The sequence below is a fragment of the Bacteroides stercoris ATCC 43183 genome, from assembly GCF_025147325.1.
Classification (GTDB): Bacteria; Bacteroidota; Bacteroidia; order Bacteroidales; family Bacteroidaceae; genus Bacteroides; species Bacteroides stercoris.
In genome coordinates this window covers 115344-173014 of sequence record NZ_CP102262.1, presented here as the reverse complement: position 1 = coordinate 173014, position 57671 = coordinate 115344, and the positions used below count along the sequence as shown (strand labels likewise).

Annotated in this window: 37 protein-coding genes, 1 tRNA gene and 1 pseudogene (2 of these 39 cut by a window edge); 17 read left to right on the top strand and 22 right to left on the bottom strand. The window is 47.3% G+C overall.

Annotation, left to right across the window (positions count from 1 at the left end):
- The 6 genes from NQ565_RS00585 to NQ565_RS00560 form a co-directional block, all read right to left on the bottom strand.
- A protein-coding gene (locus tag NQ565_RS00585; RefSeq protein WP_005657561.1) for a RelA/SpoT family protein crosses the window boundary here: on the bottom strand, positions 1-1798 show its 5' portion. It extends 461 nt beyond the left edge of the window; the window shows 1798 of its 2259 coding nt (coding positions 1-1798); the start codon lies at positions 1796-1798; the stop codon falls past the left edge of the window.
- 73 nt (positions 1799-1871) lie between these two features.
- On the bottom strand, positions 1872-3191 hold the full coding sequence (locus NQ565_RS00580; protein ID WP_005657559.1) for a lytic transglycosylase domain-containing protein: 1320 nt from the start codon (positions 3189-3191) through the stop codon (positions 1872-1874).
- Between the two features lie 22 nt (positions 3192-3213).
- Positions 3214-4065: a DUF5683 domain-containing protein gene (locus tag NQ565_RS00575; RefSeq protein ID WP_005657557.1), complete on the bottom strand. Its 852-nt coding sequence runs from the start codon at positions 4063-4065 to the stop codon at positions 3214-3216.
- Complete coding sequence (locus NQ565_RS00570; RefSeq protein ID WP_005657556.1) at positions 4066-4953, bottom strand: ParB/RepB/Spo0J family partition protein; 888 nt, start codon at positions 4951-4953, stop codon at positions 4066-4068.
- 53 nt (positions 4954-5006) lie between these two features.
- Positions 5007-5774, bottom strand: coding sequence for a ParA family protein (locus NQ565_RS00565; protein ID WP_005657554.1), 768 nt, complete (start codon positions 5772-5774; stop codon positions 5007-5009).
- A 432-nt stretch (positions 5775-6206) separates the two neighbouring features.
- Entirely contained in the window at positions 6207-6683 is a 477-nt protein-coding gene (locus NQ565_RS00560) for a DUF456 domain-containing protein (RefSeq protein WP_005657552.1), read from the bottom strand.
- A gap of 70 nt (positions 6684-6753) precedes the next feature.
- Here NQ565_RS00560 and surE point away from each other — a divergent pair, with 70 nt between their 5' ends.
- The 3 genes from surE (at position 6754) to NQ565_RS00545 (ending at position 9545) form a co-directional block, all read left to right on the top strand.
- Positions 6754-7518, top strand: coding sequence for a 5'/3'-nucleotidase SurE (gene surE / locus NQ565_RS00555; RefSeq protein WP_022103891.1), 765 nt, complete (start codon positions 6754-6756; stop codon positions 7516-7518).
- A gap of 33 nt (positions 7519-7551) precedes the next feature.
- Positions 7552-8700 carry a lipid-A-disaccharide synthase gene (lpxB, locus tag NQ565_RS00550; RefSeq protein ID WP_005657548.1) on the top strand — a complete coding sequence of 383 codons (1149 nt, stop codon included), beginning with the start codon at positions 7552-7554 and terminating at the stop codon, positions 8698-8700.
- 101 nt (positions 8701-8801) lie between these two features.
- Positions 8802-9545 (top strand): NigD1/NigD2 family lipoprotein, encoded by a 744-nt coding sequence (locus NQ565_RS00545; RefSeq protein ID WP_005657544.1) that lies wholly within the window; start codon positions 8802-8804, stop codon positions 9543-9545.
- Positions 9546-9639: 94 nt separating this feature from the next.
- Here NQ565_RS00545 and NQ565_RS00540 read toward each other — a convergent pair whose 3' ends face one another.
- Genes NQ565_RS00540 through rsfS form a run of 3 tightly spaced genes read right to left on the bottom strand, consistent with a single transcriptional unit; the run spans position 9640 to position 12888 of the window.
- Complete coding sequence (locus NQ565_RS00540) at positions 9640-10479, bottom strand: phosphatidate cytidylyltransferase (protein ID WP_005657542.1); 840 nt, start codon at positions 10477-10479, stop codon at positions 9640-9642.
- A 12-nt stretch (positions 10480-10491) separates the two neighbouring features.
- Positions 10492-12519: an ATP-dependent zinc metalloprotease FtsH gene (ftsH, locus tag NQ565_RS00535; protein WP_005657540.1), complete on the bottom strand. Its 2028-nt coding sequence runs from the start codon at positions 12517-12519 to the stop codon at positions 10492-10494.
- A 9-nt stretch (positions 12520-12528) separates the two neighbouring features.
- Entirely contained in the window at positions 12529-12888 is a 360-nt protein-coding gene (gene rsfS / locus NQ565_RS00530) for a ribosome silencing factor (protein WP_005657538.1), read from the bottom strand.
- Positions 12889-13107: 219 nt separating this feature from the next.
- On the opposite strand from rsfS, the gene NQ565_RS00525 reads away from it, so the two are divergent.
- A tRNA-Gln gene (locus tag NQ565_RS00525) sits at positions 13108-13178 on the top strand.
- 193 nt (positions 13179-13371) lie between these two features.
- On the opposite strand, the gene NQ565_RS00520 is transcribed toward NQ565_RS00525, so the two are convergent.
- From NQ565_RS00520 to rsmA, 4 genes are all read right to left on the bottom strand, one after another.
- The gene (locus NQ565_RS00520; protein ID WP_005657536.1) at positions 13372-15783 is read right to left on the bottom strand and encodes a polysaccharide lyase family 8 super-sandwich domain-containing protein; all 2412 of its coding nucleotides are present in this window, start codon (positions 15781-15783) and stop codon (positions 13372-13374) included.
- A 94-nt stretch (positions 15784-15877) separates the two neighbouring features.
- Positions 15878-17731, bottom strand: coding sequence for a DUF349 domain-containing protein (locus NQ565_RS00515; RefSeq protein WP_005657534.1), 1854 nt, complete (start codon positions 17729-17731; stop codon positions 15878-15880).
- Positions 17732-17846: 115 nt separating this feature from the next.
- The gene (gene mgtE / locus NQ565_RS00510) at positions 17847-19193 is read right to left on the bottom strand and encodes a magnesium transporter (protein WP_005657533.1); all 1347 of its coding nucleotides are present in this window, start codon (positions 19191-19193) and stop codon (positions 17847-17849) included.
- Between the two features lie 54 nt (positions 19194-19247).
- Positions 19248-20045, bottom strand: a complete 798-nt coding sequence (gene rsmA / locus NQ565_RS00505; protein WP_005657531.1) for a 16S rRNA (adenine(1518)-N(6)/adenine(1519)-N(6))-dimethyltransferase RsmA — start codon at positions 20043-20045, stop codon at positions 19248-19250.
- A 109-nt stretch (positions 20046-20154) separates the two neighbouring features.
- Between rsmA and NQ565_RS00500 the strand changes: the two genes are divergently transcribed.
- From NQ565_RS00500 to meaB, 6 genes are all read left to right on the top strand, one after another.
- Positions 20155-21138, top strand: a complete 984-nt coding sequence (locus NQ565_RS00500) for a lysylphosphatidylglycerol synthase transmembrane domain-containing protein (protein WP_005657530.1) — start codon at positions 20155-20157, stop codon at positions 21136-21138.
- A gap of 50 nt (positions 21139-21188) precedes the next feature.
- On the top strand, positions 21189-22313 hold the full coding sequence (locus NQ565_RS00495) for an acyltransferase family protein (protein WP_005657528.1): 1125 nt from the start codon (positions 21189-21191) through the stop codon (positions 22311-22313).
- An 84-nt stretch (positions 22314-22397) separates the two neighbouring features.
- Positions 22398-23855, top strand: coding sequence for an aminoacyl-histidine dipeptidase (locus NQ565_RS00490; RefSeq protein WP_005657527.1), 1458 nt, complete (start codon positions 22398-22400; stop codon positions 23853-23855).
- Positions 23856-24802: 947 nt separating this feature from the next.
- Positions 24803-30619, top strand: coding sequence for an alpha-2-macroglobulin family protein (locus tag NQ565_RS00485; RefSeq protein ID WP_040316260.1), 5817 nt, complete (start codon positions 24803-24805; stop codon positions 30617-30619).
- Between the two features lie 114 nt (positions 30620-30733).
- Complete coding sequence (locus NQ565_RS00480) at positions 30734-31804, top strand: DUF1573 domain-containing protein (RefSeq protein ID WP_005657521.1); 1071 nt, start codon at positions 30734-30736, stop codon at positions 31802-31804.
- Between the two features lie 15 nt (positions 31805-31819).
- A complete protein-coding gene (gene meaB / locus NQ565_RS00475; RefSeq protein ID WP_005657519.1) occupies positions 31820-32917 on the top strand; it encodes a methylmalonyl Co-A mutase-associated GTPase MeaB in 1098 nt (365 codons plus the stop codon).
- Between the two features lie 131 nt (positions 32918-33048).
- On the opposite strand, the gene NQ565_RS00470 is transcribed toward meaB, so the two are convergent.
- Complete coding sequence (locus NQ565_RS00470; RefSeq protein ID WP_005657518.1) at positions 33049-33960, bottom strand: DMT family transporter; 912 nt, start codon at positions 33958-33960, stop codon at positions 33049-33051.
- A gap of 97 nt (positions 33961-34057) precedes the next feature.
- Between NQ565_RS00470 and NQ565_RS00465 the strand changes: the two genes are divergently transcribed.
- Genes NQ565_RS00465 through NQ565_RS00455 form a run of 3 tightly spaced genes read left to right on the top strand, consistent with a single transcriptional unit; the run spans position 34058 to position 37239 of the window.
- Positions 34058-34888 (top strand): AAA family ATPase, encoded by an 831-nt coding sequence (locus NQ565_RS00465; RefSeq protein ID WP_005657516.1) that lies wholly within the window; start codon positions 34058-34060, stop codon positions 34886-34888.
- A 48-nt stretch (positions 34889-34936) separates the two neighbouring features.
- Positions 34937-35941: a DUF4435 domain-containing protein gene (locus NQ565_RS00460; RefSeq protein ID WP_016661911.1), complete on the top strand. Its 1005-nt coding sequence runs from the start codon at positions 34937-34939 to the stop codon at positions 35939-35941.
- Positions 35942-35985: 44 nt separating this feature from the next.
- Positions 35986-37239, top strand: a complete 1254-nt coding sequence (locus tag NQ565_RS00455; protein ID WP_005657513.1) for a mechanosensitive ion channel family protein — start codon at positions 35986-35988, stop codon at positions 37237-37239.
- 141 nt (positions 37240-37380) lie between these two features.
- On the opposite strand, the gene NQ565_RS00450 is transcribed toward NQ565_RS00455, so the two are convergent.
- Complete coding sequence (locus NQ565_RS00450; RefSeq protein WP_005657511.1) at positions 37381-38547, bottom strand: hypothetical protein; 1167 nt, start codon at positions 38545-38547, stop codon at positions 37381-37383.
- A gap of 55 nt (positions 38548-38602) precedes the next feature.
- Positions 38603-41311: a TonB-dependent receptor domain-containing protein gene (locus tag NQ565_RS00445; RefSeq protein WP_040316221.1), complete on the bottom strand. Its 2709-nt coding sequence runs from the start codon at positions 41309-41311 to the stop codon at positions 38603-38605.
- A 222-nt stretch (positions 41312-41533) separates the two neighbouring features.
- Between NQ565_RS00445 and NQ565_RS00440 the strand changes: the two genes are divergently transcribed.
- Positions 41534-43960 (top strand): sensor histidine kinase, encoded by a 2427-nt coding sequence (locus NQ565_RS00440; RefSeq protein ID WP_040316220.1) that lies wholly within the window; start codon positions 41534-41536, stop codon positions 43958-43960.
- A 94-nt stretch (positions 43961-44054) separates the two neighbouring features.
- Here NQ565_RS00440 and NQ565_RS00435 read toward each other — a convergent pair.
- Positions 44055-44300 (bottom strand): annotated as a pseudogene (locus NQ565_RS00435) (SDR family NAD(P)-dependent oxidoreductase); the annotation flags it as partial.
- A 390-nt stretch (positions 44301-44690) separates the two neighbouring features.
- On the opposite strand from NQ565_RS00435, the gene NQ565_RS00430 reads away from it, so the two are divergent.
- Complete coding sequence (locus NQ565_RS00430; protein WP_005657504.1) at positions 44691-47846, top strand: SusC/RagA family TonB-linked outer membrane protein; 3156 nt, start codon at positions 44691-44693, stop codon at positions 47844-47846.
- A 23-nt stretch (positions 47847-47869) separates the two neighbouring features.
- Positions 47870-49822 (top strand): RagB/SusD family nutrient uptake outer membrane protein, encoded by a 1953-nt coding sequence (locus NQ565_RS00425; RefSeq protein ID WP_005657502.1) that lies wholly within the window; start codon positions 47870-47872, stop codon positions 49820-49822.
- Positions 49823-49941: 119 nt separating this feature from the next.
- On the opposite strand, the gene NQ565_RS00420 is transcribed toward NQ565_RS00425, so the two are convergent.
- Both NQ565_RS00420 and uxuA read right to left on the bottom strand, forming a co-directional pair.
- A complete protein-coding gene (locus NQ565_RS00420) occupies positions 49942-50757 on the bottom strand; it encodes an SDR family oxidoreductase (protein WP_004289114.1) in 816 nt (271 codons plus the stop codon).
- 122 nt (positions 50758-50879) lie between these two features.
- Entirely contained in the window at positions 50880-52067 is a 1188-nt protein-coding gene (gene uxuA, locus NQ565_RS00415; RefSeq protein WP_005657500.1) for a mannonate dehydratase, read from the bottom strand.
- 481 nt (positions 52068-52548) lie between these two features.
- Here uxuA and NQ565_RS00410 point away from each other — a divergent pair, with 481 nt between their 5' ends.
- A complete protein-coding gene (locus NQ565_RS00410) occupies positions 52549-53418 on the top strand; it encodes an AraC family transcriptional regulator (RefSeq protein WP_074713610.1) in 870 nt (289 codons plus the stop codon).
- Positions 53419-53511: 93 nt separating this feature from the next.
- On the opposite strand, the gene NQ565_RS00405 is transcribed toward NQ565_RS00410, so the two are convergent.
- The 3 genes from NQ565_RS00405 to nuoL all read right to left on the bottom strand — a co-directional run.
- Positions 53512-54951 (bottom strand): NADH-quinone oxidoreductase subunit N, encoded by a 1440-nt coding sequence (locus NQ565_RS00405; RefSeq protein WP_005657495.1) that lies wholly within the window; start codon positions 54949-54951, stop codon positions 53512-53514.
- A gap of 26 nt (positions 54952-54977) precedes the next feature.
- Positions 54978-56465: a complex I subunit 4 family protein gene (locus tag NQ565_RS00400; RefSeq protein WP_005657494.1), complete on the bottom strand. Its 1488-nt coding sequence runs from the start codon at positions 56463-56465 to the stop codon at positions 54978-54980.
- Between the two features lie 70 nt (positions 56466-56535).
- Positions 56536-57671, bottom strand: partial view of an NADH-quinone oxidoreductase subunit L gene (gene nuoL, locus NQ565_RS00395; RefSeq protein ID WP_005657492.1) — the 3' portion only. 778 nt of this gene lie beyond the right edge of the window; only the last 1136 of its 1914 coding nucleotides appear in the window; its start codon lies beyond the right edge, outside the window; it ends in the stop codon at positions 56536-56538.

Below are 57671 nucleotides of genomic sequence, written 5' to 3'. Positions count from 1 at the left end.
TTTTTTCTTGCGGAACTTTCTCTTCGGACTGCTCCTTCGTGTCTTTGTTGTCTTTATTGCCGAACGAGAAAGTCAGGAACTTTTTCCAGTTGGTGCTTTGTTTTTCCTTGAAGGCGTTCCGGTCTGCGTCGCCCAATACGAGTTTCTTGCTGCCCACGGCAACGAACAGCTCGTCGCGGGTATGGAAATTGTGCAGGCGAGTGAGCTTGTCTATTGCGGAGTCATCCATGCGTATATCCTCGTTCCTGAGAAAGTCTGCAAGGATTGCCTCGCCCTCTTTCTGATGCGCTTTCGCTTCTTTGCGCAGGATGGATGCGATTTTGGCACGGGCACGGGCGGTAGTGGCATAAGCTTCCCATTCCGGTTGCACGCGTTGCGATTTGGATGTAAGAACCTCTACCTGGTCGCCGCTCTGCAACTTATGGCTGAGGGGAACAAGCTTATGGTTTACTTTGGCGCCGATGCAATGGCTGCCGATGTCGGTGTGCAGGGAGAAGGCAAAGTCCAGTGCTGTGGAGTTCTGCGGCATGGTCTTGATTTCGCCTTTCGGAGTAAACACAAAGATTTCCGAAGCAAACAGGTTCAGCTTGATTGTATCCAGAAAATCAATAGCATCCGGTTGGGGGTCATCGAGTATCTCCTTGATGGTACGCAACCATTTGTCCAGCTCGCCCTCATCCTCGCTGCCGCCGCCTTCCTTATACTTCCAATGTGCGGCGAATCCCTGTTCGGCAACGTCGTTCATACGTTCACTGCGAATCTGGACTTCGATCCATTGTCCGTTATTGCCCATGAGGGTGACGTGCAGGGCCTGATAGCCGTTGGCTTTCGGGTGGCTCACCCAGTCGCGCAGGCGGTCGGGATGCGGTTTGTATATTTTGGATATGGATACGTATATGTTGAAGCAGTCATTCAGCTCTTCTTCCATGTTACGGGGCTCGAAGATGATACGTACGGCAAGCAGGTCGTAGATTTCCTCGAACGGCACATGCTTTGTCTGCATCTTGTTCCAAATGGAATAGATGGATTTGATGCGGGCAAGGATACGGTATTTCAATCCCATTTTATCCAGTTGGGCACGTATCGGAGCGGTGAACTCTTTGAAAACCTTGTCGCGTTCTACGGCTGTCGCTTCAAGTTTCTTTTCTATCTCGCGGTATTCTTCCGGATGCTCGTAACGGAAGCTCAGGTTTTCCAGTTCCGTCTTTATCTTGTACAGCCCCAGCCGGTTGGCAAGCGGTGCATAGATATACAATGTTTCACCGGCTATCTTGAACTGCTTGTTGGGCAGCATGGAACCGAGTGTGCGCATATTGTGCAGCCGGTCGGCTATCTTTATGAGGATAACGCGGATGTCGTCGGACATGGTAAGCAGCAGTTTCTTGAAGTTCTCTGCCTGCGCCGAGGCGCGGTCGCCGAAGATGCCGCCCGAAATTTTGGTCAGTCCGTCAACGATTTGGGCGATTTTGGGGCCGAAGATGTTTTCGATATCCTCGACGGTGTAATCGGTGTCTTCCACCACATCGTGCAGCAGGGCGGCGCAGATGGAAGTAGACCCCAGCCCTATCTCATTGCACACAATCTTCGCTACGGCGATGGGGTGCATGATATACGGTTCGCCCGAGCGGCGTTTGATTCCCTTATGTGCCTGATTGGCAAAATTGAATGCCTTGGTTATTATTTCGACACGCTTGCGGTGTTTGGTTGCCAAGTAATCGTTCAACAGTTCCTGGAATGCCTGTTCAATCATTGCTTCTTCGGCTCTCTCTTTCTCCTTCTGGCTTACGCTCTCTTCCATATACTGTTTCTCCTTTCTTCTTCACTTTTTGCAAAAATAAGCAATTTTCAACACCGGACAAGCATTTATGTTTTTATTTGTAAATCTTCAGCCTCTTTCCCGCATTGATTCTGGTGCTTCTCAATCCGTTCCAGCTTTTTATCTGGTTGACGGTGACGCCATATTTGCGGGCGATGGTCGACAGGGTTTCCCCATTGCGTATTCTGTGGTAGGTGACGTCGCCCTGTGAAGAACTTTTCCCTTTGCTGCTACGTGCTGTGCTGCGGGTATTGGCCACGGAAACAGTTCTGCGGTTTTTAAACAGTTCCGCACTGCGGTGGGCGTAAATCGTGTCTTGGCTGTCGATGAAAGTGCTGATGTAGTTTATAGGCAGACGGAGTGTCTGAGGCTTGCTGTCTCCCGGAATGATATTCTTCTTGTACTGGGGATTCAGGCTTTTGACCTCATCCATTCCGATGCCGCAAACATCCGTGATTTGTTCGAAATGCAGGTTGCGGTTCACCTGTATGGTATCTGTGGCGTCCGGAATATTGGTTTCCATCGGGCAGATATTGTGCTTGCAGTAGTACGTCATTACGTAGTTGGCGGCTATAAAAGCGGGTACGTATCCGCGTGTTTCTTTGGGCAGATAGTTGTATATTTCCCAATAATCCGTTTTGCCGCCTGCGCGCCGGATGGCTTTGTTGATGGTGCCGGGGCCGCAGTTGTAGGCGGCGATTACCAGGTTCCAGTCCTGGTAGATGGCATACATATCTTTCAGGTAGCGTGCGGCGGCCCAGGTAGCCTTAATCGGGTCGCGGCGTTCGTCCACAAGGCTGTTGCTTTCCAGGCCGTATATCTTGCCGGTGTTCAGCATGAACTGCCACAGGCCGGAGGCTCCGGCGCGGGATACGGCCGAGGGATTAAGCGCAGACTCGATAATCGGCAGATATTTCAGTTCCAGCGGCAGCCCGTAAGTGTCGAGCGCCTCTTCGAAAATGGGCATGTAGAAGTTGCAGGCACTCAGCATGAAAGCCACCTGGTTGCGGAGGCGTCCGGTATACATGTCGATGAATTTGCGTACAATCTCGTTGTAGGGCATCTCCATAATGGTCGGCATGCGCGAGAGCCGGTCGATGTATACGGAATCGCTGAATTGGGGATTGACGGTAGAGGTGCTGCAATCCTTTCCTAAATCTATGTAGTTCTTGGCTTTCCAGTCGCTGAGCAGGCTGTCTACAGGGTAGGTCATACTCTTGGGCAGGTCGATGACTTCCCGCCGTTCCGTTCCGTTTTCGCGGATAATGACGTCTACGCTTTCTTGGGCGTATGCTTGCGGAGTTGCCAGCAGTATGCTGAACAGAAGTGAGGAACCCGCGATTATTCTTTTCATATATGTAGGTTTATTTGTCATGGATAAATCTGTTTATTTGTTTTTAAAATCGGAAACTGCACTGCAACCCCACGGAGCGGTTGGAGGAGTTGTTTATCCGGTTGTCGATGACAGCCGGCTCCACTTTCATGCTGAGGTCGGGGGTGATGTCGAAATTGGACAGTTCGGCATCCACATAGGCATCGATGACGGACAGCAGGTATACTCCGATGAAGGCGAAGATACTTAAATCGCGGTATCTGCGATAGGTGTCCTTGCGCTTGCGCAACAGCTCTTTCAACTGGGTTTCGGAAATTTTGTATCCGGGCGGCAGCAGGTCGGTGATGCTGCTGGACTGCATATTGCCGTTCATCGCGTCTTTATATGCGGTGGAGTAGTCCTTGTACATTTTGCTGTTCCACGTCAAGGCATAGGCACATCCGGCAAAGCCGCCGTAGAATATGGGCAATTTCCAGTATTTCCGGTTGTAGATTTGTCCGCCGCCGGGAATTACGAGCGCCAGCCAGGTGGCTTTTGTAGGGTTGGGAACCCATATTTTCTGATCGATTTCTTTTTTGAGGCTGTCTGCCGGCACTTCCGATTCTTTCAGGACGGGAGCGGAAGTCATTTCCAGCAGCTTTTTCTTGTTCTCGGCGGCAATGCTGTCGGCAGTGGCAATGCTGTCTGCCGGGGCAACGGCCTGGAGAGGCGGCACTTCTTCCATAGTCCGGTTCAGGCTGTCGGCCTGCATCCGCGCTGCTTGCCGTACGGCGGCAAGAGAGTCTGCCTGCAGCCTGTGTATCCTCTTTGCGGCGGCACGCGGGCGGCTCTGACCATACATAGCAATCCCTGCCGTCTGCATCAGGCAAAGCAGCAGGGCGATACTGATTTGATATATTCTTCTCTTCTTTGTCATTTATTTTTTCAGCGTATCGAGAATACCGATGATACGTTCCAGTTCTTCTTCGTTACTGAACGGGATACTGATTTTTCCTTTGCCTTTTTCGGAGCAGGTCAACTGTACTTTGGTGCTGAAGAAACTGGAAAGCTGCTGCTTCAGCATATTGAACTCTTCGGGCAGTTTGGCGCGCTTGGGGGCTATCTTGCGGCCGCCGCTTTTCACGGCTTCTCCTTCGCTCAGGGATTTCACGATTTCCTCTACTTTGCGTACGGAATAACCTTGTTCGAGTATCTCTTCAAAAATCTTCACTTGCAGTTTGGGGTCTCCCAGCGTTACCAGTGCACGGGCGTGCCCCATGTCTATCTGCTTGTTTTGCAATCCCATCTGGATGGGAGCCGGCAGTTTCAGCAGGCGCAGGTAGTTGGCAATGGTGGTACGCTTCTTGCCTATGCGTTCGCTGAGGCGTTCCTGCGTCAGTCCGTATTGTTCCAGCAGGTGCTGGTAGGCAAGCGCTATTTCCACGGAGTTCAGGTCCTCGCGCTGTATGTTTTCGATGAGCGCCATTTCCATGACATTCTCGTCGTCGGCCGTGCGGATATAGGCGGGGATGCTCGTCAGCCCTGCCATTTGCGAGGCGCGGAAGCGGCGTTCACCGGCAATAATCTGGTATTCATCATCGGACAGCTTACGCAGGGTGATAGGCTGGATGATACCAATCTCTGCAATAGAATCGGCAAGCTCCTGCAACGCTGTCTGGTCGAACTCGCGGCGGGGCTGATTGGGGTTGACGGCAATCTTCGACAATTCTATTTCATTGATAGAGGAAGAGCCTTCGGTCTGCACCTCATCCATGGAGAGCAGGGCGTCCAGCCCACGTCCTAATGCATTTCTTTTCTGTACCATCTATTCTTTTCTGTTTTACGATTTACTGTTTACTATGTTTGCCATGCGGACGGTTAGTCCTCGTTGTGGCTGATTAACTCTTTTGCCAGTGCGATGTGGTTTTTGGCTCCGGTGGAGTCCGCATCGTACAGGATTGTGGGGAGTCCGTAGCTGGGGGCTTCGCTCAGTTTTACATTGCGCTGGATGACGGTGTTGAACACCAGTTCCTGGAAGTGGCGTTTCACCTCGTCGTATATCTGGTTGGCCTGGCGCAGCCGCGAGTCATACATGGTCAGCAGGAATCCCTCGATTTCGAGTGCGGGGTTCAGCTTGGACTTGATGATTTTGATGGTGTTCAGCAATTTGCTGATGCCTTCCAGTGCAAAGTATTCGGCCTGTACGGGAATGATAACCGAGTCGGCGGCCGTGAGCGCGTTGATTGTAATCAATCCTAACGACGGTGAACAGTCTATCAGGATATAATCAAACTCTTCCCGTAGCGGGGCGAGCACCTCTTTCAGTATCTTTTCCCGGTTTTTAAGATTGAGCATTTCTATTTCGGCGCCTACCAGGTTGATGTGGGAGGAAATAACTTTCAATGTATCAATCTCCGTGTCGTGGATAGCGTCGCGCACATCGGCGCGGTCTATAATACATTCATAGATAGTACATTCTGCCTGCTTGATGTCTACGCCCAGCCCTGACGAGGCATTTGCCTGCGGGTCTGCGTCTACGACAAGCACTTTCTTTTCAAGTGTGGCGAGAGAAGCTGCGAGGTTTATGGTTGTTGTTGTTTTTCCTACACCACCTTTTTGATTTGCCAAAGCAATTATTTTTCCCATAATTTCAATGTTTATTGGCAGCGAAATAAGTGATAATTCCGTATAGCACCTACTAAAAAAGAGAAAGATTGCAAAAACGGTTGATAAGTCACCCTTTTTGTTAATAACTCCCGGATGCCTTTACCGTTCCGTTGCCTGAAGACGTGTGTCTCAGGCACTCTTTTTCCTGATTAGTGGGGCAAATATACGTATTTATCTTGAAAAGAAACAGCTTTTTTGTCTCACTTGCAGAAGATTAAGATTTCTAAAGCAATGAGATGGCGGGCGGCGGGATGTTCCGGTGATAAGCTGCCGCGGCTGCCGTGTCCGGGGAAATGCGTGCCGTTTCTCCGGAGTTTACAATAGTTTGTCCGAATTAAACTCGGAGTTTATTCCTATTAAACTTCGGGTTCATTAGGATTAAACCTGAAGTTTAATGGGGATAAACTTATGTTAAAGCAGTGCCGATGCAAACTCCCATGCGAAGTATCCGCACAACACGCATTTCAGTACCGTACCGAAGAGGAAGCCGAACAGGGAGCCCAGTCCCGACTTCAGAGCCTGCCGGGTTTCCCTGCCGCCGAAAAGTTCGCCGATAAAAGCCCCTAAAAACGGACCGAGGACAATGCCCCAGGGCATGAAGAACAGCCCGATGAGGGTTCCGGCAAGGCATCCGCGTGTTCCCCAGCGCGTTCCGCCGCTGTATTTGCTGCCCAGCATGGGGACGAAATAATCGAGCACCTGTACGATGACGACAATCAGCAGCCACAGCAACAGTTGGGTGGCAGAGTACTGCACCTTGTCGGTGAAGTGCAGCAGCAACAAACCGGCATAGGCCACGGGCGGACCGGGAATTACGGGCAGGAAACAGCCTGCCAGTCCTGTTATCAGGCAGAGGATACCCATCAGAATGAGAAAGACGTCTAACATATCTTTTTGTGTATTGGTGGTTAATATGTGGTTCTCTTTTGCTAAATTTGTAGCAAAATTAAAAAGAAATATGGAAAATCAGAGACCTTTGATATTGATTTCCAATGACGACGGTATCATTGCGAAAGGAATCAGCGAGTTGATAAAGTTTCTCCGCCCGCTGGGGGAGATTGTGGTAATGGCGCCGGATGCGCCGCGTTCGGGTAATGCGTGTGCGCTTACCGTGACAGAACCGATTCATTATCAGTTGCTTCGCAAGGATGTAGGGCTGACGGTCTATAAGTGTTCCGGTACGCCCGCCGATTGCGTCAAGCTGGCATTCCATACGGTGCTCGACCGCAAACCCGACCTTGTGGTGGGAGGCATTAATCACGGCGATAACTCCTCGGTCAATGTGCATTATTCCGGAACAATGGGGGTGGTTATCGAAGGCTGCCTGAAAGGTGTTCCCTCTATCGGCTTTTCACTGTGCAACCACGCGCCGGACGCCGATTTTGAGCCGGCGGGAGAGTATATCCGCGAGATTGCCCGCAAGGTCCTGGAAAAAGGCTTGCCGCCGTTGACCTGCCTCAATGTCAACTTCCCCGATACTAAAGAGTTGAAAGGGGTGAAAATCTGCGAACAGGCAAAAGGACAGTGGACCAACGAGTGGGAGAACTTCGCCCACAGAGGCGATGCGCACTACTATTGGCTGACCGGAGAGTTTGAGGAGTCGGAAAAGGAGAATGAAAAGAGCGACCATTGGGCGCTTGCCAACGGTTATGTAGCGGTGACTCCGACCACAGTGGATGTAACCGCCTATGGCCTGATGGACGAATTGAAAACCTGGTTCTGACGGATTGCACAGGATATTGAAACATAGGCGCTTATGAAGTATTATCTGATTGTGGGCGAGGCCTCGGGCGACCTGCATGCATCGCACCTGATGACTGCCTTGAAGGCGGAAGACCCGCAGGCCGAGTTCCGCTTCTTCGGCGGTGACCTGATGGCGGCTGTGGGCGGAACGTTGGTGAAGCATTATAAGGAACTGGCGTATATGGGCTTCATTCCCGTCTTGTTGCACCTGCGTACCATCTTTGCCAATATGAAGCGTTGCAAGGAAGACATTGCAGCCTGGCAGCCGGATGTTCTTATTTTGGTGGATTATCCGGGGTTCAACCTGAATATCGCCAAGTTTGTCCATGCCCGTACGCAAATACCGGTGTTCTATTATATTTCTCCCAAGATATGGGCCTGGAAAGAGCACCGTATCCGGAATATCAAACGGGATGTGGACGAACTCTTCTCCATTCTTCCGTTCGAGGTGGAGTTCTTCGAGGGCAAGCACCATTATCCCATACATTATGTAGGCAATCCGACGGTGGATGAAGTCACTGCCTTCCAAGCCGCTTATTCGGAAACTGCGGATGAGTTCAAACGGGCCAACGGCCTTTCGCCGAAGCCTGTCATTGCCTTGCTGGCTGGCAGCCGCAAGCAGGAGATTAAGGATAATTTGCCGGATATGATTCGGGCGGCCGCTTCATTTCCGGAGTATCAGTTGGTGCTGGCGGGAGCGCCGGGTATCTCTCCGGAGTATTATAAGGAATATGTCGGCAATGCGGACGTGAAGATAATCTTTAACCGTACTTATCCTTTACTCCGGCATGCGGAAGCGGCATTGGTTACTTCGGGCACGGCAACGCTGGAAACGGCATTGTTCCGGGTTCCGCAGGCGGTGTGCTACCATACGCCGATAGGGAAGGTTATCGCTTTCCTGAAACGGCATATACTGAAAGTCAGGTACATTTCTCTGGTAAACCTGATTGCCGACCGTGAGGTGGTGAAGGAACTGGTGGCCGATACCATGACGGTGGAGCAGATACGTGCGGAGCTTCAACGTATCTTATGCGATGAGGCGTACCGCCGGCAGATGCTCGATGGTTACGAATATATGGCATCCCGCCTGGGCGAGGCGGGAGCACCTGTGCATGCAGCCCGTGAAATGGTGGCTTTGCTTAAGAAACGTTTTAAAAAGTAGGACGATATTTAATTTCTTGTTAAAAGGAATAAAGCCGGTGCAGTAAATGCCCGGCTTTTGTATTTTCTATACAGAAAGAAATAAACAAAAGAACTTTGATTATGAGAAAGCTACATTGGTTATTTATGGCAGTTTGTCTGGCTGTGATGCCGGTACTGCATTCCTGTGATGACGATGAAGGGTATTCGATCGGTGATTTCACTCCGCCGCTGTGGGCTACGGTGCGTGTTACCGGCAATGCTTTTTATTTGGACTGTGATGTGTGGGGAACGCTCTGGCCTGTGAATACAGACTTGTGGTGGTACGAGCCGGTTGACGGAAAGCGTGTGATTACCATGTTCAATCCTTTGTCCGATGAGTTTGACGGTTACGACCATGCTGTGAAGATCCTGAGTTTGCAGGATGTGTTGACGAAAGAGGTCGAGACGCTGACTCCCGAGACCGAGGAAGAGTTCGGCAATGACCCTGTCCTGATATTTGAAGGCGATATAAGCATCAGCGGGGGATATATGAATATCATATTTATGCAGAATCTGCCTTCCGGCACTAAACATCGTATCAGCCTGGTACGTCCGCAAGATGATGTGGAGTTGTATGGAGAAGACGGTTATATACATTTGGCTCTCCGCTATAACGACTATGACGATTTGACGGGGTTGCGCAAGCCCGGTGCGGTGTCCTATAATCTGAACAGTCTCAACGTGACCTCTGAAACCAAAGGTATCAAGCTGAAAATTAATTCGGAAAAGAATGGCGAGGTGGAACTGACGTTCGACCTGGTGGTTACCGGTGATAATACGAAGAATATACGGGACCTTGATTTGTCGGAGATGCAATTGAAATAAGTGTTTCCTTATACCGTATATATAGGCCAAAGGGCATAGAGGCTACAGTATCTTTCCTCTATGCCCTTTGGCCTATATTCGTTTAAGATTTCCGTCAAATCATTGTCATTACATACAGGTAGACTACCGCTGCGGGAATCGCCATGAGAGCGCTGTCGAACCGGTCGAGCATTCCGCCGTGTCCCGGAAGAATGTTGCCGGAATCCTTGATGCCCAGTTGACGCTTCATCAGCGATTCGGTGAGGTCGCCCCAAGTGCCGAAAATCACTACGGTAACTGCCAGTCCTGCCCATTGCCATGTAGACATGAATGGGAAGAAATGGGCAAATACAAAGGATGAGGCGATGGAGAAAACCGCGCCGCCTATGCTGCCTTCCCATGATTTCTTAGGCGAAATGCGCTCGAACAGGCGATGTTTTCCTATCAGAGAGCCCACACAGTAAGCACCCGTATCGCTCAGCCAGATGAATACGAATATGGAAAGCGGCAGGATGGGGTTATAGGTTACGCTGCTCGTTTCAGGTGAATTCTGGAAAGCGAGTACATTCAGCAATGCGAAAGGCAAGGCTACATATAGCTGGCTCAGCATTGCATACGCCCAGTTGCCGATGGGGTTCTCCTTTTTCAGGTATAACTCCGTAATCATCAAATAGAGCAATAAGCCCAGATAGGGAAGGAATACGCGCGCATCGATGGCGGATGTGCAGAATCCCATGAGTGCAAGGAACAGATAGGCTCCGCCTAAAGCGGTAATCGTCTTGTTGATGCTGACTCCGCCGTTCCTGTTTACCAGATGGGCAAACTCGTGTACGCTCAATGCGCCGATGATAGTGAATAGAATCCCGAATGAGAGGGGGCTGTAAAGGATACAGCCCACCAGTATAACTACAAATAATGCACCTGTAACAGCACGTTGTATGAAATTATTTTTCAAGGTGTTTTCGTTTTAATTGTTCGAGCCGGTGTTATGGCTTTCTTCTTCTTTTACCTCTTTTTCCGCTTCCTTTGCCTTGGCAGCCTCTTTTTCTTCGGCTTCTTTCAGCTCTCTGGAAGTTTTGCTTGCGCTGATAATCTCTTCGGAACGGGAAGCCCACGGACGCTTGCCGAAGATTTCTTCCACATCTTCTGCAAAGATTACTTCCTTGTCTATCAACAGTTGGGCCAGCTTGTTGTGCCCTTCTTTATTGTCGGATAGTATCTTCTTGGCACGTTCGTACTGTTCGTTTACCATACGCTTCACCTCTTCGTCTATCAGTTCGGCGGTCTTCTCGCTGTACGGACGGTTGAACGAGTATTCGTCGTTATTGTAATAACAGAGATTCGGCAGTTTGTCGCTCATGCCCAAATAGGCAATCATGCCGTATGCCTGCTTGGTTACACGCTCAAGGTCGTTCATGGCGCCGGTAGAGATTCTTCCGATGAACAGATCTTCTGCGGCGCGTCCGCCCAAAGTGGCGCACATCTCGTCCAGCATCTGTTCCTTTGTGGTAATCTGGCGTTCTTCGGGCAGGTACCAGGCTGCTCCCAAAGCACGTCCGCGTGGAACGATGGTTACCTTAATCAGCGGGTTGGCATATTCCAACAGCCAGGAGATGCTGGCGTGTCCGGCCTCGTGTATGGCAATGGAACGGCGTTCTTCTTCGGTTGTGATTTTGGTTTTCTTCTCCAGACCGCCTACGATACGGTCTACCGCATCCAGGAAGTCCTGTTTCTCTACAAATTTCTTTCCATGACGGGCGGCAATCAGGGCGGCTTCGTTGCAGACATTGGCGATGTCGGCGCCGGAGAATCCCGGAGTCTGGCGTGCCAGTAACTCTACATCCACCGTATTGTCTATCTTGATGGGGCGCAGGTGTACGCCGAATACTTCTTTACGTTCATTCAGGTCGGGCAAGTCGACGTGTATCTGGCGGTCGAAACGTCCGGCGCGCAGCAGTGCCTTGTCCAATACATCCACACGGTTGGTTGCGGCAAGGATGATGACACCGCTGTTGGAACCGAATCCGTCCATTTCCGTCAGCAGTTGGTTCAAGGTGTTTTCGCGTTCATCGTTACCGCCCATGGCGGCAGCTTTTCCACGGGCGCGTCCCACGGCATCGATTTCATCGATGAATACGATGCAAGGCGCTTTCTCTTTGGCTTGGCGGAACAGGTCGCGGACGCGGGAAGCACCTACGCCGACAAACATTTCCACAAAGTCGGAACCGGCCAGTGAGAAGAACGGTACGTTGGCTTCTCCTGCCACAGCCTTTGCAAGCAGGGTCTTACCCGTTCCCGGAGGGCCTACGAGCAATGCACCCTTGGGTATCTTACCACCCAGATCTGTATACTTCTGGGGTTGTTTCAGGAATTCTACGATTTCCTCTACTTCCTGCTTGGCCTCTGCAAGTCCGGCAACGTCCTTGAAAGTAACCTTTACCGGAGAGTTCTTTTCAAACAGTTGGGCTTTGGATTTGCCGACACTGAAGATGCCGCTGCCGCCACCCATGCCGCCACCGCTGCTCCAACGGCGGGACAGGAATATCCAGAAGCCGATAAGAAATGCAAACGGCAATATCTGCCAGAGGATTGCACCGAAGTAATTGTGTTTCTTTTCGTAGCTGATAGAACCGTCGAAACGTGTCTCGTCCTTTTCTTTCTGCAGGAAGTCGCCCAAGCTTTCGCGTGAGGGAGCTTCTGTTGTAATCAGGGGATTCTTGCCCACACGGCTTGAATCTGCTTTGAATACATTGGGCACATATTGCGGCTTGACGTATGCCTCTACGGAGTTGTCGTCATAACCGGTCACTTTGCTTATATAGCCGTTGCGCACATACTCCTGAAATTCATCATAAGGGATGTTTTTACTGGCCGAACCGCTTTCATTGGTGAGGTACAGTCCCAGCAACATCATGGCTATAATCATATACAACCAGTTCAAGTTGAACTTGGGCATATTGGTTTTTGTGGGCTTTTTATTGGTGTTATTGTCCATAAGTCTAAATTAATCGAGATCGGGGATTTGGGTTAGTTTGGCATCTGCCCATAAGTGTTCCAAGTTATAGAATTCACGCGCTTCCGGCTGGAAAACGTGAACCAGTACATCAGAGTAGTCCATGGCTACCCACTCGGCATTGCGCAGACCGTCTATCGCAAAAGGTTTGCTGTTCGCTCCTTTGCGGGTGAAGTCTTTAACGGACTCCACTATGGCGCTTACTTGGCTTGGGGAGTTTCCTTGACAGATGACAAAATAATTACATATTGTGTCGTCTATCCGGGTAAGGTCTGCTATGACGATTTTTTTTCCTTTTTTATCTTGAATACCTTCTGTTATTTGTTGAATTAATTTTTTAGCTTCGTTCATTACACATTATTAATATTAAACAGGCGACAAATATACGTTGATTTATCATATCAAACACGCAAAAGGGGAAAAGTCTTTCATTTTTTGTTTTTTTTTAGGTATATAATTCTTTGTGTCATGGTATCTTATCAGATTTTAATGAAAAAAATAGCGAAAAATGTTTTGGATTAAAGAAAAGTTTGTATCTTTGCACCGCAAAACAGAAATGAAATGCTCAATTGGGCTATGGTGTAATGGTAACACTACAGATTCTGGTCCTGTCATTCCTGGTTCGAATCCAGGTAGCCCAACACAACACACCGATAAAAACCCACTAAAATCGCAAGTTTTAGTGGGTTTTTTATTGCTTTTCGACCATGTGCAAATTTTTCATAATCGGTATTCGGGTTCAGTTTGAAAACTCGGTGGTCGAATCGGTGGTTGTGTCAAAACAAGAATATCAGCGAGTTCGTTTTGACACAACCACTTTTTATATGCTTATTATTATAAGATTATCACATCTACTCCCGGCTTTAGCTTTTCTTGATTTTGCGGATCGGCAATCTGCATATCCGTCACCTTACCTTTGCTTTTCTTTATTTGTACAACACAGGGCTTCAGGGCTTTTACCTTTATTTCTTCATTGTCGAAAGTGCCGGGCTTGAAGAATACGATTTGCAGAATTCCCGATTTCCGATTATTGACGGCTTGTATTTCCGTATCATTCCGTTCTATTTTCAGATGACGGCAGGAGTATGTTTTCATTTTTTCCGGATGGTTGATTCCCGGTACAACGATATATGCGTAAGATGCGTTTCGGGGAGATTGTCCGTGATTAATGACCAGATTGAATATCGGCATGCTGATTTCCGTAGCAGGATAATTGAAATTGATTTTTGCCCAGTTGCCTTTTTGTCTGTCCATCTTTAGCTTTATATTGTTTCCCTGAGGGAAGAGATAGGCGATGCTGTCATGCCAGATCCATTGCGGAGCCTGCTCAAAAGCAAATTCTCCTTGGGTTGCTTGCTGGAGCGCTTTTCCCGTATTTATCCATACATTTCCATCCAGATGGCATTGATTGACAGTGGTAACGATGTCTGTCGGAACATTTGAACCGATTTCACTGCCTAAGCAAACCACTTCGTTGTCGAACATAAACCATGATTTTTGAGCTTTTACACCATAGTCATCCATCTTGAAAGTCATTACACCGTATTTCCCATCGGACACTCCCCCTGTGAATGTGCAGGTTCCTTTGCTTCCCCAGTCAACGGGATTGCGTTTTTCGCCTGCAGGCAAGGTGGTTCCCGGTATTCTGTCCCACTCCCAGACGGGGAAGATGTCGGCATACTCATTGCCGTTGACGCGAATGTTGGTGGCGCCGTCACTCATATAGGTCCCGTATAGATTTTCACCGTTACCGCTTTCGGTCTTGTTGGTGCGTGTTGAAGAGGTGCGCACGGAAAAGTCGTAATTTTGTCGGTTGTGTAGCATATAGTCTGAGCAATGATACATTGTATTCTTGTCCGAACGCTGATACGATGCTTCCTGGGTGAGGAAACGGCGGGCAATGTCTGCATATTCGCCGGCATGTTTGGCATCAAGGGCCTGCAGGTTTCTGAACAGGGCTGCGCAATCCCCGTAATCCAATGTTCCTTTGCGGCTGACACCTCTGCCTGTTACACTGAAGTCCAGATACCTGCTTCGGAATACATTGAAGTAGGTGTTGCGGATAAAGTTGGAAAACAAGGTGAGTTTCTCCGGATTCATGGCATATTTTGTTCCGTTGAGGATATTGCCCATGCGGACTATGTTGTCAACGAACACTGTTCCGTATCCGCCGATGTAAAGTTGCGGCCCGTGCTGGTGATAAGACAAGTCTTCCTGTATGCCTTCGTTTGCAACGATTTGTACGGGATAGAATATTTCATCGGCATTGACGCGTACAATACTGTCATTCTTCAACAGGCAGCCTCTTATTAAATGATGAATGGCAATGTCCATTTTATTGGCGCCGGTCCATTTGCGTGGGTCGCTGCGTTCGCCCATTACTTTTAAAATAGGCATACGGATTTCGGACGGAAGTTTCCTTTGTCCCGCATCCATCAGAGCAAGGAGCGAGGCTTGTGTTTGCGGAACGGAAATCTGGTTATACCACCAGTTGAAACAGGTAGGGTCTTGTTTCACCCAATACTGCAGGGCATCTCTGATTGCATTGTATAATACCTCGTTACCGTAATAACGTGATTGTTTGTCGGTATATGAGGCGGCTATTGTAACCAAACGTTTCAGGTGTTCTACCGGTTCCCAGTTGGTACGGAAAAAGCAGGCATAATCGAGGTCGCTCCATTTACCTTCCGGAAGCATGGAGCGCAGTAATTTTTCCGTTGCGCGGTCTGTTTGCTGTGTGGTGGTTTTGGCATACAATTCTTCGCGTATCCGTTCAAGTATCTGCTCATATTCATCTTGCGGAATATAGGTTGGGCTTTGGCTTCGCTTTCCGTTGGCGGGATTATAGCGGGCGGAATAGGAAGGGGTCTCACGTTTTATCTTTCCCGCCATTTCCAGGGTAACTACTCCTTTGGCAGCTCTGTTAGTATATATTTCGGCTACGAGGTTGATGTCGTTTTCTGTTCTGCCTTGCGGGTGGTAGACCAACCGTATTATGCCTTCCTTACCGGGTTGATAGGCTTTTTCAGTCCATTCGGACGAGGTGCATCCGCAGCCGGTAATGATGTTTTTGATAGTGAGAGGTTTGTCGCCGGTGTTTACGAACCGGAAGTCATGGCTGACATTCCCGTCTTGTTCCCGGACGGTTCCCCAATTGAATTTGGTTTCTGAGAATGTGATTTCTTGTGCCGGTAGCAGACTGTTTACAGTCAGCAGCACGATTCCTAAAGTCAGAATTCTTTTCATAATTCAGCAGTGAGATTAGATTTAGATAAAAAAGAGGTTATGTCAAAAGCCTTTTATCCTTTTGGCATAACCTCATATTATTAGGTGAGAAAAATTATTCCGCTTCGTTGATTGAATTGTCAATCACCTTGATTTTCTGTTTAACCAGTTCTATGTCACCTTTCAGCTTCTCGACTTTACGGTTAAGTTCGGTCAGGAGGCTGTTGCCTTTCTTGGACGAAGCAGTCAGGAAGCCTAAGTTGTTTTCGTAAGTCTGCAATTCGTTTTTCATGTTTTCGCAGGCGCGTACCAGTTTGTCCCGTTCACGATAAAGGGCTTGCGGGCTGCCTTCCTGGATACTGCTGATGGACGATTTGAAATTACTCAACTTCTTGTTGGAGGCACTGATGTTGAAGTGTTCAAACAGCTTGTCTATCCGGCTGTGGTATTGTTTGTAAATTTTGTCTTTTTCTTTGAATGGTACATGTCCTATGCCGTTCCACTCTTTCATAAGTTCGCGGACCAGTTGGGTGGCTTCTTCCACATCCATTGTTTCGTCAATGGCTGTCAGCTTTTCGATAATGGCTTTCTTCTTTTCCAGATTCTCCTGTTCAACGGAACGTTGTGAGGAAGTTGCCTTGTTTTTCTGTTCAAAGAAGTAATCGCAGGCGGAGATGAACCGTTTCCAGATAGCATCCGAATATTTCTTGGCAACGGGACCTACCGTTTTCCACTCTTTCTGGAGTTTGGTCAGTTCGTCAGCTGTTGCTTTCCAGTCGGTACTGTCTTTCAGGGCCTCTGCTTTTTCGCATAAGGCACGTTTCTTTTCAAGATTCCCGTTCATGCCTTCTTTCAGGGATTTGAAGAATTCCCCTTTCTTCTGGAAGAACTCGTCACAAGCTTTGCGGAAGCGTTCGAATATCTTCACGTTCATCTTTTGCGGAGCAAAACCGATGGTTTTCCATTTATTTTGCAAAGCGATGATTTCCTGGGTTTTGTTTTCCCAGGAAGCGAAGTTGGTAAGTTCGCTGTAATCAATGGCCTCGATGATTTCGCAAATTACGGTCTTTTGGTCGAGATTATGTTGCTCGGCCTCTTTCAGGGCTTCAAAATGCTGCTGGTGACGGCGGTTCACAGTAGTAGAAGCTGCTTTGAAGCGTGCCCATATTTCATCGCGCAGCTCTTTGGCTACCGGTCCTGTATCGCGGAATTCCTGATGCAGTTTCTGCAATTGATGGAAAGCGGAAACAACATCCGCTTCGTCTGCCAGTTTCTCGGCAGCTTCGCAAAGGTGGTTCTTGATTTCAAGATTCTTCTTGAAGTCATATTCACGGAATTCGTTGTTCAGTTTTAAAAGGTCGTAGAACTTTTCGACATACAGCTGGTAGTTCTTCCACAGCTCGTTAATCCTGGCTTGCGGCACAATTTTAACCTCATTCCATTGCTGTTGCAATTTCTTGAATTCCGTATAGTTCTTGTTGGCGTCTTCCGGAGATTCCACCAACTCTTTCAGTTCTTCGATGATGGAAAGCTTGATTTGCAGGTTTAGCTCTTTCTGTTTTTCCTGCTCTGCATTGAGTGCGTTTCTTTTTTCCTTGATGACGGACATGGTATTCTTGAATTCCTCTTCCAAAGTATCGGCTTGTGGAACGAACTCTTCAATAGCTCCCCCATTCTCAACGAACAGCTTCTTGGCGGCTTCCTGCTCTGAGTTATGTAGTTTGTAGAAAGCCTGTTTCAAACTGTCTATCTCCGATTTGGCAGCATTCTCTACATCTGCGGCAATCGCTTTAAGCTTGTTCAGAATCTCTTCTTTAGTGAGTTTTTGAACTGATTCGGCCGGCTTGTCAGTCAAGGTTACCTCAGCGGGAGTCTCTGTTGTTGCCGGCTCAGAAACCTCTGCTGTTTTTTTGTCTTCTTCTAATTCCACCGGCTTGTCGGGGAGATTAGTGTCATGAGTGTCCGTCATTTGTATTTACTTTTTAGAAACGGGATATCCCGTTCGGGTTACATTAGGTTACAAATTAATGAAATAAAATGATTACTTCATACTTTTTTCATCGTTTTTTTTCGATTTAGCCGTTTCAGGCCAATAGTACGGTGATGCCCATATACATCATCATGCCGATAATGTCGTTGGTGATGGATATGAACGGTCCTGTGGCAATGGCCGGGTCCACTTTCAGCTTTTCGAGTGTCATGGGTACCAATGTTCCGAAAATGGAGGCGAACATGACAACGGCGAACAGACTGATGGATACCGAGTAGGTAACTGTGGCCGTACCGCCGAACCGTACAAAATTGTATATGTACACCAGCAAGGATATGATGGTTGCATTGATTGCCGCCACTACGGATTCCTTGGCGATTTGCTTGAATGTGTCTTTGGCATCCAAAGAACTGTTGGCAAGTCCCTGTACGATAATTGCAGAGGATTGGGTTCCTACATTTCCGCCTGTACCGCCAATCAGAGGGATGTACAGCGCCATTTCGGGATGTGCGGCGAAGGTAGCGTCAAAATTACCCAATATCATGGAGTTGCCGATACCGCCCAGCATACCGATAAGCAACCACGGCAGGCGTGCGGAAGTCTGGCGCATGACGTTGTCGTCCGTCTCCACATCCTGTGACAAACCGGATGCCAACTGATAGTCGCGTTCCGATTGCTCACGAACCTCGTCCATGACGTCGTCTACGGTAATCTGCCCTACCAGGCGGCCTATGCTGTCGACAACAGGTACTGCCACCAAGTCGTATTTCTCGATAATCTGCACCACTTCGTCTGTGGGAGTGTCTACATGGACGGAAATGGGGTCTTTCCTCATTACATGCTTCACTTTGGAGACGGAAGGAGAGGTAATCATTTTCTTTAGCGGGAATACACCTTGCAGCCGTTCGTCATCGTCAATGACATATACGTAGTAGATTTCGTCCAACTGTTCGGCTTGCAGGCGCATCTCTTTCAGGCATTCAGGCATACTCCAGTTCTCGTTGACGGTTACCATTTCCGTACCCATCAAACCACCGGCGGTATCTTCATCGTACTTCAAGAGGTCTACGATGTCTCCGGCCTGCTCTATATCCTCAATATGCGACAGTACCTCTTCTTTTTTCTCCTCGTCGAGGTCACGCATCAGGTCTACGGCATCGTCCGTATCCATATAATCCACAAACCGCTTGGCAATGGTTTCCGAAGGCAGAAGTTCCAGGAATTCCTTCCGGACGTCTTCATCCATTTCTACCAGTACGTCGGCGGCTGTTTCGTTGTCGAGGAGACGGTAAACGAAGCGTGCCTCTTCGGGCGCGAGGTCATTACACAGTTCGGCAATATCTGCCGGATGCAGGTCGATAAGAAGCGCCTTGACGTTTTCCGCGTCTTTCTGCTCTATAAAGCTTTTGACTTTATCTATGTATTCTTCGTCTATTTCCATAACTCATAGTGTATTGGTAATAGTGTACCGTTAAGGGCTGAAACCGTTAATTTCTCATTTTTCTGTCGTCTCTTTCAATGCTGTTTCCACCTGATTGGTCAATTCTATAAACTCCTGCACGGAAAGTTGCTCGGGGCGTTTGTTGAAGAGAGGGTCTTCGGTCAGCGGACATTCTTTGCCGAGTATCGGTTTTATGGAATTACGCAAGGTTTTCCGGCGTTGGTTGAATGTAGTTTTTACAACTTGTTTAAACAGCTTTTCGTCACATCCCAATTGCTGCGTGTCATTGCGCGTCATGCGAATAACAGCGCTTTTTACTTTTGGGGGAGGATTGAACACGTGTTCGCTTACGGTGAAGAGGTATTCCACCCGATACCAAGCCTGTATCAGTACACTCAGAATGCCGTATGTCTTGCTGCCGGGACCGGCTGCGATACGCTCGGCAACCTCTTTCTGTATCATGCCCGTACAGCACGGTATCAGTTCTTTATTATCCAGCATCTTGAAGAATATCTGGCTGGATATGTTATACGGATAATTGCCCGTCAGTACGAAAGGCTGTCCGTCGAACAGGCGTTGCAGGTTCATTTTCAGGAAGTCGTCTTCGATGATGTTATCCTCCAGTTGCGGGTAGGCTTCCCGCAGATAGGCCACCGATTCATAATCCACTTCCACAACTTTTACCGTGCGCTCTTTGGGCAGGAGAAATTGGGTCAGCACTCCCATGCCCGGTCCTACTTCCAATATCGGAAGATTGGGACAGGCGTCTACGGTGTCGGCAATGTCCTGTGCTACTTTCAGGTCTTTCAGAAAGTGCTGGCCGAGAAACTTTTTAGGTTTAACTAATCTCATGTATCAACTAAATCGTTACTTTTGCGGTTCAAAGGTAATCCTTTTCGGCGAATTACGAGTTACAAATCACAAATTACGACGCGTGCCGGATGAATTTTAAGGGAAAACGATGAATAAGATAATAAAAAAAACATTGAAAATCGTGTTGCCCGTTCTTTTGGGCGGTTTTATCCTGTATTGGGTGTATCGTGATTTTGATTTTGAACGTGCGAAAGAACTGCTTTTGCATGGCACTGACTGGGGGTGGATGCTGTTTTCATTGTTTTTTGGCGTAATGAGCCATGTGTTTCGCGGGTGGCGTTGGCGACAGACGCTGGAACCGTTGGGGGCTTATCCTAAAAGGAGCGATTGCGTGGACGCCATTTTCATTTCCTATGCTACCAATTTGATATTGCCTCGTGTGGGTGAAGTGTCGCGTTGCGGTGTTCTGGCTAAGTATGATGATGTATCGTTTTCCAAATCTTTGGGAACTGTGGTCACCGAGCGGTTAGTGGACACCTTGTGTATTCTTTTGATTACGGGACTTACCTTTCTGGCTCAGATGCCTGTGTTTCTCCGTTTCTTTCAGGAAACGGGTACAAAAATTCCTTCGCTGATGCATCTGTTGACATCGCCCTGGTTTTATGTCTCCCTGTTCTGTGTTATCGGCGTGCTGGTGCTTATGTACTATCTGATGCGGATGCTTTCTTTTTTTGAGAAAGTGAAGGGAGTTGTGCTGAATGTATGCGAGGGGGTAATGTCGCTCCGCAATGTGAAGAACATTCCGCTGTTTATTCTCTATACATTGCTTATTTGGGGATGCTATTTCTATCATTTCTATCTGACTTTCTATAGCTTTTCTTTTGCGGAGCATCTTGGCTTTCAGGCTGCAATGGTGATGTTTGTGGGCGGGACGTTTGCTGTAATCGTACCTACACCCAACGGGGCAGGTCCCTGGCATTTTGCCGTTATCACCATGATGATGCTTTATGGTGTGAATGCTACGGATGCTGGTGCTTTTGCACTGATAGTGCATGGCATTCAAACCTTGCTGGTTGTGTTGCTCGGTATCTATGGCGGGCTACATGTTTCGTTGGTAAACCGTACGAAATGAATGACTTGAATTGATACTTTCACAGAAATATAAACACATAAATAACCCATATGTCTGATACTTTATCATCTGCATTTGCAGATACGAAGCCGCATTATAACATACTCGACGGGCTACGTGGAGTGGCGGCATTGACAGTTGTCTGTTTTCACTTGTTCGAGGCTTATGCTACCAGCCATTTGGACCAGAAGATTAATCACGGATATTTGGCTGTTGATTTTTTCTTTATTTTATCCGGATTCGTTGTTGGCTATGCTTATGATGATCGGTGGAAAACAATGCGTATTGCTGACTTTCTTAAACGTCGGTTTATTCGTTTGCATCCTATGGTCATTATCGGAGCGCTTATTGGAGCTGTAATGTTCTATTTTCAAGGCTGTTCTGTTTGGGATGTTTCACAGGTGCCCGTAGTGGCGCTGATAATTGCTACGCTAATGAATGTTCTTCTGATTCCGGCAACTCCCGGTATGGAAATTCGAGGCGTAGGTGAAATGTATCCTCTGAACGGACCGAGTTGGTCTTTGTTTTTTGAATATATAGGCAATATTCTATATGCATTCTTTCTACATAAGCTCTCTACAAAAGTCCTTTCCATATTGGTGTTGTCAGCGGGTTGCGGACTGGCCATATTTGCTCTTTGGGGGCCGCTTGGCGATATATGTGTGGGCTTTGCTTTGACGGAAGAAAATATAATAGGTGGTTCTTTACGGTTGCTGTTCTCATTTCCGGCGGGATTATTGTTGTCACGTATATTCAAGCCTGTCAAGGTACGAGGAGCTTTCTGGATAGGGAGTTTCTCTATTGTGGTTTTATCGGCGATTCCCAGAATCGGTGGCAGTGAACATTTATGGATGAATGGCTTGTATGATACTATATGCTTTGCCGTTGTATTCCCTTTGTTAGTCTGTCTTGGGGCTTCGGGAAAGACTACGGATAAAGTCACGACACGGGTTTGCAGGTTTCTGGGAAATATATCCTATCCGTTGTACATGGTGCATTATCCTTTTATCTATCTGTATTATGCTTGGGTTAAGAATGAGAACCTTACATTCATACAGTCTCTGCCGGGTGCGGTAGCACTTGTTGCGGGTTCAGTTGTTTTGGCTTACTTATGTCTGAAACTGTATGATGAACCGGTACGCAGGTTTCTATCCCGGCGACTTCGTATAAATTGAACGGGGTTTTACCGATTTTTGCAATTCCGATTAGAGCGATATTGAAAAATAACTCTTATATTTGCGAAAACAACTTTTATAATTATGAGTACAATCTTGCAGTTAGCTCCACAAAATGTGTGGAAGCATTTCTATTCGCTGACTCAGATACCCCGTCCTTCCGGACATATGGAGAGAATAACTGAGTTCTTGGTAAATTTTGGTAAAAGTCTGGGCTTGGAATCATTTGTTGACGAAGTTGGCAATGTCATTATCCGTAAACCTGCTACACCAGGTATGGAAAACCGAAAAGGTGTCATTCTGCAGGCACACATGGACATGGTGCCGCAGAAGAACAACGATACGGTTCATGATTTTACTAAAGACCCTATTGAAACGTACATTGACGGTGATTGGGTGAAGGCCAAAGGTACTACTTTGGGAGCTGACAACGGATTGGGCGTAGCCGCTATTATGGCTGTACTTGAGGCAAAAGACCTGAAACATGGTCCGTTGGAAGCGTTGATAACCAAGGATGAGGAAACGGGTATGTATGGCGCATTCGGCTTGAAACCGGGTACACTAAACGGTGAGATCTTGTTGAATCTTGATTCGGAGGACGAAGGAGAACTTTATATCGGTTGCGCAGGCGGTATTGATATTACGGCTACATTGGAATATAAGGAAGAGACTCCTGCTGCTGATTTAGTAGCTCGTAGAATAACTTTGAAAGGTTTGCGTGGCGGACATTCCGGATTGGAAATCAATCAGGGACGGGGCAATGCCAATAAATTGCTTACACGTATCGTACACGATTTGCTGATTGAGTTCGATTGTCAGTTATCAAGTTTTGAAGGTGGCAATATGCGTAATGCCATTCCGCGTGAGGCACATGCCGTATTGGTATTTAATCCCGAAGACATTGAAGGATTGGAAGACTATATCAAGGAATATGAGGTACAGATTAATGAAGAATATACTTCGATTGAAGAAGGCATTGTTGTAAAACTGGAGAACGTAGACTTGCCTGCTGCCATTGTTCCCGAAGAAATTCAGGATAATATGATTAGTGTATTAATGGCCTGTCAGAATGGGGTTATGCGTATGATTCCTACTGTTCCCGATACAGTGGAGACTTCTTCCAATCTGGCCATTGTAACGATTGGCGGCGGTAAGGCTGATGTTCGTATATTGGCTCGCAGCTCTTGCGATACGATGAAAGATTTCCTGGCAGATAGCCTGACAGCATGTTTCTCTATGGCAGGTATGAAAGTAGAACTGAGCGGCAGTTACTCCGGCTGGCAGCCCAATGTGGATTCTCCGATTCTGCATGCCATGACGTTGTCCTATAAGCAACAATTCGGTGTAGAGCCGGCTGTAAAGGTGATTCATGCAGGTTTGGAGTGCGGTATTATCGGCGCCAACTGTCCGGGACTTGATATGATTTCTTTCGGACCGACGTTGCGTTCACCGCATTCGCCCGATGAACGTGCATATATCCCGTCTGTAACGAAGTTCTATGACTTCTTGGTTGCTACTTTGGAACAGACTCCCGAAAAGTAATTTTCTTTATACATAACAATGTGAAAGCAGAGTGTGGTTGCGCTCTGCTTTTTTTATTGCTGCCATTTTCATCCTGGTCTGTCAGAATTACTTTGCTTTCCTGACATTTTGTCCTTGCTTGCTACTGTAATATTGCAGGAAATTGATTTAGGTCAAGAAATATGTTTTAAAACATGTTTTTCTATATGTTTTCACTTGTAATCTTGAACAAAGGCCTTATTTTTGTGTTGTAAAACATAGAAATGATAGGATAACAAGTTATTTTTAAGAATAACAAGATTGATTTTAGGAGGATAACAAAATGAAAAAGTTAAGAAAATTGTTCAGACATTTCGGTGAAGCCGATAAGAACATTTGGGGTTATGTAATGCTTTAAGCATTCATTCCCCCTTTTTAAGAGAGAAAGTAGTTTTCAGTTTTCAAGATGTTAGTTTAGTTTTTTAAGGTTATGAGAAGAAAGAAAATAATGGATTCATTCAGACGTATTCTCGCTGAGGTAGGTCGTAATGAGATGTTGATGATGGGATATACCATCAAGAAATAAAGAAAAAAGTGTTTTCAGGGTATCAGTTTAATTTTTAAGATTATGGGAAAAAAGATTGTAAATTCTTTTAAAGACATTCTCTCCAGAGTTGGTGAGAATTGGATTGAAGCAATGAAGTATTATAACTACCCGAGATGAGTGTAGTAATTGATAAGAAACCGGGGGATATGTTCTGAGAATGTATCCCCCGGTTTCTTTTTATAACCGTAGGTTTTTATGTCAGTATATGCTTTGTTTCTTTATTTTTTCTAAAAAGCTGGTACAATGTGGTTATTATTTTGTTATTTTTACAGTGGACATTCATGTAGCGGAGATATGAATGCAGCTAATCATACAGATAAATCTTTATTGTTTGATTCCTGATTCGCATAAAAAAACAAAAACTAATAACAATAGAATAGCTATGAAGAAATTCCAAAGATTTTGTACATTGTTTCTGCTGATGATCGGGTTGTGCTCCTTTGCTTTGCACGCTCAGTCCTATGCAGGTTTGTGGAGGCAGGTGGAGCAGGCTCAAAAGAAGAGTTTGCCGCAAACGGTAGTGAAGCTGACGGAGAAAATCTACCGGAAAGCCGAGTTGGAGAAAAATGCTCCGCAAATGCTCAAGGCATATATCTGTCGGGAGGCCTATCAGGAAAGACTGACTCCGGATAGCCTGTATACGAATTTGAAGAAGTTGGAAAGTTGGGTGGAATCGGAGAAAAACCTGGTAAATAAAGCTATTCTGCATTCATTGCTTGCCCGCGAGTATTCGGACTATATGCGGCATAACCGGCGGCAGTTATCAGACCGTACGGCGCTGGATGTGGACGAAGCTCCTGCCGATATCAGGGAATGGAGTACTAACCTTTTTGTTGCTAAGGTAGATGAACATAACCTGGCTTCATTGAAGGACTCTGTTCGTTTGCTTGAGGTCTCTTCCAAGGAATATGTGCCTTTTGTCGAGCTGGAAGATGGAAGCCGCTTCTATGGGCACGATATGTATCATCTGCTGGCGGCCCGGGCTGTCGATACTTATCAGTTGTTGGACGGCTTTCAGGTGGATACATTGCAACGTGCCCGCATCAACAGTGTTTATATAAATATGATAAATGCTTATCGGCATCGCGTTGGGGCAGAAGATGCGGTAGTGCTGGCAACGCTTGATTATTGGAAGTGGAAAAGTACCGGCGGCGGTATAAGTCGGGAGCCTTATACCACTTATCGGGAACGGAAAGAACGGCTTGATAAAGAGCATCTTGAAGTGTTGGATAATCTGATTCGGGAATATGGCGGTCGTGAGATTTGCGCGGAAGTTTACATTGATAAAGCCGGTTGGCTTCGCGGTTTGGGAGCGTCTTATATGGATGAGGTTTTGCAGGTATGCGATGAAGGAGTGAAGCGCTATCCGGCTTATAAGCGTATCAATGAACTACGGAACATAAGGGAGAGTGTTTTGCAGCCTTATTTGAATGTCAGCACTCAAGAGAGCGTTTATCCCGGTGATTCGTTGGAGTTGAATGTGGGTTATCGGAATCTGAAAGGTTTTACACTGAATCTCTACCGTACGAATCTCTCCGAAGTGCCCTGGATGGATGCCGGAATCAACAAGGCTTTCTATCAGAAGCATGCCCGTAAATTATCAGCTACCCATTTTGAACTGAAATCTTCGGACAGCAAAAGCGGGAAAGAGGGAGAACTGTTGAGCGGTTTGCAACGTATGGTTTTGAAATGCCATGTGCCGGACGAATTAGGCGTATATATACTGCAAATTGTACCTGATGCCGCAACGGCCCGTACTGCAGAGCACTTTCTCGTCTCGACCCGCTTCAAGGTGTTGACGCTTTCTTTGCCGGATAATAAGATGGAAGTGGTTACGGTGGACAGCCGTAGTGGGCAACCCATTTCCGGTGCAAAGGTCAGTTTCTATTCCGCTTACAATGAAGAAAACCGCAAGCTGGTGAAAACAGTTATCACCGGTACCGGTGGAAAAGCGGTTGTGGAATGGGATAAGGCTATCCGCAGTTATGTGGCACGTAAGGGAACGGATACAGCCATGATGCCTCAGAATGTCTATTTGAACAGATATTACGAACGCGGAGAGTCACGTCCGGAAGAGCATATCACCCTGCTGACAGACCGCGCCTTGTATCGTCCCGGTCAGACCGTTTATGTCAAAGGTATCGCTTATGAACAAGAGGCGGACAAGGCTCACGTTTTGGCAGGGAAGAGTTATCAAGTACGTTTGTTGGACGTCAACAGGAAAGAACTGGTACAGAAGAATGTAAGTACCAATGAATTCGGTTCCTTTACCACTGAATTTGCGTTGCCTGCAGTCTGCTTGAATGGTAACTTTACAATTGATGTAAAAAACAACGCTTCCGTTTCCGTACGGGTGGAGGATTACAAACGGCCTACCTTTGAGATTACCTTTAATCCGGTGGAGGAGGCTTTCTGCTTGGGAGATACGGTGGATGTAACAGGCAATGTCAAGGCATATAACGGGACGGCAATTCAGGATGTTCCGCTGACATATACCGTTACCCGTCGCAGTAACCGGAGATATTGGGGAGATGGGGCCGTATCGCTTGTTTCGGATACGGTGCAACTGGATGCAAAAGGCAACTTTTCCATTCCTGTTGTTCTGAAGCCGGATACGGATGCGGATAATACGGGTAGGGAACGTTTCTCCTATCAGATAGAGGTAGCAGTGACAAGTGATACAGGTGAAACGCAGACTTCGCATTACTTTCTGAACGCTACCCGTCGGGCTTATTTCTTTGTGTCCGACATCAGCAGGGAGTTATGCAAAGAAGATTCCATATCGGGAATGCTGTCGGTAATGAATGCCGTTAATGAAACGCTGTCCATGGAAGGGATGTGCCGTCTTTATCCCGTTCTTGATTCCAAGACGGGAAAAATCTCCGACAAGCCGGTTTATGAGAGTGCGTTTATGCCGGGCGAAAAGAAAGACTTTACAGCTTGGAAACAATTGCCGTCGGGAGAGTACCGCTTAATTCTGTCGGTGCGCGGTCGCGACGGCAAGGAAGTCAGCAATGCGGACAATGCGGTGAACATTGTACTGTTCTCGCTGAAAGATGAACGTCCGGCTGTGTTTATGGAAACTTTCCTTTATGAAAAGAATACGGAGTTTGATGCGACTCATCCGGCAATCTTCTATTTTGGCACTTCCATGAAGGACGCATACGTTCTGGTAGATGTTTTCGGGCAGAAAGGCAGATTGGAGAGCCGTACTTTGTCGCTGAACGACTCGATTCTCCGTATGGAATATCCTTATCGGGAAGAGTATGGAGATGGGGTTGCCGTGCAGTTTACTTTTGTAAAGAACGGACTGCTATATACCCGTAGGGTGGAATTGCGGAAACGTCTGCCGGAACGGACGCTGGATATGAAGTGGGAAGTCTTTCGCGACCGTTTGCGTCCGGGGCAGGAAGAAGAGTGGAAGCTGGTCATCAAAACTCCGCAAGGTTTTCCCGCCGCAGCCGAGATGCTGGCAATGATGTACGATGCTTCATTAGACCGGATTTATAGCCGTAACCAGTCATTAAGCGTTTATTACAACCGGTATATTCCTTATTACTATTGGGATATCAGTAATAATAACGGAAAAAGTTATGCTCCTTACTTCCCAGTGAGGTCGTGGAGAGTTCCCGTTTGGCATTTCGATTATTTCTGTTCTCCTTATAACGGGGTTGCGGAAGTACTGCAAATAGTAGAGAACGATGCGGTTCTTTGCGAGCCGACAATTGTGGGGTATGGAGCCACACGGACCAAAATGGAAACAGGACGTGCAGTTGAAGTGAAGTATGTTCCGGTACAGGTAGAAGAAGGAGTGGCAGATGTTGTTTTTGAGTCGGAGACTATTCCTCTCAATGAACAGGCGTTACAGCCTATGGCCGATTTGCGTACTAATTTTGCGGAAACGGCTTTCTTCTATCCTCAGTTACGCACGAATGAACAAGGAGAGGTCGCTTTTTCCTTTACCATGCCACAGAGTCTGACACGCTGGAATTTCCGCGGTTATTCCCATACTAAGGATATGATGACAGGCATGCTTGACGCTACCGCTGTCACCGCCAAAGAGTTTATGCTTACTCCGAATATGCCCCGCTTTGTACGGGTAGGCGATAAGACACAGATAGCTGCCGGCATTGCCAACCTGACGGGTAAGGCAATAAAAGGCACAGCCGTATTCACCCTTTTCGATCCGATGACGGAGAAGATTATTTCCACCGGTCGCCAGAAGTTCTCGGTGGAAGCCGGAAAGACAGCATCGGTTAGTTTCCGGTTTGATGTAACAGACCGTTACGAACTGCTTGGTGTCCGTATAGTTGCCGACGGCGGTACCTTCAGCGATGGTGAACAGCATCTGTTGCCTGTACTGAGTGATAAGGAATATATTACAGAGACGCTTGCCATGCCCGTTCGTGGTGAAGAAACGCGTACTTTCTCGCTGGACAGTCTGTTCAACGGTAACAGCCGTACGGCAACCGACCGTCGCTTGACCGTGGAATTTACAGGCAATCCGGCATGGTATGCCGTACAAGCCCTACCTGTACTGAGTGAGCCTTCAACGGATAACGCCATTTCCTGGGCAACCGCTTTCTATGCCAACACTTTGGCGGGATATATTGCAAATAGTCAGCCGCGCATTAAAGCGGTATTTGATAACTGGCGTCTGTCGGGTGGAACAAAGGAAACTTTCCTCAGCCGGTTGGAGCAGAACCAGGATGTGAAGAATATTCTGTTGGGCGAATCTCCTTGGTTGCTCGAAGCTACTACAGAGGCTGAACAGCAGCAGCGTATCGCTACCTTATTTGATGTTAACCAATTAAATTACCGTAATATGGCATCCTTGCTCAAACTGAAAGAATTACAGGGCGAGGATGGTGCATGGAGCTGGTTCGGCGGCATGTCCGGCAACCGTTATGTAACGGGATATATCACCGGATTGCTTGTCCGTCTTTCTTTGCTTACGGATAAGGCATTGCCGGAAGAAGCAGCGATGATGAAAGCCAAGGCCTTTGACTATCTGAACAAAGAGGCTCTGAAAGAATACCGTGCTATCCGCAAGGCAGAGAAGAATGGAACGAAGATTACCGTTTTGTCGGATGCCACTATGGAATATATGTATCTGGTATCTCTCGGTTCGGTAAAGCTCTCCGGAGAATATGCAAAAGCATTCGGTTACTTCCTTACCAAGCTGGGACGTAATCTTGAGAGCGGTACCATGATCCGTAAAGCGCAGACAGCCGTTATCCTGCAGAAGGCAGGACATAAAACGGAAGCGGATGAGTTTATAGCTTCCATAAAAGAACACCTTGTACAGACGGATGAAATGGGAGCTCATTTTGCTTTCCATGCCAATCCTTATACTTGGGGTATGATGCCTGTACCCGCTCATGTAGCTGTAATGGAAGCTCTGCGCGAGGCAGGCGGCAATGATGCTTTAGTAGAAGAAATGAAGCTTTGGCTGCTGAAACAGAAACAGACGACAAGCTGGGATTCTCCGGTAGCTACTGCTGATGCGGTTTATGCGTTGTTGTGTCAGGGTAGCAATTTGCTGGAAAGTAAAGGAGATGTCCGCATTACTTTGGGTGATAAGGTGTTGGAGACTTTCTCTCCTGCAAAGACCACCGTACCCGGATTGGGATATGTTAAGGAAGTCTTTGCGCAAGGCAGTCCTGAGGTGAAAGCAAAGTCCGTTACCGTAGAGAAAAGGGATGCGGGCATTGCATGGGGAGCTGTCTACACACAATTCTTGTCGCCCATATCCGATGTGAAGCAGCAGGGCGGAGCATTGAACATTGAGAAGAAACTCTTTGTAGAGCGCATTTCGGCCGACGGGCAGAAATCTTTGCAACCGTTGACAGAGGTAGCACAGCTCTTCGTGGGTGATAAGATTGTTTCCCGACTTACTGCCCGTCTGGACCGTGCCATGGATTTCGTTCAGTTGAAAGACCAGCGCGGAGCTTGTTTCGAACCGGAAAATTCGCTTTCGGGTTATCGCTGGAACAACGGGGTCGGATATTATGCGGAAGTGGAAGATGCAGGAACCAATTTCTTCTTCGATCATCTGGGTAAAGGCGTTTATGTATTGGAACATAGCTACCGGGTGGCTCGTGGTGGTACGTATGAAACCGGACTGGCTACCGTGCAGTGTGCCTATGCGCCGGAATATGCTTCTCACTCTGCTGGAGGAACTGTTATTATTAAATAGGTCGGATAGATTTACTTGCTATCGAATGTTTATAGGTTATAAAAAGCAGAACGAAAATCTGTGTATCTCGCTTAAAAGCTTTACATTTGTGCAACTAATTTAGAAGCAATATAAATGAGACGCAGTTTTATCACTCTATATGCGATTGCAGCTACGGCATTGACTGCCGTAGCTCAACCGCGTTTTACCTCTAATACGGAAACGTATGATTTCGGGCAGATTGAATGGAAACATCCGGTGACGGTACAATATTCCATAACAAACACGGGTGACCGGCCTTTGGTGCTTACCGAGGTGGAACCCGATTGTGCCTGTTCCGTGGCTCAATGGACAAAGACACCTATCGTCCCGGGAGCAAAGGGAACCGTCAACGTCACTTTTGATGCGGAGGCTTTGGGGCATTTCAACAAATCCGTAGCCATTTACTGCAATGCACAACCCCATCTGGTCTATTTGAAGTTCAACGGTGAGGTGGTGCGTGAAATCAAGGACTTTACCAAAACCCATCCATACCTCATCGGACAGATACGTATTGACAAGAACAGTCTTGATTTTCCCGATGTACAAGCCGGTGAGAAGCCGGTGATGCATATCGGGGTAGTGAACCTGTCCGATCGCCCATACGAACCCGTGTTGATGCATCTGCCGCCCTATCTGCAAACGGAAGTAAAACCCAATGTCCTGCAAAAAGGGGAGAAAGGGGTCATTACCGTCACATTGGATTCCGAACGGCTGACGGACTTCGGACTGACGCAGTCCTCTGTCTATCTGGCACGTTTTGCAGGCGACAAGGTGGGCGATGAAAATGAGATACCTGTTTCCGCCATTCTTCTGCCGGACTTTTCGGGCATGAGCGATACGGAAAAGGCGAATGCTCCTGTTGTCAACCTTTCTATCAAGGATATTGACATGAGCACAGCATTGGCAAAGAAGTCGAAGGCACGTCAGGATATTGTTATAACGAATACCGGACGTTCTCCTTTGCAAATCAGCAAGCTTCAGGTATTCCATCCGGCAGTGGGAGCCGGTTTGAAGAAGAGCGTGCTGAAACCGGGCGAAAGCACCCGTCTGCGTGTAACGGTTGTAAAGCGGAATATTGGAAAGAAACGCCGTCATCTGCGTTTGCTGATGATTACGAATGACCCGATGCAGCCGAAAGTCGAGATTAATATTAAAGCGAAATAAACCATAAATCTTACCATGGAACATCCAGAAAATAGCGGAGAATATAAAGGTTTGGTTGTCAATGCAGGCATTGAGCAACCTTCGTCCGTAAATCCTTATTTGAAGCGGAAACCGAAAAAACGTCAACTTTCCGTTGCAGAGTATGTAGAGGGCATTGTGAAAGGTGATGTTACGATATTAAGCCGTGCCGTGACACTGGTGGAGAGCGTAAAGCCCGAACATCAGGCCATAGCGCAGGAGGTGATAGAAAAGTGCCTGCCGTATTCCGGCAATTCCGTTCGCGTAGGCATCAGCGGTGTGCCGGGAGCCGGCAAAAGTACGTCTATCGATGTATTCGGATTGCATGTATTGGAGAAATACGGCGGCAAGCTGGCTGTGCTGGCCATCGACCCCAGCAGCGAACGCAGTAAGGGCAGTATCTTGGGCGACAAAACGCGCATGGAGAAACTCTCCGTTCATCCCAAATCCTTTATCCGTCCCAGTCCCTCGGCAGGTTCGTTGGGCGGTGTGGCGCGTAAGACGCGTGAAACGATTGTACTTTGCGAAGCTGCCGGATTTGATAAGATATTTGTAGAGACAGTGGGTGTGGGACAGAGCGAGACGGCTGTACATTCAATGGTGGATTTCTTCCTGCTTATCCAACTTGCCGGTACGGGCGACGAGCTGCAAGGTATCAAGCGCGGCATCATGGAGATGGCGGACGGTATCGTCATCAACAAGGCGGATGGGGATAATCTGGAACGTGCCAAGCTGGCTGCTGCCCAGTTCCGTAATGCACTGCACCTTTTCCCGGCTCCGGAGAGCGGCTGGACACCGCAGGTCCTGACCTATTCCGGCTTCTACAATATAGGAGTACAGGAAGTATGGGATATGGTATATAAGTATATAGACTTCGTGAAAGATAACGGCTATTTTGAATACCGCCGTAACGAGCAAAGTAAATATTGGATGTACGAAACCATTAACGAACAACTTCGTGACAGTTTCTATCATAATCCTACAATTGAGGCGATGCTGGCCGATAAAGAGAGTCAGGTATTAAAAGGTAATCTGACATCCTTTGTTGCTGCCAAGAACCTGTTAGATACTTATTTTGCGGGATTGAAAAATTAGTGGGATGCACTAGGCATCTTCCCCCTTACTATTTGTTTTTAGGCACGGATTACACAGATTTACTTTATTCTTTTCCGTGCAATCCGTGTCTAAAAGAAATCACCAACTGCATTTTGACAGTCTCTCGTTTCCTACACCTCTTTCCCTTCCTTCTCAAAGTCTTTGCGTGATTTGCTTTGCGTAACGATATATACACCGAGAAATACCAGTGCGATGGCAATACCTTTTTCCATATTGAATGTAGCCATGCCGACTATGACTGTAACGATTGAAGCCACGATAGGTTGCATATAGTTGTACATGCTTACTACTGTGGGGCGCAACAGCCTTTGTGCCGTCATGATACATATATAAGCCAGGAAGCTGCCGCCTACCACCACATAGCCTACTTGTAACAGTGCCGCAGTAGAGGTTTCAGCCCATTGTATGGCGGCTACATCATGGTAAGAGAAAGGGATATAACACATGGAGGCATATACAAACATCCATTTGTTCAGGGTTATAGGAGAGTATTTCTGGGATAATCCTTTGAATACGGTCAGGTAAATAGAGAAACTGATTTGGGCGATGAGGCATAGCAAGTCACCCATGATGCTGCCATTGCCGCTTCCTGCATTGCTGCTGCTCATAATCAGTATCAATGCGCCCATGGCGCCTACAAAAATGCCCAATACTTTTTTATTCGTAACGGGCTCTTTCAGATAAATGGCAGCTACAATCATGGTTACGATAGGAAGAGTGGTGGTTACGATAGAGGCATCGATGGGGGAAGTCATAGACAGTCCGAAGATATAGACTCCCTGATTGAATACCAGTGCGAAGAGTGCGGCAAAGAATATCTTCAACATATCCCGATGGTCTACCTGCTCGCGTTTGCAGAACAGTGAGAGCAACCAGAAACAGGCTGCTGCACCTACCATGCGAAAAGTGGTGACGGATAGAGCTGAGAACTCGACTAATGCGGATTTGCCGACAGGTGCCATTAATCCCCATAGGATATTGGCGGTCAGAGCGAACAGATGACCTTGTATGTTCTTGTTCATATTGTAAAATGTGTATTATTTGTGGTGAAAAACGCTGCAAAGGTAACTATTTTCTCAATCTCTTTCTTTATATTTGCTACACGAATATATAGAAACCATGGAAGTACAGGCCAATTACATCAGACGTATCGAAATACACGGATTGTGGCACCGATACGATATAGCTTGGGAGTTGCGTCCCGATGTCAATATACTTTCCGGCATCAACGGAGTAGGGAAGACTACGATTTTAAACCGTTCGGTGGGCTACCTTGAGCAAACTACGGGAGAGGTAAAGAGCGATGAGAAAAACGGTGTACATGTTTTCTTCGACAATCCGGAAGCGACTTTTATTCCTTATGATGTAATCCGCAGCTATGACCGTCCTCTTATTATGGGAGATTTCACCGCCCGCATGGCAGACCCGAATGTAAAGTCCGAATTGGATTGGCAGCTCTATCTGCTCCAGCGCCGTTATCTTGATTATCAGGTGAATATCGGTAACAAAATGATTGAGCTGTTGAGCGGTGACGAACAGCAACGGAGTCTGGCTCCCGCCTTGTCTGTGCCTAAACGGAAATTTCAGGATATGATTGACGAACTGTTCAGCTATACCCGTAAGAAAATCGACCGTAAGAGCAATGACATTGTCTTTTATCAGGACGGCGAACGGCTTCTGCCCTATAAACTCTCGTCCGGCGAGAAACAGATGCTGGTAATCCTGCTGACCGTGCTGGTGCGTAATGAGGAGCATTGTGTGCTTTTCATGGACGAGCCGGAAGCGTCGTTGCACATCGAGTGGCAGCAAAAACTTATCGGTATGATACGCGGACTCAATCCGAATGTGCAGCTCATTCTCACCACCCACTCGCCTGCCGTGATAATGGAAGGCTGGCTGGATGCGGTGACCGAAGTGGAAGATATTTCAACGGTGATTGGCAGCAGGTGAGTATCAATCGCACATCACTGAATATTCATTATTAAATCAACATTTATTTTGGCAACATCTCTCCGACATAATCTTACTTCAGCCTATTTGGACGCCGCACACAAATTCTCGTCAAAGAAAGGGCGCAGGCGTATTGTGGCGTATGTGGAAAGCTATGACGACATTGCTTTCTGGCGTACCCTTCTGGCTGAGTTCGAGAATGAGGAGCGTTATTTCCAGGTGATGCTTCCTTCCGCCACTTCGCTGGCAAAGGGCAAGAAAATGGTGTTGATGAATACGCTCAATACCACGGAACTTGGACGTAGCCTGATAGCTTGTGTGGACAGTGACTATGACTTTCTGTTGCAGGGAGCCACCAATGTGTCGCGGAAGATAAACCGTAATCCTTATATTTTCCAGACCTACGGGTATGCCATTGAGAATTTCCATTGTTTTGCCGAAAGCCTTCATGAGGTTTGTGTACAGGCAACACTGAACGACCGTCACATCCTTGATTTCCCCGCTTTCCTGAAACGCTATTCGCAGATAGCCTATCCGCTGTTCTTATGGAACGTTTGGTTTTACCGCCGGCACGATACGCATACATTTCCTATGTACGATTTCAATTCCTATGTCCGTTTGCAGGAAATAAACCTGCGGCATCCTTACAGTGTCTTGGATGCCATGCAGCGTACGGTATCTGCCAAACTTTCCGAAATGGAAACCCGTTTCCCGCAGTATATAGAGGATGTTGACCGGTTGGGTGAGGAACTGCGGAAATTAGGATTGGTTCCCGACAATACCTATCTCTATATGCAGGGGCATCATATCATGGATTGTGTGGTCCTGAAGTTGCTGATACCCGTTTGCACCGTACTGCGCCGTGAACGCGAGCAGGAAATTAAACGCCTGGCAGAGCATAGCGAACAGTTCCGCAATGAACTGACGGGTTACGAAAACAGTCAGGTCAATGTATCCGTCATGTTGAAGAAAAACAGCGGTTACAAGAACCTTTATCTCTATCAGTGGTTAAAAGAAGACATCCGCGAGTTTCTCGAACGGGAAAAGCTCTGACGCACTATTTATACTTTATACCTCATATTTTATACCTAACTGTCATGGATATACTAAAGAATATCGACGAATTATTGATTTCTTGGGGAACAGCCCCTTCTTTGGCCGATATGCTCGATCAGTTTATAGCTTTTGCGCTTGTGCTTATCGTTGCGTTTCTGGCTGATGTCATTTGTCGGAATATCCTGTTGAAAGTAGTGGCGCATTTGATAAGGAAAACAAAAGCTACATGGGATGATATTGTTTTTGACCGTAAGGTACTGATTCACCTCAGCCGTATGGTGGCTCCCGTTATCATCTATGTCTTTATTCCGGTAGCCTTTGCCGAGACAAGTTCCTCTACGTTGGGCTTTATCCAGCGTGTCTGCCTGATTTATATTCTAATCACATTCCTAAGTTTTATCAACTCGTTTCTGAAAGCCGTTTATGCCGTATACAGCGAGAAGGAGCAGCTTCGCGACCGCCCTTTGAAGGGTATGTTGCAGACTGTCCAGGTGATACTTTGGTTTGTAGGGGCTATCGTGGTGGTAAGTATTCTGATTGACAAGTCTCCGTTGTCGCTATTGGCGGGATTGGGTGCTTCTGCCGCTATCCTGATGCTGGTGTTCAAGGACTCGATTATGGGATTTGTTTCGGGAGTGCAGCTCTCCGCCAATGATATGCTGAAGGTGGGCGATTGGATTGCGATGCCCAAATACGGTGCAGACGGTACGGTGATAGAAGTCACGCTGAACACCGTGAAAGTACGTAACTGGGATAATACCATTACCACGATTCCGCCGTATCTGCTTGTCAGCGACTCATTCCAGAATTGGCGCGGCATGCGCGAGAGTGGGGGACGGCGTGTCAAGCGCTCCATAAACATTGATATGAACAGCGTCCGGTTCTGTACTCCGGAGATGCTGGACAAATACCGTAAGATTCGTTTGCTGAAAGATTACGTAGAGCAGACGGAAGCGGTGATAGAGGAGTATAATAAGAAACATCATATCGACAATTCCGTCCTTGTCAACGGGCGTCGTCAAACCAATCTGGGTGTGTTCCGGGCCTATCTGACCGCTTATCTGAAAAGTCTTCCCGATGTAAATAAGGAACTGACCTGCATGGTGCGGCAGTTGCAGCCGACCGACCACGGTATTCCTATGGAACTTTATTTTTTCTGTGCCATCAAGGACTGGGTTCCATACGAGGGAGTGCAGGCAGATGTATTTGACCATGTGTTGGCCATCATTCCCGAATTCGATTTGCAGGTATTCCAATCACCGTCGGGAAGGGATTTCCAAAGGGTGCTGTCTTAATTCCTGAAGGATAATTGGGTGCAGATGCTTCATGGGAATTCGGTTGTGCGGGCAGAAAAAACATACAGCCTGCAAAAGTTTGAACCGTTGCAGGCTGTTGCCCTGATAAACTTTATAAAGAGAATTTGGAATGCGTGCGGGTTATTTTATCCAGTTTCCTTTCATCCAGTCGCATGCGGCTTTAATGGCGTCGAAGGAAGCGTAGGACAGCGTAGCATCCACTTTGTTGCTTGTTACGGCGGTGAAGTCGTCGTTGGTGTAATCTCCGTCGGATTTCAATGCGGCAGTGACGGTCATATTGGTGAGTCTGGAAGTACCGTTTTTCAGCGAGGCATTCGTTAATGCGCTCTCCACTACCAGCGGTTGTCCCTTGCCGCATACTTTGGCATTGTCTATATCGGCTTGAGTGCCGCGACGCAGACGGATGCCTTGTTTGCTTTCGCCGTTACCTGCGAGGATGAGGTTTTTGAGTACGGGATGCGATACGGGAGTGGCTGCATTGTCGTTTTCGTTATTGTCCGCTTCGATGAGGCAGTCGCAGTCGTATCCTAATGTGGCTTTGGCTTCCTGATAGGCAACGAGGTCAGTGCCTTTTCCGTTCCAGCCTTCGGTCCAGTCGAAAGAGTCGTCGCTGCAACTTACCACTACCATATTGCTTACGTTTACCGAACCGCCGAAGAACTCGAAGCCGTCGTCAGAACCTTTGTAAGCCTCGCAGTGGTCTACAATCGTACCGTTACCTACACCGTAAAAGGAGATTCCGTTGGCTTCATGCTCTTCGTCGAAGGCAAATCCGGTGTATTCCAGACGGATGTACTGCAATGTTCCGGAATTGTCGGCATCGTCATTGCCGCCATATACGGCGCCGCCTATCTCTGAACTTCCTTTACCGCCTTCGGCATTGGTATGCGCTTTTCCGCAGATATGAATGCCGCCCCATGCTCCGGGTTCCTCTTTTTCGCTGGTCATGACGATAGGTTTGTCGGGCGTGCCTACGGCATTGATTTTGGCACCTTGCTTCACCAGAATATAGTCTACGATATTGTCATAGACAGATATAATCTTTACTCCTTCTTCGATGTTCAATGTGGCACCTGCCTCTACAATGTATTCACCGCTCAGTTTATAGGTGTTGCCGGCTTTCAGGGTTACGTCTTCGGTTATTGTACCTTTCAGGATACTGCCGTTTTCTATCCCGTTGCCTTTGTCATTGTTGCTGTCGTTGGTGTTGTCATCGCTGCAAGCGGTGAGGGACAGCATTCCGGCTGCGAGAGCCAGCGAATAGAATTTCGATTTCATTGTTTTCATAATTCAATTGTTTTAAGTTGACTGTTCGTCTGTTTGATAATCTATTTAAAAGGATTTATAATTTGTAGCTGAAGCCAATTTCAAAGTCAGTACCTTTTTTATAGCGCTCCACTTCCACTTCCGTGCCGGTGGAAGGCACTTCTTGCTTAAAGATGACGTTACGGTTCAGCAGGTCGTTTACTTGCAGTTTCAGGCTGAAATGCCTGTTGAGGTCGTATCCGGCACTGAAGTTCAGTGTGTGCAGAGTCTGTTGCTTGATGTCTCCCAGATTGGATACGCCCACCGCATGGATGCGGCTGCCTTGCAGATTGTAGAGTAAGGCGAGGTTCAGTTGCCGTTCTTCACCGAAACGGGGAGAGTAGGTGAGGTCTGCATTGGCCAGAATGGGAGAGGCGCCTTGCAAAGGACGTTCTTTGTTGGTGTAAGCGCCGCCTTCGGGCAGTTTTACGTTGGTATACATATAGCTGAGGTTAGCACCCAAACGCAAGTCTTTTATCAATTGTTTGCGGAATTCCACTTCTACGCCGGCAGCCATTCCGTTGTCCGCATTCCGGAAGCTATGCAGGGTAGCTCCGCCTTGCAATGCCTGGATACGTTCTATCGGGCTGTCAAGGTATTTGAAGTAACCGGTCAGCGAAATCATGTCTCCGTTTTTGCCGAAGCGTTCGTAACGCAAGTCGAAGTTGTAGTTGTAGCCGTTCTGCAACTCGTCATTACCGCGGATTTGTGCCGAACCGTAGGATTCCTGATAGAGGAAGGGAGCCATTTCGATGAATGATGGGCGGGTAATGGTACGGGATGCGGAGAAACGGATGCTGTTGGCGTCGTTTATTGTGTACTTCAGATTTAGGGTGGGGAAGAAATCGTTTTTATCCAGATTGCGCCGTTCGGCATACCAGTCGCCGCCGTCAGTGGCATAGTCCACCCACTGTTTGCTTATTTCGTAGCGTACGCCGAGGTTTACAAGTAATGACGGTACGGGGTAGAAGTCGGTCAGCAGGTATCCGGAGTAAATTTCATTTCCTGCGCGGTAGCTGTCTTTGGGTTGCATCACGCGTTGTACCGTTACGTTTCCGTCTGCTATGTTCTCTTGGTTCAGGAAGCCGTCTGTATCGTAGATGTCGGTAACGGTGGGATTAATTTTGTTCAGGTTGTAGTAGAAACGGGTTGCTTTGTAGTCGCGGCTTTTATTCTTATAGTTGAAGCCCAGTTTCAGAAAATTGTTTTCGTTCCACTTCCAGCGCAGGGCGAGGTTGCCGTTCCACTCCTTTTCATCCAGGCTGCCGAAATAGCGCATGGTTTCCTGGCGGTTCAGTTTGAACAGGCCGAGTGTGCCGTCATCATTCTTTATGTACATCACTTGGCGTCTGTCCGGTTCTTCGCTTCCTGTCTTGCTGTACGAGCCGCCCCAGGTCAGTTCCCAGCGGTCTTGTTCGCCGAAGCTGTGAAGACCGTTCAGTTGGTGGTTCTGCAAAGTGTAGATATGTGTGATGTTATTGCTTCCGGTCAGCTCGTGGTCTTCGGCATCTGTTCCCTCGCGGCGTTGGTAAGTGTCTGTGGCATTACGCGTATAGAAAAAGGTATAGCCTATGCGGTCGTGCCGGCGCAGCGTGTAGCCTATGTATCCTAATGCAGCGAGTTTCAGTTCTTGGGCATAGCTGTCGTATGAGAAGTTGTCCTGTACATTGCCGGTTGCTTCCAGGGTTTTATAGAAAGCGTTGTCCATATTCTGATAGCCGTTGCCGGCGCTTACAGATGCCAGTATGCTGAGCGTTTGGCTGTCGATGCTGATGTTCTTGCCGAAACCGAGGTTGCTGCTAAAGTCCGGCAGGGTTGATTTCTTCTTTACGGCAAACGAGGTGTCGAATATATTTCTGGTCTTTACATAGTTGTCAAAATCCGACAGAGACATATCGAGTGCCGCCTGGTCCACACCGGAAGTCTTGAACAATGAGCCGTTGCGGTTCATCTGATAGCGGTCTTTGCCCAGGGTATTGAACTTCCCGCCGGTGTTGAAACTGATGCTGAAGAAATCTTCGGCGATGTTCTCTTTGGTACTGATGTCTATGTGTGCACCTGAATAGTCGGCAAAGGCTTCCGCGTTATATACCTTACTTACGGTGATGTTCTGTATGGTGCTCGACGGAAATAGATCCAGCGGAATCAGCTTGTTGTCGGGATTGGGAGAGGCGATGGGGAGGCCGTTCAGGGTAGTCGTGCTGTATCGGTCGCCCAATCCCCGTACAATGAGCTGGCCGGCATCGGCAATGGAGATACCGGTAATCTTTTTTACCCCTTCTTCTACATTGCTTATACCTTTGATGCTCATCTCTTTTGAGCCGATGTTTTCGATGGCGAGTGTAGCTTTCCTGCGCTCCATTTGCAGGGCACGTTCGCCCTCAAGGTTTTTCCGGGCCACTACGGATACTTCGCCCAAAGTCTGTGCGTCGCTTTCCAGTTCGAAGTTCAGCACGACATCGGCTTTGCCTGACTTTACATTGTTTACAACGATGTCTTTGTAGCCTATATATTTTATGGATAATGTGTAGATGCCGTTTGTTACATTCAGGGAGTAGTTGCCGTCCATATCGGCGATGGCGCCTTGCGTGGTTCCTACTATCTGTACGGTAGCTCCGGTCAGCGGTTCCCGGGTCTGTTTGTCGGTGATGGAACCTTTGATAGTACCTGCCATGACTGTCATGACAGAAAGCGTAAGGAATAAAATAAGGAAGAATATCTTTCCTAAATCTAATTTCGTACTCATCTCTTTTATGCGTTTCTTAATCCGCTGCAAAGATGCGCCGAACGTGTTTCAAGAGTGATACATACATTATACATTCTGTTTTCGTTTGTATGAAGGAGCTGTTACGTAATCCGTACGATTTTATCATGCGGTATAATATAAATAATAATATTAAATACTTGTTTGTTTGAGTTTTATGGCTATATTTGTCCCATTATCAATAAACAAACAGACAAACAAATTATGGATGTTCCCCCTCACAATGATAACGAACGCTTTCGGCGTTTGTCTTTGCTTGGGCGCATTGGTTGGTGGGAAGCCGACTTTTCTGCTGAGCAGTATTTATGTTCCGAATATGTATGCGATTTGTTGGGGATGAAGGGGGACAGCCTCTCTTTTCAGGATTTCGGTCGGATGATTCGTGAGGATTATCGGGGACGCATCACCAGAGAGTTCCTTTCCATAAAGGAAGTGGAGGTATACGAACAGACCTTTCCTATCCATACGGCAACCGGAGTTGTCTGGGTACATTCCCGCATGGGGTATAGAGAGCTTGCACCCGATGGGCATCTGAAAGCTTTCGGAATCCTGCAACGGGTAACGGAACCCGTAAACAAAGAGGATAAGGACCGCATGTATCATATCAATAATTTGCTGTATCGCCAGAACTCTATTTCCCATTCCTTGTCTCATTTTCTTAAAGACGAGTCTGTAGCTTCCGGCATCTACGAAATTCTGAAAGATATTTTGGACTTTTTCCATGCCGGACGTGCGTATATTTTTGAGTATGAAAAAGATTATACTTTTCAGACTTGCACTTATGAAGTTGTTGCCGAAGGGGTGTTACCGGCGGTAGAAGCATTCCGGAATATACCGGTTACTTTCATGCCGTGGTGGACTACTCAAGTTTTGTCGCAGAAACCTATATTGTTCGAGTCATTGTATAAGTTGCCCGAAATGGAAGAAGGCGAATTCCGGTTATTGGAGCAGCAGGGTATCAAAGCTTTAATGGCTGTTCCATTGGTGGCGAATGATACGGTGAAAGGTTTTATGGGAGTAGATTTGGTAGACCGTACTATCTTGTGGAGCAATGAAGACTACCAATGGTTGGGATCGTTGGCCAATATCATCAGTATCTGCGTTGAACTGCGTAAAACGCAGGATGAGGCAATACGGGAACGTCAGGCTTTGGACCGTAGTGAGAAACTCTTTAGAAACATTTTTGCCAATATACCGGCTGGGGTGGAGATTTATGATACTGACGGCTTTCTGGTAGATGTCAATAACAAGAATATAGAAATATTCGGTATCCGCGATAAGGCGGATGTGATAGGTATCAACCTGTTCGAGAATCCTAACTTGTCACCTCAGTTGATAGAGCAGATACGTGACCGGGATATTGTAGATTTCAGATTGGATTATGAATTTGAAAATGTAGAGGGATATTATCCTTCCGGTAAGCGCAATAAGATAAACCTATATACCAAAATCAGCAAGTTATATGATAGTAAGGGTAACTTTACCGGATATGCCTTTATCAATATCGATAATACCGAGCGTATGGATGCTTTGAACCGTATTTGTGATTTTGAGAACTTCTTTCTGTTGATTTCTGATTATGCAAAAGTAGGTTATGCAAAGTCGAACTTGCTGGATAGGAAAGGTTATGCCATTAAGCAGTGGTATAAGAATATGGGAGAAGATGAAAATACGCCTTTGTCGGATATTATAGGTGTATATAACAAAATGCACCCGGATGACAGAAAGCGGATTTTGGATTTTCTTTATAAGGCACGGCTTGGAGAAGTAAGAGACTTCAAGGGAGAGATACGTATTTTGCATCCGGGGACGGAAGCTCAATGGAATTGGGTGCGCACCAATGTGGTAGTCAATCAATATCAACCGGAAAACGGTGTAATAGAGCTTATCAGTGTAAACTATGATATTACGGAATTGAAAGAAACCGAAGCCAAACTGATTGATGCTAAAGAGAAAGCCGAAACGGCAGATCGTCTGAAGAGTGCTTTTCTTGCCAATATGAGTCATGAGATACGTACTCCGCTGAATGCAATTGTAGGTTTTTCCAGTTTGTTGGTGCAGGGAGAGAATCCGGAAGAACGGGAGCAGTATATGGCGATTGTGGAAGAAAATAATGAGTTGCTGTTGCAATTGATATCCGATATTCTGGATTTGTCAAAAATAGAAGCCGGAACCTTTGATTTCGTAAAACAGGAATTGGATGTGAACCAACTGTGTGAGGATATGGTGCGTACGATGAAACTCAAAGCCAGACCGGGAGTAGAGGTTGTCTTTGATCATCGCCTGCCGGAGTGTATCATTGTGAGTGATCGTAATCGTTTAAATCAAGTGATAGCAAATTTCATGAATAATGCGATAAAATTTACTTCGACCGGTAGCATACGTTTAGGTTATGGGCAGGCAGAAACCAACTTGCTGCGCTTTTATGTTGCTGATACTGGCATCGGCATTATACAGGAAAAGCAGGCTGAGATATTTGACCGTTTTGTCAAACTGAACTCTTTTGTACATGGCACAGGATTGGGATTGTCTATCAGCAAGAGCATCGTTGAGCAACTGGGCGGCACTATCGGTGTGGAAAGTGAATCGGGTAAAGGGGCTTGCTTTTGGTTTACATTACCTGTTGCTTGATAAGAAGTATTTTTCCACTTTTGCTGATGTTCGGGTAAGGGTAAGTTGCATGAGTATTGGGTGAAGTTGGCGATGCAGCCTTTACCTTGCTTAGCCATCGCGGCACTATCCAAAGTTTCTCAAGACTGGCGATGTCCGGCACGTTACCGACGATACCGATTACATCTTCACCATAGGTTTTCAGTTCCTCTACACGCTTGTCCAGTTGTTCCTGACGGATGTCTACCGCAACGACTTTAGCGCCTTGTTGCATAAAACACTTGGCAATGTTGCCACCCAATACGCCACCTGCATCGGTGATGACTGCTACTTTACCTGTAATACTGAATTGTTCGTTTATAATCTTTTTCTCCTTTTTTCTTTTTTATACGGGAAAGCACGCGAATAAAGCATGAAAAATATAATTCCTTATACTTTATTATTTTCTGCTTCACGTATCTATATTGTATATTTTATACTTGCGTTTTCTTTTGTTTCATTTAGTTTTCTACTTTCGTACTCATCTCTTTTATGCGTTTCTTAAATCTGCTGCAAAGATGCGCAGAAGTGTTTTAAGTTATACATTCTATTTTCGTTTGTATTAAGGAGTTGTTACTCATTTATAGCAAAAAAAGGATGTTTTATATCAAAATAGTTATTCTATAGTGTTTTTAAGATTTATATTTTTGTTGCAGTAAAACACTGTGTTCGAAAACGCTAATTTAAACTAATTGTAAACCAAGATTATTCTATGAGAAGCAGGAAGAAAGAAGGAGTATATTTTATGAGTATACTCAAGCGTCAGGTGCTGTTTGTGCTCTTTGCTTTTGCAGCAACCTTATGCGCATTCGCGCAAAACAAAACAATCACAGGACTTGTGGTAGACGGAAACGGTGAATCCATCATCGGTGCCAGTGTTCTTGTCAAAGGGACAACGAACGGAATTATCACTGACATCGACGGTAAGTTCACACTGAATGATGTGCCTGAAGCGGGAGTTATCCAGATTAGTTATATCGGCTACAAGACTCAGGAAATCTCCGCTAAGAACAAGGCCAATCTTAAAGTGGTGCTTGTAGAAGACAATGAAATGCTGGATGAAGTAGTGGTAGTAGGCTATGGTGTTCAGAAGAAATCGGACGTTACCGGTGCCATGATTCGCGTAGGTTCCGAGGAACTGAATTCACGTCCGGTAGCCAACGCCTTTGAAGCTATGCAGGGCAAGGCAGCTGGTGTAGACATTGTCAGCAATGAGCGCCCGGGCGAAGTGGGAACGATTAACGTACGCGGTGTGCGCTCTTTGAGTGCCAGCAATACTCCGCTGTATGTAGTGGATGGTATTCCTTTGATGTCCAATAGCGGTATTGAAACTTTGAATCCGCAGGACATTGAGTCTATTGATGTATTGAAAGACGCCTCTGCTACGGCTATTTACGGTTCTCGTGGTGCTAATGGCGTTATTCTGGTTACTACCAAATCCGGTAAGGAGGGTAAGATGTCTTTGAACTACTCCGGTACGGTTACTATCGAAAACCTGCAGGACTATTCCGAAATGATGAACTCTGCAGAGTATATCGATTGGCGTCGTTGGTCTTATTACTATCTGAATCCTTCCAAATATCCTCGAGGAGACCAGCCCACTAAAGAGAACGATTATGAGATCTTTTTAGGTGCTACAGACCCTACGGCTTGGAAAAACATTGAAAAAGGCTGGGCAGGTGGTACTTGGGACGGCTCTCGCGTGCCTAATACGGATTGGTGTGATATGGTTACGCAGACTGGAGTTACCCATGAACACACGTTGAGTGCCAGTGGAGGTACGGACAAGATGAAAGGTTATGCGTCTATCGGTTATTTGGATAATGAGGGTACGGTGAAAGGGCAGTCTTATACTCGTTATACTACAAAACTGAGTTTAGATTTGAAGCCTACTAAATGGTTTAATTTAGGATTGAATGTTAATGGTACGTTTAGTGAACAGCAATATGGTTCGTCTGCAAGTTCTGTCGGTCAGTTGATAAAGGGTATGCCTTCTAACTTATATGCAGCATCTACCAGTTTGTTCCCTTATGCTTCACCTTATGATGAGGATGGCAACCGTATTGAATATCCCGGTGGTGATGATAAAGTAAAGAATGTAATGAATGAATGGAACAACAGTCAGAATGAACGTCGTATGTTCCGTGCTATCGGTAGTTTGTATGCTCAATTGGATTTAGGTGAAATTTACGCTCCTTTAAAAGGCCTTAGATATCGTTTTAATTTCGGACCGGATTTCCGTTATTATAGAAACGGTACATTCCGTAATGAAGAGTCAATTAGCAGTGAAGGTAAGAATCGCGCTTCCTTGTCTAACCAGTCTGACTTTTCCTGGACGTTGGATAACTTGATTTACTATGACAAAGAATTTGGAAAACATTCAGTGGGACTTACTTTATTGCAAAGTGCTACAGGGTATCACTACGAAGAATCCTCTATGGCGGCAGAAGGTATTCCTTTGGAAAGTGCGAAATGGAATGCGTTATCAAAAGAAAATGTCTCTTTGCTGGATGAGTGGAATAGCGGACTGATTGAGAAACAGCTCCTTTCTTATATGTTCCGTGTGAACTATGACTATAATAATAAGTACTTATTGACAGTTTCCGGTCGTTGGGATGGTGCTTCACAGCTTGCAGAAGGCAATAAGTGGGCTTTCTTCCCCAGTGCGGCTTTGGGTTGGCGTCTTGATCAGGAAGAGTTTCTGAAAGATGTTACTTGGTTAAACCAGTTGAAATTCCGTTTGGGTGTTGGTGTTACCGGTAATTCGGCTATCGACCCTTATCAGACGAAGGGTGCTATAGTTTCGCTCTATTATCCGTTCGGTTCTGCGCTTGCTCCCGGTTATGCCGCTTCGGAACCATTGATTAAAGATGGAGCTGTGGCAATGGCCAATAAGAATTTGTCTTGGGAAAAGACCACGCAGTATAACATCGGTCTTGACTACTCGGTATTAAACGGACGAATTTCGGGAGTTCTTGATTTCTATACTTCACGTACTACTGATTTGTTGATGGCAATGACAATTCCTTCATTGAATGGTTATACTAATACGTATGCCAATGTAGGTAAAACATCCAATATAGGTGTGGATATAACGTTGAATACCGTTAACGTCAAAACACGTGATTTTGAATGGTCTACCAGTATTAATGCTGCATGGCAGAAAGACAAAATTGATGAATTGGCAAATGGTAAAGAGGACGATATAAATAATAATTGGTTTATAGGACAGGCGTTGGGGGTAATTTACGGCTACGAGTGTGGCGGACTTTGGAAAGAAGAAGACGCTGCCGAAATGGCTAAGTTCAATGCCAAAGGGCATTCATTCCAAGCTGGTATGGTACGTCCTATAGACCAAAATGGTGATTATAAAATCGACCCGAATGACGATCGTGTAATCATAGGACATACTCGTCCCCGTTGGACTTTTGGTATGACGAATACGTTTACTTACAAGAATTTCGACCTCTCTGTTATGATGTACGGACGCTTCGATTATATGGTAGATACCGGCGGTGAATGGCAGGGTGGACGTTATATGCAGCGTAAGATAAATTATTATAACGAAAACAACAAGAATGCAGAATATCAGAAACCTATTTACAATATTGGCGGTGGAGACCCTTACTATCGTATTGTAGGTTATAAGAACGGTTCATTCCTGAAAGTACGTAACATATCTTTGGGTTACACTTTCCCGCAGACGCTCATCAAGAAGTGGAATTTATCTAATTTAAAGGTTTATGTACAAGCCAAGAATCCGGGACGAATTTTCTCTAATATTGATTTCTTGGAATTGGATGCTTCGCAAGCATTTACTTCTACTTGGAATCGTGGATTCACAATTGGTTTGAATGTTGGATTTTAAATGTCATTAAAAGTATTACGATTATGAAACTACATAAAAAAATAACATTTGGCTTGTTAGCCTTGACTTTGGTAGGTCCGATGACTTCTTGCAGTGATTTTTTGGATGAGGAGTTGACTACTCAGCAGAATACAGACTTCTTCGATACTCAAGAAGGTATCGACCGTTTGGAAGTCAGTCTTTACTACAATTTACGTTTCCATTTTGCAAAAGAGTGGGCATGTGCCACTACTAACTATGGTACGGATGAGTTTCGTGTAGGTGGCGACGGTTCTAATGCTTCTTGGAATAATTATGATGGAAACTTCCAGTCATCGATTGTCAGCAACTCTACCAATATGTATGAAGTTTGGGATGGCATGTATATCGGTATCAACAATGCCAATCTGCTATTGAGTAAGGTTACTCCGGATAGTTACAAAGCAGACAATAAGAATACTTATATGGGAGAAGCTTATTTCCTGCGCGGGTTCAATTATCTGAAACTGGTATCTCAGTATGGGGGAGTTCCTTTGAAACTTACTCCGAGCGAAACTCCGGAACGTGAATTTTCTCGCGCTACTGCCGAAGAAACATTGCAACAGGTGATCAGTGACTTAAAAGACGCTTATAAGTATCTGCCCGAAACAGCTCCCATGACAGGAAAGATGACGAAAGATGCAGCAGCGCATTTTCTTGCCAAAGCATATTTGTTGCGTGCCAGTGAGATAAATGATGATTGGAACAGCGCAACGAAAGAGGATGATTTGAAAGAAGCATTACGTTTGGCGCAAGAGGTTATATCTCATCGTAGTTTAGCTCCGAATTATGCAGATTTGTGGAATTATACTGAGCCGAACGGTGCAAACGAGCAACTGGATGAAATAATTTTGGCAGCTCAGTTCTCTTCTGACAAAGCAACGGAAGGAGCTAATGGTAATCAGTGTCATCTCTATTATGTTTCCGTATACAAAGATTTGCCGCAAATGCAACGTGATATTGCCGGTGAACGCGAGTATCAACGTCTTAGAACTACTTATTATATGTACAATGTGTATGATATGGTCGATGACTCTCGTTTCTGGAAAAGTTTTAAAACGAAATATGCGGTGAACAACCCGCAAAAAGGTTCCGGATACGCACACGGTGATTTGGGTATCATGTATGTAATTAACCGTCCCGGTGACACTCGTTTTGATGCTGTACAGCTTAACAATCAGGTGACTTATGACAAGACGGGGAAAACAATTCCGACAGTGTTTGTAGCTTATCCGAAAGACCGCAACGCAGAAGATGATGAGGCTTTATATGATTATACTAATCGTTATTGTACGTTGAATAAGTATATTGACGGTTCCCGTGAATCGAGAGACAGTCGTGTTGGTTTCCGCGATGGTATTCTTGCCCGTTTGGGTGAAACCTATTTGATTGCAGCCGAAGTGTTGATTCGTCAAGGCAAGTATCCTGATGCTTTAGGCTATATCAATGATCTTCGTGCACGTGCCGCTTATAAAGCAGGAGAAGACCGTTCCGCATATTGCGATGGTGGTGCTGCTTATAATGATAAAGCGTTGGGATATAAGGATGACGGTGTGAATTCTTATTTTGCGGAGAATTCTTATTATGAGTCCAACAATATCGACAGAAACATTAAATCTGCTACAGACTTAAAGATTACGGATATTCACAACTTGCCGGCCGAAGATGAGGCTATTATCAGTAAATTAGGGTATAGTACGGATTATGACCGTATGCTGTGTCTGTTACTGAACGAACGTTCTCGTGAACTTTGCGGTGAATTTCATCGTTGGCAAGATTTATCAAGGACGTTGACTTTGGTCGAACGCGCCAAAGCATTTAATCCGGATGCTGCCCCCAATATTCAGGAACGTCATAATTTGCGTCCTATTCCGCAAACCTACCTGGATGCTATCCAAAAGGACGGTCATGCGTTAACTCCTGAAGAAAAGAAAGCGGAACAGAATCCCGGATATTAATCGGCATCCATTATAAGTTTATAATACAGTGAAGAGAAGAAGGCTCTCTGCCAATCGGGGTAGAGAGCCTTCTCTTTGTGTTTCTTTCCGGTAAAATAAATAATCGAAGATTGACGGGGTTATACTCCGCTGAATGCGCTGAAACCGCCGTCAATAGGAAGCAATGCACCCGTAACGAAGCTGGCGGCATCGCTGCACAGGAACTGTACGGCGCCGTTCAATTCGTTGATGTCGCCGAAGCGTTTCATCGGGGTTTTGGCCAAGACTTTCTTGCTGCGGTCGGTCAGTGAGCCGTCGGGGTTGATGAGTACGGCGCGGTTCTGGTCGCCGATGAAGAAGCCCGGGGCGATGGCATTGACGCGGATACCGTCTCCGTATTTCAGTGCCAGTTCGCTTGCCAGCCATTGGGTGAAGTTGGCAACGGCTGTCTTGGCTGCCGAATAGCCAGGAACGCGGGTGATGGCGCTGTAAGCTGCCATGGAAGATACGTTGACGATGCAGCCCTTACCTTGCTTAGCCATCACTTTGCTGAACACTAAAGACGGGTAAACGGTTCCGTTCATGTTCAGATTGGTCACTTTCTCCCAGCAGGAGATGTCCATGTCGTAGAAGTGCTGGTCGGGAGCCAGAGTTGCGCCCGGCATATTTCCGCCGGCAATGTTGAGCAGAATGTCGATACGTCCCCACTTGGCAACGATGTCATCGGCAAGTTTCTCAAGACTGGCGATGTCCAGCACGTTACCGACGATACCGATTACATCTTCACCATAGGTTTTCAGTTCCTCTACACGCTTGTCCAGTTGTTCCTGACGGATGTCTACCGCTACGACTTTAGCGCCTTGTTGCATAAAACACTTGGCAATGCTGCCACCCAATACACCACCTGCACCGGTGATAACTGCTACTTTACCTGCAATACTGAATTGTTCGTTCATAATCTTTGTCTCCTTTTTTCTTTCTTTTCTTTTTTTATACGGGGAAGCACGTGCATAAAGCATGAAGCGTATGCCCCCTCATACTTTATTGTCTTCTGCTTCACGTATCTATATTGTATATTTTATGCTTGTGTTTCCTTCTGTTTCATTTCGTCTTGTACCACTGCCATCATGCCTTCCACCTGTGCCAGCGCCAGCATACGGCCGTGGAATGAATAGCCGGGATTATATCCCTTGTTCTCATCGCCCAGCATCATCCGTCCGTGGTCTACACGCATGGGCAGGTTCGGGTTTTCTTGCTCGAAGATGCGGATAAGGTCGATGAGGTGACCGCGTCCCGTCAGGTGGGAGCTTTCTATGAAGTTGCCGCCCGGCATGGCTGCGGTGCTGCGCAGATGTACAAAGTGGGTGCGTGATGCAAACTTCCTGGCGAGTTCGCGGGTGTCGTTATGCTCTCCCGCACTGAGCGAGCCGGCACAGAACGTCAGTCCGTTGTGTGGATTATCCACTGCATTCAGGAACCAGGCGATGTCCTCTTCGTTGGTCACGATACGCGGCAAGCCCAGTACCTGGAAAGGCGGGTCGTCGGGATGTACGCACATATTTACGCCGTACTCCTCGCACACCGGCATGATGGCGGCAAGGAAATACCGCATGTTCTCGCGGAGCGCATCGCGGTCGATACCTTTGTACAAGGCAAGCAGATTTCTGAATATATTCACCGGATTCTTGTCGCCTTCCTTGATGTTGCCGTTTACGAATCCCTGCGTCTTTACGATAATCGCATCGACAAGGCTGTCTTTTTCGGTTTCGGTGATGGTCTTGTCCAGTTCGGCCACTTTAGCCAGCTCTTCGGCGGAGTAATCCTTTTCGGCTCCCTCACGTTGCAGAATGCGCAGGTCGAAATAAGCAAAACGCACCCGGTCGAAGTAGAGCGATGAGGTTCCGTCTGCCCAGGGGTGTTGTAAATCCGTGCGTATCCAGTCGATAACGGGCATGAAGTTATAGCATACGGTCTTTACACCGCATTTGCCCAGATTGGCAAGACTGATTTTGTAGTTCTCTATCAGTTGTTCGCGTTCCGGTCCGGCATATTTAATGGCCTCGCATACGGGCAGGCTCTCCACAACCGACCAGCGCAAGCCATAGGACTCGATATATGTCTTTAAATCGTTGATGGCCTCTTCTGTCCAGATTTCGCCGTTGGGCACATCGTGCAAGGCGGTAACTATCCCTTCCACACCGATTTGCCGAAGCATACCGAGCGTTATTTTGTCTTTCTTACCGAACCATCTCCAAGTCTTTTCCATACTTCTTTTTGTATTAATGATTTAAAATGATTATTTACTGCAAATGTAGGCACTAAAACAGTTTGTATATAAACGGATATTTGCAGGATGTTTGCAGATATTTGCGTGTATTGAAAGGATAATGGGATAGTAACCTTTGCTACGAAGTAAACAGCTTTAAATCAATAGTATATAAGTACCAATATAATACCTGCGTTTGGTACGGGAAATACCAACGGTTGGTACGCCTTGTACCGCACTTTGGTACGGCTCCTACCACAGTTTGGTACAGCTCGTACCACGCTTTGGTACAGTTCATACCACGCTTCGGTACGTCTCCTGCCACCGGTTGGTATGCTCCGTACCAACCGGGGTATTCTTTCCGTTTCCCTTTGTATTTTCTTTTTTCCCGCAGACTTATTGTTATTATTCGCTATCTTTGTGTAAGGATAGGATGCGGCTCGGCAAACCGGGAGATGCCGTATCAACATCAGGCAGTGTTATGAGACAGATAATAAACGAACAGCTCCAGATATCGGAGTCCAACCCGATAAAGGCGCGCTATTACGACTACGACCGCTTCACTTACCCCTGGCATTTCCACAGCCAGTACGAAATAATCTATGTGAAGAAAAGCTGCGGCCGTTGCTTTGTGGGCGATTGCATAGAGTGTTTTTCGGAAGGAGATGTGGTATTGTTCGGTCCCAGCCTGCCTCATTATATGCGGAGTGACGATGCTTATCACGGCGATAATCCCCGGTTGCGGGTGCAAGGAACTATCATTCAGTTTGAGGAGAACTTCATGCAATACTCGTTCGACCATTATCCGCAGTTTCACCAGATACGGGTGTTGCTGAAAGAGGCCAGACGGGGTGTTGTCTTTCACACGGCCGATGCCGGTGCGGTACGCGACATGGTATCCGCTTTTCCCGAACTGAAAGGATTCGGACAGATAACCGGTTTGCTGGATTTATTGCAGGCATTGGCGGTATCCGTCCCAAGAAGGATGCTGGCAAGCCCTTGCTACTATGAGAAGTTTCCCACAGCGGGAAACAAGCGTATCGATAAAATCATCTCCTTTATCAATAGCAACTACACCCGTTCCCTCAAGCTCGACGAGATAGCCGAAATGGCGAATATGAACAGCAGCGCCTTTTGCCGTTTCTTCAAGGACGCCACGGGAAAGACTTTCCTGCAATATGTGGCGGACATGCGCATTGGTTATGCCTGCAAACTGCTGACCATTGGCGATATGGAGATTTCGCAGATAGCTGTGGAGTGCGGGTTCGACTCTATTCCGCACTTCAACCGCACCTTCAAGCAACTGACGGGACTGACACCGACGCAGTACCGGAATCAGATAATGAAATGATTTCCCCCCTTCACCCTTCGTCTCCCATAAACAGGAGTGTGCGAAAGGGTGAAGGGGGGATGTGGTAAAAGTTATTTTACGGAATCTCGACCGTTACATACCGAACGAGAACTTGTCGATGGACTGGTATACCACGCTGGCAATACTCAGCGCCACGATGCCTAGCGTACAGATGGCAAGGCCGGCACGCGTGTAGTTATCGCTACGGAAAGCGGCGATAGGCTCATCGCTCTTGTTGATATACATTGCCTTTACAATCTTCAGATAGTAGTAAAGCGACAGAATCGTATTGATTAACGCAATGAACACCAGCAGATGAAAACCACTTTCGAATGCCGCCGCAAAGATGAAGAACTTCGAGAAGAAGCCTGCGAACGGCGGAATACCTGCCAGCGAGAATAGTGCCAGCGTCATAAGGAAAGCCAGCTTAGGGTTGGTGGTGTACAATCCGTTGTAATCTTCCAGTGTAAACTTATCGGCGCGCAATGCTACAATCGTGATAACGGTAAAGACGGCGAGGTTGGCAAACAGGTAAATCAGTACGTAGTACACCAGCGACGTCATACCCAGCGACGTTCCGCTGATAACACCCAGCATGATGTAACCGGCTTGCGAGATACTGGAGAACGCCATCAACCGTTTCAAATTCTCCTGACGCAGCGCAAAGAGGTTGGCGAGCGTGATAGAGGCGATGATAACCCAGTAGAGCACTTCCTGCCATTGCGCCGCCATCGGTGCGAATACCTTATAGAGGATGGTCATCAGCACGAATGCCGCCGCACCTTTGGAGATAACGCTCAGGTAAGCGGTTACCGTACTCGGAGCACCTTCGTATACGTCGGCCGTCCACAGGTGGAAAGGCACCAGCGAAATCTTGAATCCCATGCCGGAGAAGAAGAATACGAATGCCATAATCTGCAACGGGCTTCCGTCCAGATGTGCCGGGATATCGGCAAAGTAGAGTGTGCCTACCGTACCGTATATCAGCGAAAGGCCGTAAAGCAGCAGTCCGCTGGAGAAGAGTGCGGTAAGGATGTACTTGGCGCCTGCTTCGGCAGAGTGGTGGCGGTACTTATCGAAAGCCACCAGCGCAGCCATGGGGATGCTGGCCGTTTCCAGTCCGATGAAGAACATCAGGAAGTGCCCGGCGGAAATCATGAAGTACATACCCAGCAGCGTGGAGAGTGTCAGTACATAGAACTCGCCCTGCTTGATTGCCGCATCGGGGCGGCGCATCCACTCATGCGCCATAAGGAACACGATGAGCGTACCTACGCTGAGAATGGATTTGACGATACTCTGTATCGGTTGGTTATGGTACATCCCGCCGAAAGCGTCGGCTGCCGGACCGGGAACGATGGTTATAAGCGTATGGACGATGAGCAGGGCAACGGGCAGCATGGTGTTCAACATCGGCTTGCCGTCGTGCTTGTGCGCATCCGGACTCATGAAGAGGTCGGCTATGAAGAGGATAACGATAACCGCTATCAGCGACAGCTCTTCTTTCATTAATAGAAATTGGGAGTAATCCATGTTATTTGGTGATTAGTGATTAGTGTTTAGTGAGTGGCTAATAGGTTGACTACCGGCAGCACGCTGTCTCCAATCATGTTGCTTATCCACAGCGGAGCAAGACCCAGTCCGGCTACGCAGGCAATGAGGATGATTACGGCGGTACGTTCGTCCCAGGTGGCATCGGTCAATGTCAGGTGGTGCTTGTTGGTACAGGTTCCGTAGAGGATTTTACCGACAAGGCGCAGGATGTAGACTGCGGTAATCACGATACTCGTACAAGCGATGACGGTCCATGCGCGGTGGAAGGTATCGGGATGCTGGAAAGCGCCGTTGAAGATTGTCATTTCGGCAATAAAACCGCTGAGTCCCGGCAGACCGAGGTTCGCCAGACCGGCGATGACATAGGATACGGCCAGGAAAGGCATAATCTTCATCAGTCCGCTAAGCTCGCGTACGTCGCGTGTGTGCGTCCGTCCGTATATCATACCGATAAGGGCGAAGAACAGGGCGGTCATCAATCCGTGGGAAAGCATTTGCAGCACGGCACCCGTACAGGCCGTCCGGTTCATCATCAGGATGGCGAAAAGCACCAGTCCGCAGTGCGATACGGAAGAGTAGGCATTGATGTACTTCAGGTCGGTCTGCACGCAAGCGGAGAATGCGCCGTACACCACGGAGATACCCGTCAGTACGAGGAATATCCAGCCGAGCTCCTGTGCGGCTTCGGGCATCAGGTACATAGCGATGCGGAAACAGCCGTAGCCGCCCAGCTTCATCAGTACGCCTGCATGCAGCATGCTGACGGCGGTAGGTGCGGATGCGTGACCGTCGGGGCTCCAGGTATGGAACGGGAACAGAGCGCCCAGCACGCCGAAACCGAGGAAGGTAAGCGGGAACCAGATGCGTTGTTGCTCCACGGGAATATTGTGCAGTTGGGCTATCTCCAGCAGGTTCATGGTGGTGGCGCCGCTACCGAAGTAGATACCGAGGATACCGATAAGCAGGAAAGCGGAACCGCCCATCAGCATCAGCGTCAGTTTCATGGCAGCGTATTCCTTGCGTCCCGAACCCCATACGCCAATCAGCAGGTACATCGGGATGAGCGCTACCTCGTAGAACATGAACATGGTGAACAGGTCGGTCGAGATAAAGAAACCGAACACACCCATCGACAGCAGGGTGAACCACAGGAAATATTCTTTGGTCAGCGGTTGCAGACGCCAGGAAGCGAATGTACCCGTAAACACGATAATGGCCGAGAGCAGCAGCATGGCTACCGAGATGCCGTCCACCCCTACGGAATAGTGGATGTTGAGGGCGGGATACCAGGCTACATCGGCACGGAACAGCATTTCATCCGTAGCGCCGCCGTGACGGGCTTGCAGGTAGACGACGGTCAGTCCGACGGCTGCAACGAGCAATGCCGAAGCGCCGGCTACCATCACCGCACGTATCTGTGCGATATTACGGCTGAGCCAGAGGCCCAACAGCATCAGCAAGGGGATGAGTACGAATATGGATAAGAAATTCATCTTTATAATATGGTATTAATTGTTATTGTTCTATATGGTTGATACATCACTATCAATTTCCGTTTCTCGTTTACAGCAACAGCAGCAGTATCAGTGCAAGCGTACCCAGCAGGAATACGAAGGTGTATTGCTGGATGCGTCCGCTTTGCAGGCCGCGTATCTCGTCGCTGGTGGCATTGGCGCCCCAGGCAAGGAAATCGAAGAAGCCGTCCACCACATGACGGTCCCACCAGGCAATGGGGCGGCTGATGCAGCCGAAGATGATGCGGTGGGTGATGAACTGGTAGACCTCATCGATGTAGAAGCGGTGATAGGCTGCTGTCCACAAGCCGTTGAAGCGGCGGGCAAGCGCATCGGCAACCGGCTGTTTTTCGCCTTTATACATAAAAGTGGCCACAGCTATGGAGATAACCGCAATGGCAATGCTTGTTCCTGCCACGCCCCAGTCGAGGTGGATGGTATAGGCTTCGCCGTTGGAGCTGACGAAGTGGCCGAAAGGAATAAATCCGGCAACTATCGTAACTGCGGCAAGGAACATCAGGGGAACGGTCATGGCAAGGGGCGACTCGTGAGGCGTGTGCTGATGGCTGTGGCTTTCATCGCTTGCCGACTTCAGCCCCGGCTCCGAACTGCCCCAGAAAATGCCGTAATACAGTCTGAACATATAGAATGCGGTCATGGCGGCAATCACCGTCATAATCCAACCCATAACGGGGCTGAACCGGAAGCAGGCCGTCAGTATCTCGTCCTTGGAGAAGAACCCGGAGAACGGGGGAATGCCGGCAATGGCAAGGCAGGCTATCAGGAAGGTGATGTGCGTAACCGGCATGTATTTGCGCAGGCCGCCCATGGCGGACATCTCGTTGCTGTGCACCGCATGGATGATGCTTCCTGCACCGAGGAACAGCAACGCCTTGAACATGGCGTGCGTAAACAAGTGGAACATGCCTGCCATATAACCCAGTCCGCCTTCGTGCGGGTCTGTGGATGTACATACGCCGAGCGCTACCATCATAAAGCCTATCTGCGAGATGGTGGAGAAGGCAAGTACACGCTTGATGTCACTCTGCACACAAGCCACGCTGGCGGCATAGAATGCGGTGAATGCGCCTACATAGGCCACGAGGTGCAGCACGTGGGGCGCATAGTCGATGAACAGCGGGAACATGCGTGCCACCAGGTATACGCCTGCCACCACCATCGTAG

Coding starts and splice junctions, on each gene's coding strand:
- NQ565_RS00500 (WP_005657530.1), top strand. CDS start 20,155: ATGAATAAGATAATAAAAAAAACATTGAAAATCGTGTTGCCCGTTCTT.
- meaB (WP_005657519.1), top strand. CDS start 31,820: ATGGAACATCCAGAAAATAGCGGAGAATATAAAGGTTTGGTTGTCAAT.
- rsmA (WP_005657531.1), bottom strand. CDS start 20,045: ATGAGATTAGTTAAACCTAAAAAGTTTCTCGGCCAGCACTTTCTGAAA.
- NQ565_RS00495 (WP_005657528.1), top strand. CDS start 21,189: ATGTCTGATACTTTATCATCTGCATTTGCAGATACGAAGCCGCATTAT.
- NQ565_RS00410 (WP_074713610.1), top strand. CDS start 52,549: ATGAGACAGATAATAAACGAACAGCTCCAGATATCGGAGTCCAACCCG.
- uxuA (WP_005657500.1), bottom strand. CDS start 52,067: ATGGAAAAGACTTGGAGATGGTTCGGTAAGAAAGACAAAATAACGCTC.
- NQ565_RS00445 (WP_040316221.1), bottom strand. CDS start 41,311: ATGAGTACGAAATTAGATTTAGGAAAGATATTCTTCCTTATTTTATTC.
- NQ565_RS00520 (WP_005657536.1), bottom strand. CDS start 15,783: ATGAAAAGAATTCTGACTTTAGGAATCGTGCTGCTGACTGTAAACAGT.
- NQ565_RS00440 (WP_040316220.1), top strand. CDS start 41,534: ATGGATGTTCCCCCTCACAATGATAACGAACGCTTTCGGCGTTTGTCT.
- rsfS (WP_005657538.1), bottom strand. CDS start 12,888: ATGAACGAAGCTAAAAAATTAATTCAACAAATAACAGAAGGTATTCAA.
- NQ565_RS00560 (WP_005657552.1), bottom strand. CDS start 6,683: ATGTTAGACGTCTTTCTCATTCTGATGGGTATCCTCTGCCTGATAACA.
- mgtE (WP_005657533.1), bottom strand. CDS start 19,193: ATGGAAATAGACGAAGAATACATAGATAAAGTCAAAAGCTTTATAGAG.
- NQ565_RS00580 (WP_005657559.1), bottom strand. CDS start 3,191: ATGACAAATAAACCTACATATATGAAAAGAATAATCGCGGGTTCCTCA.
- NQ565_RS00405 (WP_005657495.1), bottom strand. CDS start 54,951: ATGGATTACTCCCAATTTCTATTAATGAAAGAAGAGCTGTCGCTGATA.
- NQ565_RS00480 (WP_005657521.1), top strand. CDS start 30,734: ATGAGACGCAGTTTTATCACTCTATATGCGATTGCAGCTACGGCATTG.
- NQ565_RS00450 (WP_005657511.1), bottom strand. CDS start 38,547: ATGAAAACAATGAAATCGAAATTCTATTCGCTGGCTCTCGCAGCCGGA.
- NQ565_RS00490 (WP_005657527.1), top strand. CDS start 22,398: ATGAGTACAATCTTGCAGTTAGCTCCACAAAATGTGTGGAAGCATTTC.
- NQ565_RS00425 (WP_005657502.1), top strand. CDS start 47,870: ATGAAACTACATAAAAAAATAACATTTGGCTTGTTAGCCTTGACTTTG.
- NQ565_RS00565 (WP_005657554.1), bottom strand. CDS start 5,774: ATGGGAAAAATAATTGCTTTGGCAAATCAAAAAGGTGGTGTAGGAAAA.
- ftsH (WP_005657540.1), bottom strand. CDS start 12,519: ATGGACAATAACACCAATAAAAAGCCCACAAAAACCAATATGCCCAAG.
- NQ565_RS00420 (WP_004289114.1), bottom strand. CDS start 50,757: ATGAACGAACAATTCAGTATTGCAGGTAAAGTAGCAGTTATCACCGGT.
- NQ565_RS00575 (WP_005657557.1), bottom strand. CDS start 4,065: ATGACAAAGAAGAGAAGAATATATCAAATCAGTATCGCCCTGCTGCTT.
- NQ565_RS00485 (WP_040316260.1), top strand. CDS start 24,803: ATGAAGAAATTCCAAAGATTTTGTACATTGTTTCTGCTGATGATCGGG.
- NQ565_RS00430 (WP_005657504.1), top strand. CDS start 44,691: ATGAGAAGCAGGAAGAAAGAAGGAGTATATTTTATGAGTATACTCAAG.
- surE (WP_022103891.1), top strand. CDS start 6,754: ATGGAAAATCAGAGACCTTTGATATTGATTTCCAATGACGACGGTATC.
- NQ565_RS00470 (WP_005657518.1), bottom strand. CDS start 33,960: ATGAACAAGAACATACAAGGTCATCTGTTCGCTCTGACCGCCAATATC.
- NQ565_RS00455 (WP_005657513.1), top strand. CDS start 35,986: ATGGATATACTAAAGAATATCGACGAATTATTGATTTCTTGGGGAACA.
- NQ565_RS00400 (WP_005657494.1), bottom strand. CDS start 56,465: ATGAATTTCTTATCCATATTCGTACTCATCCCCTTGCTGATGCTGTTG.
- lpxB (WP_005657548.1), top strand. CDS start 7,552: ATGAAGTATTATCTGATTGTGGGCGAGGCCTCGGGCGACCTGCATGCA.
- NQ565_RS00570 (WP_005657556.1), bottom strand. CDS start 4,953: ATGGTACAGAAAAGAAATGCATTAGGACGTGGGCTGGACGCCCTGCTC.
- NQ565_RS00465 (WP_005657516.1), top strand. CDS start 34,058: ATGGAAGTACAGGCCAATTACATCAGACGTATCGAAATACACGGATTG.
- NQ565_RS00545 (WP_005657544.1), top strand. CDS start 8,802: ATGAGAAAGCTACATTGGTTATTTATGGCAGTTTGTCTGGCTGTGATG.
- NQ565_RS00515 (WP_005657534.1), bottom strand. CDS start 17,731: ATGACGGACACTCATGACACTAATCTCCCCGACAAGCCGGTGGAATTA.